Here is a 56248-nt window from a genome sequence, read left to right as displayed (position 1 = left end):
CCACCATCGCGCCGAGCGACATCGCCAGCACGCGCCATGGTCCCGGCACGCCCGATGCATGCGCCGCGGCCCGTACCGCCTCCATCATGCCGTCGACGCTGGCCGGCACCGTGGCGTCGCGCGCCGTGCCGTTGCCGGGCAGGTCGATCAGCAGCGGCTGCCCAAGCCCGCGCGATGTCCATAGCGCCGACAGGTTGCCCCAATGGCGTGATTCACGGGTCAGGCCGCGCAGGAAGATCCAGGCGCTCATGGCATGGGCGGTCCATATTGCCAGTGCGCGCGCGCCTGCTCCAGCAGGTGATCCCGCTGCGCTCCGTTCGGCAGCCAGCGATTGGGCGCCACGGCTACCCGGCCGAGAAAGTCGAACAGGCTTACATGCCGGCGCAGGACCCGTGCAGTGCGGTGTGCCTTGATGGGATTGAAAATGCCGGCACGAGAGAAAATCTGACGCGGATTCTTCTTGATCCAGAGCCACGAACCCAGTTCGAGCGTCATCGGCAGGAACAGGTTCTGCGGCGGCGCGCGGTCATACGCGAAGTCCCACAGATCGCCGTGCAGCAGGTACTGATGGCTCTGCGGCTCGAATGCGTAGCCGTGATGCGGATGGGCCTGTTCGAACATGGTCTTGAGCAGGTACATCTCGGGGAAGTGGGACATTGGTGCGTGCGTGCGCGCGTACGGGAACCAGATGCTGTCGCGCCAGCCGTAGCCCGAATGACAATCGACGGCGAAGCTCAGTGGGCGCGGCAGCAGTTCGGTTTCCACCACGTGAAGCATCGCGCGGCTTTCCGCTTCCATTGGCGCGCCCGCCCGGCCGCGATACCACGGTAGCCAGGCGCCGATACGCTGCCCACCGGCCAGGAACGGCACGGCGGCATCGGCATCCTGCGGCGCGTTGCGCATCAGATCGACACCATTCGGATTGGCGCGCGTTGCCGCATACATCCCGCCTGGATTGACGATCGGCATGAAGACCAGCCGCACCGTCTGCAACTGGCGATGTAGCAGGTCGTCCCAGGCAAGACGGCACAGCAGTGAGCGCATGTAATCGAGCACAAGCTGCGTGCCGATGCGTTCCAGACCGTGAATGCCGCCGAAGATGCCAATGGCCGGGGCGTCTGGTGCGTCGGTGCCCAGACTGGCCACGTGCACGGCAAACGTGTGGCCTTGCACGGTCACATCGCAGGCGATTTTCGAACGAAACCACGGCGCGCCGAGTTCCAGCAGCGCGAGTAGCTGGTCGTACTCGGGAAAGCTGGAGCGGCCCGGGTCGGTCATCGATGGGAGGCGTTTGGGGCGGAGGGCGCTTGGAAGACGGGCGGATCAGTTCAATATAGGCGCTGGCGGCGGCACTTCGCAATGGCGCCCGGAGGCGGCGCCGGGCAGCACCAGGCTGTCCAGCAGCGCGCTGAGCAGCCGTGTCTCGCGCCGGCTGTTGAGGCAGTACAGGTATTCGTGGATCACCGGCGCGCGGCTGGCGAACGGCACCACCGTCAAGGCCGGGTCGCGTGGCACTTCACCCATCGGCATCACGCTTGCGCCAAGGTTGTGGCGGATGGCCTCGCAGATGGCCTCGCGGCTGCCGATCACGGTGTGCGCCGGCAGTTCCTCTCCGACGGCACGGAGCGCGCTTTCCGTGGCCTCTCGCGTCATCGAGCCCTGTTCGCGCACGAGCAGGTGACAGGCGGCGAGTTCGGAAACTTCCACGCGCGGCCTGCGCGCGAACGGGTGCGCGGGATGCGTTACCAGCACCATCGGGTCCGCTGCCAGCCTGACTCGGTGCAGGCGATCGTCATTGACCGCATGCGACGACACGGCGGCATCGATGCGGTACTCGAAAAGCGCATCGAGCATTTGCCGGGAGTTGCCGATCTGGATGCTGACGCCGATGGCCGGAAAACGCTGCCGGAATGCCGCCACGCTGCGCAGGATGTAATAGGGGCCGGTTGCGCCGATCCGCAGGTTGCCCATACGGAGATTTCCGGCATTGCGCAGCAGGAAGTCGGCATTGCTCTCCTGCTGCACGATCTGCTCGGCTAGCGGCATCAGCGCGACGCCGGTATCGCTCAGGTCCACGCGGCTGGCTCGGCGATGAAACAACTCCACGCCGTAGAGCTCCTCGAGCTGGCGGATGCGCCCCGTGACCGTGGGCTGGCTGACTCGCAACTGGCGAGCGGCGGTGGTGATGCTGCCTTGTCGCGCCACCTCGTAGAAGGTCATCAGCAGATCGCCAAGCATGGGGTTCCAAACGGAAACGGGAGAGCTGCCGACTATAAGGCGGAAATATGACAGCGTGACGAAGGCCTGTGCGTGGCCAATCCGGTGCCGGGGGGTGGCTGGCCATCATGCTGCTTCACGGCGCGAGGGAGGTGATGACAGCGCCGACGCCGAGGGGCATCGTTACTTCAACGTGGAATCGGGCCCGGGGATGCCGTGGGCATCCCCGGATGAGCGACTACCTGGCCGGGCGGCTCACCAGCCCGGCAACTGCGAGGCTGCCGGACCAGCTGCCGTGAGCCGTTGTCAGGCGCCCATGGCCGGGTCGGAGACCGTATGCGTGCCGTTCTCCAGCCGGCCAGCGAAGCGGCGCATGAAACCACCCTGCTGCGTGGTGACCGTGAAGTCGTACCAGTTACCTTGCGACCCCACGGGCCAGTGCTGATCGACCTCCTTGCCGGCCGGGACCTCGAACGTCCAGGGGCCGTCGTTCCGATAGGCGTTTGGCTTGACCGTGAACGTACACGTCGCGCTGCCGCGATTGATCAGCGTGAGCCAGACCTGGGCGTTCGCCTCGTCGTAGCACACGCGGATCTCGGGCGCGGCACCGCCGCCGGCAGCCTTCTGCGCGCTGATATCGCCGACGAACGCGCGGTGATAGCCATTCGGGCCAAGCACCCAGAGGTTGTAGCGGCCACTGTCGCGGCTTACGTCGAGCTTCGCGTCGTAGGACTTGCCTGCCTCGATCGCGTAGCGGCGCGGCACATCGCCCAGATGCAGGTGGTCGTACACGTGGAATACCGCGGCCTGGGTGCCGTCGTTCTTGAAACGCAGCCAGACCGTGTTCGTGGACGGGTCCTCGAAGCCGCTGGTATGCAGCGTGTAGGGCAGCGCGCGCGACGGGCGTGTGCCACTCTTCTGGGTGGGCATCGACTGGGCGGCAACCGTTGGCGCGGGAATCTGCGCCTTGGCATCCTGCGCGGCACGCAGCGTGTCGGCATCGGTCTTCTGCAGCGGCGTGAAGGTAAGGGCCGTGTTGCTGTTCGGGTTGACGAAGTCGAACGCCGACATCAGATCGCCCATGATCGCGCGCCGGTAGGCACTGATGTTGGTTTCCGCCACGCCGAAGCGCTGTTCGAGGAAACGCAGGATCGAGGTGTGATCGAAGGCCTGGGAGTTGACCCAGCCACCACGGCTCCACGGCGACACTACGTACATCGGCACGCGCGGGCCGGGACCAAACGGCGTCTTGTCGACGCTGTAGTACTCGGCCGATGCATCCATCGTCGTGTAGCCGACGGGGTTGCCCGTGGCGTCGAGCGAGGGGGCGCACGGCGGCGGCACGTGGTCGAAGAAGCCGTCGTTCTCGTCGAAGTTGATCAGCAGGACCGTGCGGCTCCAGATCGCGGGGTTGGCCGTCAGCGCGTCGAGCAACTGCTGCGTGTACCACGCGCCCTGCACCGGGCTCGACGGCCCCGGGTGTTCCGAGTAGGTTGCTGGCGCGACGATCCACGATACCTGCGGCAGCGTGCCGGCGGCGATGTCATCGCGCAGTGCCTGCAGGAAGCCGCCATCGGGCATGGTGTTGCCGATGCCCTTGAAGAGCGGGTTCACCGTGTCGTTGGCCGGTGTGTACGGCGTGTAGGGCGAGCCGTTGGCGGCATTGCCCAGCGCCGCGTTGGCCGCGCGGTATTGCTTGAACCCAGCCAGCGGATTGTCGGTGAAGTTGTCCGGCATGTTCTGGTAGACCTTCCAGGTCACGCCGGCGGCCTGCAGGCGTTCCGGATAGGTGGTCCAGGTGTAGTTGATGCCGGTGGCGTCGAGCGAGTCGCCGCTATTGTCGATCACCGGGCCGCCGTTCTTGCCGAACGGATCATTGGTGCCGGTCCACTGGAACAGCCGGTTCGTGTTGGTGCCACCGTGGAAGCCGCAGTGGTAGGCGTCGCAGAGCGTGAATGCATTGGCGAGCGCGTACTGGAAGCCCAGTTCCTGCTCGGTGTAGTAGCCCATCGACTGGGTCTTCTTGGCGGTGGGCCACGCGCTCATGCGGCCGAGGTCCCACGCGGCCTGCGCGTCGGGCTGGCTGTGAGGCGTGCCGCTCACGCGCTGGGCGTTGCCGGCGGTCTGGTCCAGGTGATACGGCAGCACCACGCGGTTGACGTTGTTGCTGGCGTAGGTCTGCTGGAATGCGTTGCGGCCGCCCGGCAGCGGGATCGGGAAGCGGTCGCTGAAGCCGCGCACGCCGTTCATGGTGCCGAAGTAGTGATCGAACGAGCGGTTCTCCTGCGTCAGGATCACAACGTATTCGACGTCGCGGATCGATTTGGTGGCGTTGTTGGCCGGAATGGCCAGCGCGCGGCGGATGGCCGGCGGGAATGCGGCAAGCGCGGCGGTGGCGGCGGCACTGCTGCCAGCCATCTTCAGGAAATTGCGTCGGCTGCTGGAGTTCATAGCGGTTCTGCCCTGGTCAAGCGTGTCGTTGTTGGTGGCGTCCGTCGGTGCTCAGGGCGCGCATTTCATGAGCGGCTTGGCGGAATCGGGAGTATCGCCGCCGGGCGTGGTGCCGGTGGGTGGTGTGGTGCCGGAGTTTCCGGTGCTGCCGTCGCCATCGCCGCCACAGGCGGCAAGGGTCGCACACAGCAGCAGGGCCGCCAGGCACCCGCGGGTGCGGGCCCGGGTGATGGTGCGGATTGCGTCGATCATGGTCGGTGTCTCGTGCGGGGAATGGCTGGCCGCGGCGGTCTTGCCGCGGCGCGTCGCGTGACTCGCGATGCGCTTCGCAGCGTAAGCAGCCAGGTTGTCCTCGCAATGACATCGGGCCCAAGAATTCCGATGACGGCATCGGTCTTTTTTGCGCTTTGGGCCAGTCGGGCAAGCTGTCAAATTATCTGAATCATCAGAATATTGTGCTGCGATGCACCAAACCGTGTGCTATGGTTTTAGACGCTTCCCTCGAATTTTGACGCAGCGGCTCGGCTTTCAATTTGGCGATGTTTCCCTGAAAGCCGCGCCAGTCCTGGGCTGCAGGGAGGTGGCACCCGTGCTGGACGCGTCTGACCCCATTCTTGTTGCGGGTGCAACAAGCCGTGACCTTGCTTGTGATCAGGGCTTCCCGCCCCCAGTCTGGTAACTGAGCAGGGCGCTTGGAGGAGTTGCATCATGAACAACCAACCCGACTATGTCTGGCACTACACGGTGGGCACGCCACTGGCCGCGATCGCGCGCGCCGGGCGTCTCGTGCCGGCTGCCGCATTGATGCGGGAGCCGCGCCTGGGCAAGCAGGAGATTCTCTGGTTCTCACGCAACCAGCAGTGGGATCCGTCGGCGAGCAAGGATGACGGGCTGGGTCAGGCGCGTCACACGTTGACGCGCGGGGCGTTGCACACCCGATTTGGTCTTTACCGATTTGGTCTGTCGGCGCTGGACGTGCGCCTGGTACCGTGGCCGACCGTCACGCGTGTGGCGGAAATCGACGTGCCCGAGGCCATGACGATGGTGGCCAACGGACTGCGCTGCGGCGCGGCGCCGACCGACTGGCTTGGCACGCTGATGCCGATTCCCTTGTCGGATCTCCGTTTCGAGGCCTGGACCGGCGCGATCTGGGCGCGGGCCGATCTGAACGAAATCGCCGCCCAACTCGCGTAGCGGGCGGGCGCTCCAGTTCCGGCAATCAGCGGCTCAGCCCACGCGCGCTGATCGGCCAGACACATTCCACCACGCCGGCCCGGACGCCGATGATCTCGTCATAGAGATTCAGGGTCGGGTCGCAATGGCCCGGCACCAGCATGACGCGGCTGCCCAGTGCGGGCAACGCCTCGGGGGTGTCGGCGCGGCGCGGCTTCACAATGCCGTGCTCGTCGTTGGCTGCCACGTAGTCGAGCGTCGTCGACGCCGCGCCATCGGCCCAGATCCACGGCAGCCCGGAATCGACTGCCATCGACTTCAGTCCCGCATCCAGGATCACGCGGTCTCCCGCCGCCACGCTCATGACCGTGGTGGCGATGAACAGGCTATGTTCGAAGCGCAGCGTGCCCGTGTAGGCATTGCTGCCGTAGTCCGCGTCCATGAATACGTAGGAACCTGGCTGGATTTCGGTATAGACGCCACTGGTCAGGTCGAACTCCACGCTGCCGCTGCCGCCGCCCGTCACCACGTCACAGCGCACGCCGACTGCGGCGAGGCGCGCGATGACACTACCGGTGCGCTCGGCAGCCCGTGCGGCGGCGTCACGACGCTCGGCCCAGCCGCGCAGATGCTGGACGCCCCCGTGATATGCCTGCAGGCCCCGAAATTTCAGTGGCGCGTGTTTCGCGATGCGCTCCGCGAGCCGCAGCGCCTCGGATGCATCCCGCACACCGCAGCGACCCTGGCCGACATCGATCTCGACGAAGACATCGACCGTGCTGCCTGCCGCCGAGGCGGCACTGGCCAGCGCGTCGATCTGCGCCACGTCGTCGACGCACACGCTCATGCGCGCATGCCGGGCCATTTCGGCCAGCAGCGCCGCCTTGGCCGGGCTGGCGAGTTCATTGCTGATGTGGATGTCGTGGATACCGGCGCGCGCGAACGGCACGGCCTCACTGACCTTCTGGCAGCAGATGCCCACTGCGCCCTCGGCGATCTGCGCGACCGAAACATCCGGGCACTTGTGTGCCTTGGCGTGGGGACGCAGCTTGACGCCGGCCATGTCGGCCGCGGTCTGCATCCGGCTGATGTTGCGGGCGAAGACATCCAGGTCGACAACGAGCGAAGGCGTGTCGATGGCGTCTACGGGCTGGCCGGTACGCGCGGCGGGAGGCAGGTCGAAGGCGATGGACATGGCGAGATGGCGGTTGACTGGGGAGCAGGACCGGCGATACGAACCACACGATGCGCGAGACAGCGTAGCACGGTCCGCGATACCGCCGCCCGGGAGTGCTGAAAAAGCCTCTCGCAAGCCCCGTATTTGATCTATCGCAAATGAAGATCATGGATAGGCTCAAGCTTCAGGCGCGGGCGTCGTTAAGGCGGGCTTGCACCCTTATCTGTTGAGCCCCATGAATAACCTGAGCATCCGCCACGGCCTGCTGGCGACCCTGGTGATTTTCGGCCTGATGATCGTGTTTGGCGCCGCGTTGGGCGTGACCCAGTTGTACGCAGCCAGCGAGTCCGCGGAGGACATGCATCAGGTATCGTCGCGTGTGCAGTTGCTTAACAGCGCCTACAAGGACATGACACGCGCGCGCGCCGCGCTGACGCGTGCGTACAACTCGTCCAAAGCCGGTGGCGGCATCAATGCCGAGGCAATCGGCAATGCGGAAGGGTCGATCCGCAAGTCCACCGATGCGTTGGAACGCTTTGCCAGCGCGCCTGTCCTGGAGGGGCTGGATGCCTCGACACGCGAGGCCATGGTCGCTGTCGCACGGGCACACAATGACGCTGTGCAACGGGGACTCGAAGCGTTGCGCAAGGATGATCCCGATGGATTCGTGGCGATCAACGACAAGGACATCACGGCGACAGGCACGAAGTACTCGGCTGATGTCGAGCGTTTCGAGACACTCGCCACGCAGCAAACTGAAGCCGTGATCGCCAGGATCAGCACCCGTTTCAACCGGGTGCTGATCCTGGTGTGTGTCGGCATGGTGGCGTCGGTGCTGCTGATCGTGGTCGTGCATCTGGCGCTGCGCAAGCTGGTTGTGGCGCCGCTGCACCTGGCGTGCGACCTGATCATGCGCGTGGCGGACGGCGATCTGACGATCAAGGTGCCCGAAGCCGGCCGCAATGAAATCGGACAATTGCTGCGCGCGCTGTCGCGAATGCAGCATGGGTTGACGGACACCGTGGCGAAGGTGCGGGCGGGCTCCGATGCGGTGACAACCGGCGCGAAGGAGATTGCCGCGGGCAATACCGACCTGTCGTCGCGTACCGAGCAGCAGTCTTCGGCGCTGGAGCAGACTGCCGCCAGCATGGAGGAATTGACGTCGACGGTGGCCAATAACGCGGAGAGCGCCACGCGCGCCAGCGGCCTGGCCCGCGACGCCGCGGATCTGGCATCGCGCGGTGGCGAGGTGGTGCGCGGCGTGGTGCAGACGATGAGCGAGATCAACGCCAGCTCGCAGAAGATCGTGGACATCATCGGCGTGATCGACGGCATCGCATTCCAGACCAACATCCTGGCACTCAATGCCGCCGTGGAAGCGGCACGTGCCGGCGAGCAGGGTCGCGGTTTCGCGGTGGTGGCTGGCGAGGTGCGCGCGCTGGCCCAGCGCAGCGCAGGGGCCGCCAAGGAGATCAAGTCGTTGATCGATTCGTCCGTCGACAAGGTGGGCGCCGGCAGCGCGCAGGTAGAACAGGCCGGCAGCACGATCGAGGACATCGTGGTGGCCGTGCGGCGACTGGCCGATACCGTCAATGAGATCTCGGCCGCATCGATCGAACAGTCGTCGGGTATCTCGCAGGTCAGCGAGGCGGTGTCGCAGATGGAGCAGGTGAACCAGCAGAACGCTGCCTTGGTGGAGCAGGCTGCTGCCGCCGCGGATTCGCTCGAATCCCAGGCCAACCAGCTTGCCGCCGCCGTGACAACGTTCAAGCTGGCGGCTTGATGGTTCGCCTGAGGGGCCGCCTGAGGGGCCGCCTGAAGGGCCGCCCGAGGGGGATTTACCCGGGCAGGTGGCGTTAGCTGGCGAGTTGTTCCTCGACGAACGTCAGCCGGTCGTTGCCCCAGAACAATTCGCCATCGACGATGAAGCTTGGCGCGCCGAAAATGCCGCGTGCCACGGCTTCTTCGGTCACCTGCTTGAGTTCGGCCTTGACCTCGGGGTCGTCGAGCATCGCCAGTGCCTCGCGCGGGTCGAATCCCGCCGCCACCAGCACCTTGCCGATCTCGTTCGGGTCGTTGAGGTTCTTGCCGTGTTCCCACATCGCGCTGAAGATCGCGTCGACATAGCGATGGAACTCGGCGTCACCCTTGCGCTGGTAGCCGATCGCGCCACGCATCAGGGCCAGCGTGTTCACCGGAAAGAACGGGTTGTGCCGGAACGGTGCGTCGTAGCGCCGGGCCCAGCGTTCGGTATCGCCGGACGACCACTTGCTCTTGGCCGGAATCTCGGCCGGGCTATGGTTGCCCGTGGCCTTGAATACCCCGCCCAGCAGCATCGGCCGCCACACGATCGTTGCGCCGGTACGCGCCGCCACGCGAGGCAGTTCCTTGTACGCCAGGTACGAGTAAGGACTGCCGAAATCGAAGAAAAATTCCACCTGCTTGGTCATTGCATGTCTCCTTTGTGTCCGGCTTTGTGCTTCTTGGCAATGCTGGCTTGAGGGCGATTACCAGTGTTCGATCCAGGGACGCAGATCGAGTTCGTGGGTCCAGGCATCGCGTGGCTGTTGATGCAGCATCCAGTAAGTGTCCGCGATGTGCTCCGGATTGACGATGCCGTCCTGTGTCCTGGTGGCGTAGCGGTCGGGGAAATTGTCGCGGATAAAGGCGGTGTCGATGGCGGCGTCGATGATCAGGTGGGCGACGTGGAGGTTCTTCGGGCCAAGTTCGCGTGCCATGCTTTGCGCCAGCGCGCGCAGCGCGTGCTTCGCGCCCGAGAATGCCGACATGCCCTCGCGGCCGCGCGTGCTTGCAGTGGCGCCGGTGAAGAAAATCGATCCGCGCTGCCGGGGCACCATGACGCGTGCGGCTTCGCGGCCCATCAGGAAGCCTGCGAAACAGGCCATCTCCCAGACCTTGAAGTAGACGCGCGAGGTGGTTTCCAGAATCGGGAAATTCACGTTCGCGCCGATGTTGAACACCGCGACTTCCAGTTGCCCGATATCGCGCTCGATGCGCTCGATCATGGCAACCGTCTCTTCTTCCTTGCGTGCGTCGCAGCCAAAGGCATGGGCTTCGCCGCCTTCGGCCCGAATCTGCTCGACCAGTGGCGCGAGTTTGTCGACATCGCGTCGGGTGACGCAGGCGACATAACCCTCGCGGGCAAAGCGGCGGGCGATGGCGCCCCCGGTGGCGTCGCCGGCGCCGACGACGAGGATGGCTTTCTTCTCAGGCACGGTGTCTCCTCCTGCCAGGTTGAATTGCGGAAAGGGTGCTGCGTGGAATGCCTTGGGTGTCCTGGGTGTTTGCGTAGTGGCTTGCATTATGACAGGAACGATCCCATACCGTATGACCTGAGAATCCGTCCTTGACTTTATATCGTACGATATATATCTTAAGATGCATCGTAAGACTTATTGGAGTGCAATCATGAGGGACTGCTTTGGTTCTGATGGTAGGGGTGAAGGTCGCCAAGGTCATCAAGGGCGGCATGGCGGACACGGGCATTGGCGCGGGCAGCGTCACGATGGCTTGCGCGTGCTGATCCACGCGATGGGCCGAGGTGGCAGCTTCTGGTCCCGTGGAGGCGGTGGGGATTGGGACGGCTCCGATGGCTTCGATGGCGAAAGCCTGCGCCGTGGCCGCAAGTTCAGCGCCGAGGATCTGCAACTGCTGTTGCTGTCGCTGCTAGAGGAAAAGCCGTCACACGGCTATGAGCTGATCAAGGCGCTGGAGGCGCGCACGGGCGGGTTCTACAAGCCGAGCCCGGGTGTGGTCTATCCCGCGCTGACCTTCCTGGAGGATCTCGGCTACGCAACGGTCGATACCGAGGGCAACAAGAAGCGCTACCAGTTGGCAGACGCCGGCCGCGCCTATCTGGAAGAGAACCGTGAGCGGCTGGAGCAGATGCTGGCACGGCTGCAGCACGTGGCGCGCAAGATGGACTGGATGCGCCGGGCCATGCGCGGCGAGCCGCAGCGCGAGCCCGAGCAGGGCGGATGGGTGCCCGAGTTCGTGGCGTCGCGGATGCGACTCAAGCAGGCGCTGGCGCTTCGCAGCGGTGCGTCTCCAGACGAACAGCGCCGGATTGCCGCCATCCTGAGCCGCGCGGCGGATGACATCGAATCGGGAGACCAGAACGCATGAATGACGACCGCAATCTGACAGTCGAGCGCGTCCGCCATCCGCTCAAGATGCGCCTGCTCAAGGTGCTGCGCACGCACCGGGTATCGCCGCAGTTGCTGCGCGTGACACTGGGTGGCGAAGACCTCGCGGATTTCGTCTCGGGCTCGTTCGACGATCACATCAAGGTGTTTTTCCCGCCCCCGGGTGCGGAAAAGCCTGCGCTGCCAGAAGTGGGGGCCGACGGCATCCGTTTTCCGGAAGGGCAGCCCCGGCCAGAGACACGCGACTACACGCCCCGCCGATACGACAACACAGCCCGCGAACTCGACATCGAGTTCGTGCTGCATGGCGACGGGCCTGCTTCCACCTGGGCGGCGCAAGCGCAGCCGGGCCAGTATCTCGGCGTGGGCGGCCCACGCGGTTCGTTCGTGATCCCGCGCGGGTTCGACTGGCATCTGCTGATCGGCGACGACACCGCGCTGCCAGCCATGGCTCGTCGTATCGAGGAACTGGGCCCGGACGCCCGTGTGATCGTGGTGGCGGAGGTGTCGGATGCCTCGGCGCAGATTCCGCTCGCGACAGGGCCGAATGCGCAAGTGCACTGGGTGCACCGCGAAGGCCGGCCCGAAGGTAGCCAGCTTGCGCCGACGCTTCGCTGGCTCAGCTTGCCGCAGGGCGAAGGCTACGTCTGGGCTGCTGGCGAGGCCGCCGCGATGCGCGAGGTGCGCCAGTATCTGGTGGGCGAGCGCGGCATCGACAAGTCGCGTATTCGCGCATCGGCTTACTGGAAACGCGGCAATGCGGCGGTGCATGAAACGATCGACGACTGAAGAGTTGAATCGCGACATCTGAAATTTTTCGTCGCGGGCTCCGGCAGGGGCGTGGCGCGGATACACTAATCGCCACGCTCATCGACACAGGGATCTGCCATGCCGCGCCTTCGCCTGTCGCCATTGTTTGCCGTTGCCGCCGCCATCGCCGCCGCTGTTGGCACCGCGGCGTGCGCCCCCGACTCCGTGCGTAACTACGAGGCCCATGGCCTCAACAAATATCTGAACACGATCCAGGATGCGTGCGCCGACACGCGGCTTGGCAACCACAACCTGGGCGAGTGGCTGCGCAGCGGCACCACCGATAGCGACAGCGACTACGTCTACTGGCTCGACCAGACCTCCAGGCTTTACTACAGCCGCATCGATGTGCCGCAGTATCGCGACGCGATTGCCGGGTCGATGGGGGGTACCAAGTCCAATGCCGATGCGCTCGATTGCATCGTGCGCCATCTTCCTCCGGATCGTCCGACGCAGCCGCCCAGCGGCATGTTCCAGTAACGCAGCGCAACGCGCGTTGTTCGACGCGTGCAATTTATTGGTTGTGCGATCGCGCGCGTCTTGCTAAATTCAGTCCCCAGCGACCGAGACAACGGTCGCGACGTCGCTCGGACGGTTCCGGGCGCTTACGTAAAGGACTCCACATGACTGCCGATTCCGGCAAGCGCCGCTTTGCGCGCATCGATCGTCTCCCCCCGTACGTTTTCAATATCACCGCCGAGCTCAAGATGGCCGCCCGCCGCCGTGGCGAGGACATCATCGACATGAGCATGGGCAACCCCGATGGCGCCACGCCGCCGCATATCGTGGCCAAGCTCGTCGACGCCGCGCAGCGGCCGGACACGCACGGGTATTCGGCGTCGAAGGGCATCCCGCGGCTGCGTCGCGCGATCTCGCACTGGTACCGCGAACGCTATGACGTCGATATCGATCCGGACAAGGAAGCGATCGTCACGATCGGCTCGAAGGAAGGCCTTGCGCACCTGATGCTGGCCACGCTGGACCGTGGCGACACCGTGCTGGTGCCCGACCCCAGCTACCCGATCCATATCTATGGCGCGGTGATCGCGGGGGCAGACATCCGTTCAGTGCCGCTGACGCCGGGCATCGACTTCTTCGCCGAACTGGAACGCGCGATTCGCGGCAGCTACCCGAAGCCCAAGATGATCGTGCTGGGTTTCCCGTCCAACCCAACGGCGGCCTGCGTGGAGCTCGATTTCTTCGAACGTGTGATTGCGCTGGCGCGCAAGCACGACATCTTCGTGGTGCACGACCTGGCTTATGCCGATATCGTCTTCGATGGCTGGAAGGCGCCGTCGATCATGCAGGTGCCGGGCGCGAAGGACATCGCGGTGGAGTTCTTCACGCTGTCCAAGAGCTACAACATGGCGGGATGGCGGATTGGCTTCATGGTCGGCAATCCCGACCTCGTGGCCGCGCTGACGCGTATCAAGAGCTATCACGACTATGGCACGTTCACCCCGCTGCAGGTGGCGGCGATCGCCGCGCTCGAGGGCGACCAGCAGTGCGTGAAGGAAATTGCCGCCCAGTACCAGTCGCGCCGCGACGTGCTGGCACGCGGGCTGATCGAGTCGGGCTGGCCAGTCGATATTCCAAAGGCTTCGATGTACATCTGGGCCCGCATCCCGGAACCCTATCGCGCGCTCGGCTCGTTGGAGTTTTCCAAACAACTGCTGGCCAAGGCCAAGGTATCCGTATCCCCCGGTATCGGGTTTGGTGACTACGGCGATGAGTACGTGCGATTCGCGTTGATCGAGAACGAATCGCGTATCCGTCAGGCCGTGCGCGGGATCAAGGCGATGTTCCGCGCGGATGGGCTGGTGACGGCGCCAGGCGGCTGATCTGCAGTTGGTTTTTTCCCCTCTTCCGCGAGCGGAAGAGGGGAGCCAGCAATCGGCAACACCCAACCTCAGAAATATCCCACGAACCGTTTCATGATCGGCGATAGCGCATCCGCGCGATGCGCCATCAGGATGCGGCTGCCTGCGTCGGGCCCGGCGATGGCACGGTATGCCACGCCGGGGATGCCCGTGCGCGCGTAGATCGCCGGTAGCACCGACACCCCCGCACCACTGGCTACCAGACCGATGATCGTGGTGGCCTCGCGCGCTTCCTGCGCGACATTCGGCGCGAATCCGGCGCGATTGCACAGTGTGGTCACGTGGTCGAACAGGCCGCAGCCGAGTCCGCGGGGAAACAGCAGGAACTTCTCGCCGGATAGTTCACTGATGTCGATCTCTGTCTGCTCATTCGATCGCGCCAACGGGTGGCCGACCGGTAGCACTGCCACCAGACGGTCCGCCAGGACTTCCCGCACTTCAATACGCGCCGGTGGCCGGAACTGAGGCGAGGGACGCAGGAATCCAATGTCGACTTCGCCACTTTCGAGTTGCTGGAGCTGCTGACCAGTGGACATGTGCACCAGTTCAAGCCGGGCATGGCGATGTGCCTCGCGGAAGGCGTGCACGGCGCGCGGAAAGACATCCTGCATCGGCACCGACGCCGTGAATCCCACCCGTATCTCTCCTGCTTCGCCGGAGGCCACCTGCCTGACCACGTCACGCGCTTCGTCGAGATTGGCCAGTGCCGCCCGTGCCTTGTCCAGGAACAGTTCTCCGGCCGGCGTTAGCGCCACGTGATGGCGCGACCGTTCCAGCAGCGGGCTGCCCAGTTCATCTTCCAGTGCCTTGATCTGGATGCTGAGCGGCGGCTGGCTGACATGCAGCCGGCGGGCGGCCTCGCTGAAGCTCAGCGCCTCGGCCACGGCCACGAAATAGCGAAGTTGGCGAAAGTCCATTGATACGAATTCGAAATAACGAGCCACCTGAAAACATATTGGACAGTATCACGACCCGCGCCGAGAATGTGCCAGGAGATTAATAACATCTGGAGACATCATGCTGCGCGGGCTCGCTCGTATTCATGTTTTGCAGGGCGGGAGCCGCCCGATTCTGGCCGCAATGCTGGCCACCGCGCTGGCAATCGGCGCCCAGACGGCCCGCGCCGACGCGTATCCCGACCATCCGATCCGACTGGTCGTGCCGTATGCGGCGGGCGGCGCGGTCGATATCGTGGCTCGCTCGGTTGGCCAGCGCATGAGCCAGCAACTCAAGCAGCCGATCATCGTCGACAACCGCCCCGGCGCCAGCACCAATATCGGCATGGACTTCGTGGCCAAGGCCCCGGCCGACGGCTACACGATCATGATGGCCTCGAACAGCCTGGCGACGAACGCGGCGCTGTTCAACAAACTCAGCTTCAACCCGGCCACGGATTTCGCGCCAGTGGCGCGGATTGGCGAGGCATCGCTGGTGGTGGTCGTGCCGGCCAAGTCGAACATCACATCGATGAAGGGGCTGATCGCCCAGGCCAAGGCGGAACCGGGCAAGCTTAGCTTCGGTTCGGCCGGCAACGGCAGCTCGGGCCACCTTGCAGGCGAAATGCTCAAGGAGTCCGCTGGCATCGACGTGCTGCACGTTCCATACAAAGGCGGCGCGCCCGCCATTACCGACCTGATAGGCGAACGCCTGACGTTCATGCCGATCAATCCGCTTGAAGTGATCAGCCATATCAAGTCCGGCACGTTGCGGCCGCTGGCGGTGGCCAGCGCCAGCCGTTCGGCGTTGCTGCCCAATGTCCCGACCTCGAAGGAGGAAGGGCTGCCCGCCTTTACGGCCTCGGTCTGGTGGGGACTCGTGGCGCCCGCCAAGACGCCCGCGCCGGTCGTCAAGGCGCTGAACACGGCGGCCAACGCCGCGTTGAACGATGCCGACGTGCGCAAGCAGCTTGGTCAGCTTGGTGTGACGATCGTCTCAGGCACGCCCGAGCAGTTCGGCCAGTTCATCCGCTCGGAAACCACGACCTGGACCGGGGTGATCCGCAAGGCTGGGATTACCGCCGACTGAGGGGCCGACTGAGGGGCTGACTGAGTGGCCAACTGAGCGGCCAACTGAGCGGCCAACTGAGCGGCCAACTGAGCGGCCAACTGAGCGGCCGATCGAGGCCGCATCCGGGCGCCTGACTGCGCCCATTCTCTCGAAAACGTTTTTCGTATTGCCATGTCCGTACAACAAGCATCGGCTGCAAAGCCCTCCATCCTGGTGGTCAGCGCCCACGCCGCTGATTTTGTCTGGCGCGCGGGCGGTGCCATCGCGCTTTACGCCGAGCGTGGTTATCACGTGCGCATCGTGTGCCTGTCGTTCGGCGAGCGCGGCGAGTCCGCGAAGATGTGGCGGCAGCCGGGCATGACGATGGACCGGGTCAAGGTCGCGCGTCGCGAGGAAGCCGAACGCGCCGCCGAGATCCTGGGCGGCACGCTCGAATGCTTCGATCTGGGCGACTATCCGCTGCGCGTGCCCGACGAAGCGCTGCTGCGGCTGGCCGACATCTACCGCGACATTCGCCCGGAACTGGTGCTGACGCACTCGCGTGAAGACATCTATAACTTCGACCACCCACTGGCCACTCACGTGGCGCAGGAAGCGCGCATCATCGCCCAGGCGCATGGCTACAAGCCCGAGGTGCCGGTGATCGGCGCGCCGCCCGTGTTCCTGTTCGAGCCGCACCAGCCGGAGCAGTGCAACTGGAAGCCGGATGTGCTGCTCGATATCTCAGCGGTCTGGGAGAAGAAGCAGCGCGCGTTCACGACGATGGCCGCGCAGGAGCACCTGTGGGAGTACTACACTCGCGTCGCGCTTCAGCGGGGCGCGCAGGCAACGCGCAATTCCGATCGCAAGATTACCTACGGTGAGGGCTACGCCCGCATTTTCCCGCAAGTCTCGGAGGTCCTGGCATGAGAACCGTCGCTTATCGCAATATCCTGCGCGCCGAGTCGCGTGATGTCGAAGCGCTGGGCAAGTTCGGCGTGGCGACGGTGCATGAGGCCCAGCGCCGTACCGGGCTGATGAAGCCATATCTGCGGCCGATCCAGTCCGGTTCGGCAATCTCGGGCTGTGCCGTCACGGCGCTGATGCATCCCGGTGACAACTGGATGATCCATGTGGCCGTGGAAATGGTTCAGCCCGGCGATGTGCTGGTGGTGGGCCTGGTGAGCGACTGCACCGACGGCGTGTTTGGCGATCTGCTGGCAACGTCGCTGAAGGCGCGCGGCGCGCGCGGGCTGATCATCGATTGCGGTGTGCGTGACGTGTCGACGCTGAATGCCATGGGCTTTCCGGTCTGGTCCCGCGCGATTTCCGCGCAGGGCGCGGTCAAGGAGACCGTGGGCGCGGTCAACGTACCGGTGGTCTGCGCCGGCACGCTGGTACGACCCGGGGATGTGATCGTCGCGGACGATGACGGTGTGGTCGTCGTGGCGCGACCGCAAGCGGCGGACATCGCCGCGAAGGCGGCCGAGCGGGAGGCGCTGGAAGCTGGCAAGCGCGAGAAGCTGGCCTCCGGCGTGCTGGGCGTCGACATGTACAACATGCGTCCGGGGCTGGCTGAAAAGGGTCTGGTGTACCTAGATCAGACTGTCGACTGGTACAGCGGCGCCAACGAAGCCTGAGACCCCGGAGCCGGCGTCTCGGCGCGCCGGGTTTCGCATCTGGTATAAGACGTCCCACGAGATGACGATCGTTGCCGCCGGAATCGGCGGTAGCGATGCCAGGGGACACAGATGGAATTGCGCCAGCTTCAATACTTCGTGCGAGTGGTCGAACTCGGCAGCATGAGCCGGGCGGCGCTTGAGCTCGACATGGTGCAATCGGCTGTCAGCCAGCAGATCAGCCGGCTCGAGAGCGAACTGGCCACGCGCCTGCTGCGCCGGACGCCACACGGCGTGACGCCGACTGAAGCGGGCCTTGCGTTCTTTCACGAAGCCCAGCTGACGCTGCGGCACGCGGAGCAGGCGCGCCGCGCCGCGCATCAGGCGCGGCTGACCGGTACGGTCAGTGTCGGGCTGGCGCCGACCACGGCCTCGGTGATCGGTGTGCCGCTGATTCGCGCGATGCGCGAGCGCTATCCCGACGTGCGACTGCATATTGTCGAAAGCCTGTCGGGACACCTGACCGCGATGCTCAATGCGCGCCAGCTTGATCTGGCCGTGTTGTTCGATACCCATGCCGCGCGGCGCTGGACGGTCATGCCGCTGCTTGAGGAGACGCTTTTCCTGATTCAGTCCCGCAATGCCTTGCCGCAGGGTAAGGCCGAGCCGCCCACGCGTCTGACCATGGCCGATCTGTCCGAGGTGCCGCTGATCATGCCCACCGGTGTTCATGGTCTGCGCAGCACGCTCGATGCGGCATTCTCCCGGGCCAAGGTTGTGCCGCATGTCACGCAGGAGATCGATTCGCTGGCGATGCTGATGGATGCCGTCGACATGGGCTTCGGCACCACGCTGCAACCATGGGCGGCAGTGGGGCGCTATCCCGATGCGGAAACGCGATTTCACCTGGCGCAGATCGACGATCCGCAGGTAGGTCGTCAGAACCTGCTTTGCAGTCTGTCGGACGATGAGTTGTCACCCGCTGCGCTGGCGCTGCGGGTGGTGCTGGCCGATACGGCGCGTGGTCTGGTGCGATCGGGAGGTTGGCGCGGGGCACGGCTGCTAGAGGCACTATCAAAATGATTCTGGCGTCGTTGCGCGCCCTTGGCCAGTCCACTTGTACTGTCTGCGGCCGCCCCCTTGCAGGGCGCGCATGTGCTCGCAGGCACATGCCGTTCCGCAGGCGGCTCGCATACGAGCCGAAACCCCTGCTTCACCCTAGCCAGAACCGCTTCGCTTCATTTTGATAGCGCCTCTTAGTGGAGGGATAGCGGGTACGGATGACGCCCGATATCGCGAAACCCGGGCATGTGGCCGGCGGCGTGATCGAACGTGGCGACGTATTCGCAGCCCTCTGCGTGCGCGGCACGGTCGATCAGGCAATCGGCGAAACCGATGTTCCCCGACGCGAGCATCGCCAACGCGCGATAGACGACTGGAGCGGACTCGACCCGCAGCGCCCGGCTCCTGAGCAGGCGATAGATGGCCCGGATGATCTCGGGCCGCGAGCGGCGCCGCTGCAGCACCCATGCCAGTTCCAGGATGACCGCTGTCGACACGTAGCCGGGCCGCTGGGAGGTCAGACTGGCGATCAGACCGGCGGCGATCGGCGACTGTACGGCATCGTCGTCCAGGATCAGCCGCGCCAGCACGCAGGTGTCCAGCCCGATCATCCCTGACGCCCTCCAGGTTGGCCAGCGGCCAGTGGCCGGAAGAAATCCGTACTCGGCACATAGAACTCCACGCCCTGCTCGCGGTAGGTCTGAGCCAAGCAGCCGAACAGCGGGTTCGCCGATGCTCCGGCGTACGGCATGTCCTCAAGAGCCGGCCAGTCCCCCGCATTGACGACGGTGGTGGGGTCCCACCCCATGCTGGACATGAATTCCTCCATGACGGAGGATTTGATCAGCAGGTCGATCTGCCCGGGTGTCAGCGGCCGGCCGTCGTGCCGCATACAGCCCCGCAATGCCAGCAGATGGGGGCAGGGGCCTTCCGTGCCGGTCTGGCTGGCACGCCTGGAGGTACTGAATTCGATGATGTCATCCATGATGTGAACGGCTCCTTGGAGGTTGAGAGAGCGGCACCGCGGGTGCCGTGTTCGATACTCTGGGCCAGCGCAGCCGGGATGGATATGAGACGGATCTGAAAGGCCTCCCATGCAACCCCATCGCGATCCTCCGCCACCTGTTTCCCGCCTCGGGCCCGGCTTGGCTGTCCCATCACAAATCGTGATACCCCCATGCCAGTCAACGGGTTAGCAGGCCCTGAGCGGGCGGCTACAGTCCCGGACAGACTCCAGGAAGGCTCAGAAAGGCGTGTCAATTTCCACCCCCACCCCCAATCCCCGCACTCAGGACGCCCGGTCATGATCGACGTCCTGGTGATCGGCGGCGGCAATGCCGCCCTTTGCGCAGCGCTGATGGCCCGTGAAGCGGGCGCCAGCGTGATGCTGCTGGAAGCCGCGCCGCGAGAATGGCGCGGCGGTAATTCCTCCCACACACGCAATCTGCGCTGCATGCATGACGCTCCGCAGGACGTGCTGGTCGACGCGTACCCCGAAGAGGAGTACTGGCAGGATCTGCTGAAAGTGACCGGCGGCCTGACCGACGAGAAGCTGGCGCGGCTTGCGATCCGCGCGTCGTCGTCGTGCCGGGACTGGATGCGCAGCCATGGCGTGCATTTCCAGCCACCGTTATCTGGCGCGCTCCACGTGGCTCGCACCAATGCGTTCTTCATGGGCGGCGGCAAGGCGCTCGTCAATGCGTACTACCGCAGCGCCGAGGCGCTCGGCGTGCAGATTCGGTACAACGCCCCAATCGACGCCATCGAGCTCGATGGCAGCCGATTCGTGGCGGCGCGTATCGGCGCCGAGCGGATTGAAGCACGCGCCTGCGTGCTGGCGGCCGGCGGATTCGAATCGAACCGCGAGTGGCTGCGGGAGGCCTGGGGCCAGAACGAGCGGGGCGAATGGCCCGCCGATAACTTCCTGATCCGCGGCACCCGCTTCAACATGGGCGTGCTGCTCAAGCACATGATTGCCGCGGGCGCCGACGCGATCGGTGACCCGTCGCAGTCGCACTGCGTGGCTATCGACGCGCGCGCGCCGCTCTATGACGGTGGCATCTGCACGCGAATCGATTGCGTCTCGCTCGGGGTCGTGCTCAACGCCAACGCGGAGCGGTTCTACGACGAAGGCGAGGACTTCTGGCCCAAGCGCTATGCGATCTGGGGCCGTCTGGTCGCGCAGCAGCCACAGCAGATCGGTTACTCGATCATCGACGCAAAGGCCGTCGGGCGCTTCATGCCGCCGGTGTTCCCGGGCGTGAAGGCCGATACGCTGCCGGAACTCGCGCGCAAGCTCGGGCTCGACGAAACCACGTTCATGCGGACGATCAACGCGTACAACGCCGCGTGCCGGGTCGGCAAGTTCGACCACACGGTGCTGGACGATTGCCACACCGAAGGCGTGACGCCGTCCAAGACTCACTGGGCGCGGCCGCTCGACACCGCGCCGTTCTTCGGCTACGCGCTTCGCCCAGGCATCACGTTCACGTACCTGGGACTGAAGGTCAACGAAGAGTCGGCCGTGCATTTCGATGGCAAGCCGAGCGACAACCTGTTCGTGGCCGGCGAGATGATGGCTGGCAACGTGCTCGGCAAGGGCTATACCGCTGGCGTCGGCATGGCGATCGGCACCGCGTTCGGCCGGATTGCCGGCACGCAGGCCGCCAAGGCGGCAAAGGGCATGGCCAGGCGTGCCTCACAGGCATCAACGGAAAAGGAATATGCAACATCTTGAAGCGCTGACGCGCGAGGCCGCGGCATTGGCGCGCGGCGCGCTGCCGCTGACTGCAGACGAAGGCGAAGTGGCCCGCACCCTGCAGATCTGCAACGCCTGCCGCTATTGCGAGGGCTTCTGCGCGGTGTTCCCGGCAATGACGCGCCGGCTGGAGTTTCCCAAGGCCGATATCCACTATCTGGCCAATCTGTGCCACAACTGTGGCGCCTGCTATCACGCCTGCCAGTACGCGCCGCCGCATGAGTTCGCGGTCAATATTCCGCAGGCGATGGCCAAGGTGCGTGTGCAGACCTACGGCGACTACGCATTTCCCGCCGCGCTCGGCGGTTTGTACCGGCGCGCGGGGCTGACCACGGCGCTGGCGCTGGCTGGCGGCCTGGCGTTGTTCCTGCTGATGGTGCTGGCGATGCGTGGCAGCCTGCTGCACGCGCCGCTGGCTGGCAACTTCTACGCGATCTTCCCGCACAATCTGCTGGCAGTGATGTTCGGCGTGGTGTTTGTCTTCGCCATCGTCGCGCTGGGCATCGGGGTGACGCGGTTCTGGCAGCAGGTAACGCCCGGCACGCGAGCCAGTGATGACGGCGGTGCGGCCGTGGGCGGCGCCGCGCACGATGCGCTGCGGCTCAAGTATCTCGGCGGTGGGCACGGCGAAGGCTGCAACAACGAGGACGACGCGTTCACGCTGCTGCGCCGGCGCTTCCACCATTTCACGTTCTACGGCTTCATGCTGTGCTTTGCCGCGACGACGGTGGCCACGCTGTATCACTACCTGCTGGATCTGCATGCACCGTACGCGCTGACGAGCCTGCCTGTGCTGCTTGGCACGGTGGGCGGCATCGGCCTGCTGATCGGCACCGCCGGTCTGTTCTGGCTCAATGTGCGGCGCGACCCGCGCACCGGCGATCCGGATCAGAAGCCGATGGACCGTGGATTCATCGCGCTGCTGTTCCTGACCAGCGCGAGCGGGCTGGCGTTGCTGGCCTTGCGCGATACCGGTGCGATGGCCACAGCGCTGGCCATTCACCTCGGCATCGTCATGGCGCTGTTCCTGACGCTGCCGTACGGCAAGTTCGCGCATGGCATCTACCGCTGCGCGGCGCTGCTGAAGTACAACATCGAAAAGCGCCGGCCGAGCGATCTCGCGCTGGGCGCCGACTAAGACATCGAATCGAATCAAGAAACCGAAAAGGGAGACAGGATCATGACGAAACCGGGTGTGCTGAACATCCCCTCGATGCGCGGCCAGTGCAGCGACACGGAGTGGCAAGCGCGCGTCGATCTCGCCGCGTGCTACAGGCTGGTCGAGCTTTATGGCATGGCCGACATGATGGCCAACCACATCTCGGTGCGCGTGCCGGATGAAGAGGATGCGTTCCTGATCAACCCGTACGGCATGATGTACGAGGAGATCACCGCATCGTGTCTGATCAAGGTGGACCACGCGGGCAACATCCTGTCGAAGCCGGACTTCGGTTCGCTGAACTACGGCATCAACAAGGCCGGCTACGTGATTCACAGCGCGGTGCATCACGCGCGGCCCGAGGTGGCGTGTGTGATTCATACCCATAGCTGGGCATCGATGGCGGTGTCGTCCCTGGCGTGCGGCTTGCTGCCGATCACGCAGACAGCGATGCGCTTCCTGAAGATCGGCTATCACGACTACCAGGGCGTGGTGCTCGATACCGCCGAGCAGGCGTCGCTGCTTGAAGACCTGGGCAAGGGCGAGGCGCTGATCCTGCGCAATCACGGTGCCCTGACCGTTGGCAATACCGTGGGCGAGGCGTTCAACTGGATGCATCGGCTCGAGTTGGCCTGCCGCTCGCAGGTGGCGGCGATGTCGTGCAACACGCCGCTGCAGCAGGTGTCGGCGGACGTGCTGGAAGCCACGTGGAGTAACTATCAGCCGGGCACGCGCCGTCCGTATGGCGTCATGGAGTGGCCAGCGTTGCTGCGCAAGCTTGATCGCCTGGACCCGAGCTTCCGCGACTAGGAAGCCGAATTAACGCATTCCCGTATCCCCGCCTTACCGCCTTACCGCGTTACCGTTTTACCGCATCACCGTTGCACCTGAAGAAGAAGGCCTGAATGCCATCCAACGCCCGCAGAGGCGTGGATGGCTAGTGGCGAACCGGCGGGATCTGTGCCCCGAATCGCGGGTCCCGACTGGTGGCATGGCGCCGGGCCCGCGCAAGATCGTCCCGGTGCGCATAAGAACTATATAAACAAGAGAGACAAGACATGCATCGATTCGCCCCCGTTCGATGGCTGGCTACTGCATTGGCCGCCACTGGTTTCACGTTCGCCGCGCAGGCGTCGGCGCAAGGCACTCCGTATCCGGCCAAGCCCGTGCGTGTGGTGGTGGCCTTCACCGCAGGCGGTACCACCGACATGCTGGCGCGCAGCGTCAGCCAGCAACTTGCCCAGCGCTTCAAGCAATCCTTCGTGGTGGACAACCGTCCCGGCGCGGGCGGCAATATCGGCACCGAGTACGTTGTCCGATCGCCGGCCGATGGCTACACGCTGCTGGTCAACTCGGTGGGGCCGATCTCGATCAATCAGACGCTCTACAAGCGCCTGAACTACGACCCGCTGGCGGATCTGGTGCCGGTGGTGCAGATCGCCGACGTGCCGAACGTGCTCGTCGTGCCGGCCGCGCTGCCGGTAAAGAACTTCGACGAGTTCGTGGCCTATGCCAAGGCGAACTCGGGCAAGCTCAACTACAGCTCGACCGGGGTGGGGACGTCGTCGCATCTGTCGGGCTTCATGTTCAGTGAACGCATCGGTGCCCAGGCCACTCATGTGCCTTACAAGGGTGCCGATGCGCTGAACGACCTGCTCTCGGGGCGCGTCCAGTTCATGTTCGCCACGATTCCATCGGTGATCTCGCAGATCCAGGCAGGCAAGCTGCGCGCGCTGGCGGTGACTAGCGCGAAGCGTTCCCGCTCGCTGCCGGATCTGCCGACGGTGGCGGAGAAGGGCTTCCCTGGCTTCGAGGCTGGCTCGTGGTTCGGCTTCTTCGCACCGAAGGGCACGCCGGCCGAGGTTGTCACCCGGGTCAATCAGGCCGTAAATGACATCCTGCCATCGCTGCAGGCGCAGATGGTTCGTGAAGGCGCCGATCCGGTCGGCGGCTCGCCGCAGCAGTTCGGTGATTTCACGCGCAAGGAATATGAGAAGTGGAAGGTCGTGGTCAAGGCCTCCGGTGCCACTGTCGATTGAAATTCAGACATGTCTCAAACTCAGCCGAAGTCTCTAGAAGCCGTCCAGCCATTGCGCATCCTGTTGTCCGAACTAACGCTGAGGGAGCATCGCGCCGCGATCGATCTGGCCATGGACGGCACGCCGTGGCTGCCGGTACTGGCGCCTGCCACTGATGATCCGAAGGGTGTCGATGTCGATATCGCCTTCGTGTCGCGCGATGTGACCGGGCTATCGACCAAGCATCAGATCCTGCCGGACACGCAGCGCTTCTACTCGGCGATGCTCGAGGCGCCCGCGCTGCGATGGGTGCATGTGCATTCGGCCGGCGCCGATCGCGCCGTGTTCGGCCAGTTGCGGCAGCGCGGGGTAACGGTCACCACGTCTTCCGGCGCCAATGCGGGAGTGGTGGCGCAAACCGCGCTGGCGGGATTGCTGGCGCTGGCGAGGCATTTTCCGCTGCTGCTCGCCGCCCAGCGCGAGCAACGCTGGGCCCCGTTGCTCGGCACGGGATTGCCGCGTGACGTGCGGGGGCAGACCGCAACCATTGTGGGGTGGGGCCCGATCGGGCAGCAGCTCGGTGCCATGCTGCGCCTGCTCGGCATGTCGGTGGCCGTGGTCAGGCAACAGCCGACGCCGGCTGGCGAAGGGTTCGAGACTTTTACGTTCGATACCCTGCACGAGGTGCTTCCCCGCTCGGACTGGTTGATACTGGCCTGCCCTCTGACGGACCGGACGCGTGGACTGGTCGACGGCGCGGCCCTGCGGCGATTGCCGGCTGGCGCGCGGCTGGTCAATGTGGCGCGTGGAGAAGTGGTGGACGAGCCAGCGCTGATCGACGCACTGACAGAAGGAAGGTTGGCCGGCGCATACCTCGATGTGTTCGCGCATGAGCCATTGCCGGCGACGTCGCCGCTATGGTCGTTGCCGAACGTCATTGCCACGCCGCATAGCGCCGGTTTCTCGGACGGCAATGCGGCGCGTGTGGTCGACATCTTCCTGGACAATCTTCGCCGTCGGTTGGCGGGTCAGACATTGCGAAACGTGTCAGCCTAGCGGCAAATGGGAAGGGGTTGCAGAAAAGGCTGCAAACCGATACGGGAAGTTGCGGAGTTTTCAGCAACCTTGTCGCTGCCTCGACATGCACAATAGCGACAGCCGATTTTCTGTTGCCACATACCGTGTCCATGCCTGCCAATAAACCGCCGTTGCCGCGCGTCATCGTCGCGGAGGATCATCCCGTATGCCTGCTCGTGCTGGAGGACCAGCTCAAGGGCATTGGTGGCTGTGAGGTGGTGGTCTGCGAGAACGGTACCGACGCGCTCAGGGCGCTGGAAAGCGGCCCGGCCGCGCTGTTGCTGACTGACCTCAGCCTGCCCGGCATCGAAGGACTGGCGCTCGCGCGCAGAATCCGCACGGGCAAGGCGGGGCAGGTGGCCCCCGACCTGCCCATCGTCGCCATCACGGCCACCGCTGGACCCGAGGAGCGACTCGCGTGCCTGGAGGCCGGCATCGGCATGGTGCTGACGAAGCCGGTCAGCTACGAGACGCTCCAGTCGGTCCTGGGCCACTACCTTTGGAAAGACGACCCGTACGACCAATACGATAAATAGCGCCAACTACATATTGAGCGCCCGCTTCCGCACCGCCAGCGCAGCCTCGCGCATGACCTCGGAGAGTGATGGATGTGGGTGGCAGATCATGCCGATGTCCTCCGATGCCGCCTTGAACTCCATGGCGACCACGGCTTCGGCGATCAGATCCGAGGCATTGGCGGAGATGATGTGCACGCCCAGGATTTCGTCGGTCTTGGCGTCCGCGATCATCTTGATGAAGCCATCCGGATGTCCGATCCCAAGCGCGCGGCCGTTGGCCATCATCGGGAACTGGCCGGAACGGAACTCGCGGCCTTCCGCCTTCAACTGGGCTTCTGACTTGCCCACCCAGGCGATTTCGGGCTCGGTGTAGATCACCCACGGAATGCAGTTGTAGTCGATGTGTGGCTTCTGGCCGTCGATGACCTCGGCGGCCATGACGCCTTCGTCCTCGGCCTTGTGGGCGAGCATCGGGCCGCGCACGACATCGCCGATAGCGTAGATGCCCGCCACCGGGGTGCGGCACTGGTCGTCCACGGGGATGAAGCCACGCGCGTCGGCGGCCAGGCCCACGGCATCCAGACCCAGATTGTCGGTGTTCGGCACGCGCCCGATCGACACGATCAATCGGTCCGCGACGAGTTTCTGTTCCGCGCCGTCCTTGTCCTTGTAGGCGATGCTGACGCCCTTGGCGGTGGCTTCGATATTGCCGATGTCGACACCAAGGTGGATCGTAAGCCCCTGCTTGCCGAACTGTTTGGCGGCTTCCCTGGCCACAGCTTCGTCAAGCGCGCCGAGGAATGTGGGCAGCGCTTCCAGCAGCGTGACTTCGGACCCGAGCCGTCGCCAGACCGAGCCGAGTTCGAGACCGATCACCCCGGCGCCGATCACCGCGAGTTTCTTCGGCACCGAATCGAAGGACAGCGCGCCCTCGTTGTCGGAGACGATTTTGTTGTCGACCGGCACGCCAGAAAGATGGCGGGCCTTCGAACCCGTTGCGATGATGACGTTGCGTGCCGTATGCGACGTCGTCTCGCCGCCGTTGCTAGCCTCCACGGTGATCACGCCATCCGCGGCCCGCCCCTTGAACTTGCCATGGCCCTTGATCCAGGTGACCTTGTTCTTGCGGAACAAAAACTCCACGCCACCGGTGAACTTGTCGACGATCGCGGCCTTGCGCTGGATCATCTGCGGCAGATCGAGCGTGACGCCCTTGACCTGCACGCCATGTTCGGCCAGCCCATGCTTCGCTTGCTCGAAGTACTCGGACGAGGCGAGCAGCGCCTTGCTTGGAATGCAGCCGACGTTCAGGCAGGTACCGCCGAGCCGTGGCTTGCCAGCGTCGTCTTTCCATTCCTCGATGCAGGCTACCGTCTTGCCTAGCTGGGCCGCACGGATGGCGGCGATATATCCACCCGGGCCGGAGCCGATCACGATCACGTCGAAGTCTGCCTTGGCCGATGCCGGGGCACCAGCGCCACCTGATGCCACGGCGGCTACCGGAGCAGGGGCGGGTGCGGGCGCTGGGGCGGATGCCGGCGCTGCAGCCGCCACGGGAGAGGCTGCAGCGACCGCTTTGCCCTCGGTGTCGACCACCGCGAGCACGTCGTCCGTATGGACCGTGGCGCCATCGGGCTGGACGATCTTTGCGAGCACGCCGTCGGCCGGACTCGGCACCTCCAGTGTGACCTTGTCGGTTTCCAGTTCCACCAGGATCTCGTCGCGTTTGACGGCCTCGCCGGCTTGCTTCTTCCACTGCATCAGCGTGGCTTCCGAGACGGATTCGGACAACTGCGGCACTTTCACTTCGATCGCGGCCATGGTTTTTCCTTGCGGGTCTCTTGTGACGAAAGCTTCCAGTCTAGGAGAGCACGCCAAGGATGCCAGCCGAGTTGCGCAGTAGTGACTTCGACGCGTGCAAATGGGGTGTCTGCATCACTCGTTGGTCGGATCGATCGGGAGGACGCCATCCCCCGCGATGCCGCGTCGCCGCTATCGGCAAAATGACCCGGCAGGAAGGCGTTGGGCTTCCTAAGCTATGGGAAGGATTGGAAGAACAAGATGCACCGGGAGGTCGCCATGACTCCAGATCTCAATGCGCAGGTCCGGCGCGTCGCGTCGGTCATGCTGCTTCCGTGGTGCGCCGCCTGCGCGTATCCGGAAGTTCATTCCCAGGCCTGCCTCTCGGGCGTCGATGTGTACGAGGACGTGGCCTATGACACCGGCGCCAGCCGCGTGACGTTCTCGGGATCGGACACCGGCACCGGTGAGCCGTGCAGCGATACGATTGCTGGCCACGGCGGATTCTGGGTTGCCAGCTTCGACCGCACGGCGCCGCCGCCAGCCGAGCCGGGCGCCGTTGTCGATACGAGCACTGTGGTGGAGGCGACCGTCATCGGGGGCGAATGGCACTGGTGGCAAGCCGACGGCACCCTGCAGAGCGGCGACGTGATGGGCGGGCAGGTGATACGCCCTGCAGAGCCGGGCGGCAGCGTCGGCATCTGCACCAATGGCGCGGCCATGATCGCCGTCACGCTCTCGGTCCATCAGCAGTATCCCGGCAGCGGCACCTTCGAGGGCTGCCTGGACGATACGGGGGTGGATACCACGATGCCGTGGATCGTCCATCCGCCGTCGATCCGGGGAAGTTTGCGGATGAACTCGCCGTAAGCGGGCGATGGCGCTACGACAGCGCCGGCCAGTGCGCGGCTTCCAGTGCCATCCTCGCCCCGAGCAGCAGAAGCACGCCGCCCGCCACAAGGCGCTGCGCCAGCAGCCAGCGTGGGTGGCTTCCCATCATTGCCGCGGCGCGGCCCGACGATATGGCGACGAGCGCGTTGACCGATGCGAAAGCGGCGGTCAGGGCCAGCCCCAGGACCAACGATTGCCTGAGGACGCCACCCGCCTGATAGTCGATGAATTGCGGCAGTATCGACAGGAAGACCAGCGCTAGCTTGGGATTGAGCAGGCTGGTCATCGCGCCCATCGTGAACAGGCGACGCGGCCGTTCGGCCTGGGTTGCCTGGACCTGAAGCGGGGACCGGCCGCCTGGCTTGAGCATCTGCCAGGCCATGTAGAGCAGGTAGGCTGCACCAGCGATGGCAAGCAGGCGCGCGGCGCCAGGAATCGCCAGGAACAGCGCACTGATGCCAAATGCCGCGCTGAGCATGTAGGTCATGTAACCGAGCATGACGCCCGCCAGTGAAGTCAGCCCAGCCCGGGTGCCTTGCGAGACCGAGCGCGCCATCACGTAGACCATATTGGGGCCCGGCGTGATTGCCAGCAGGCCGCCCACGGCCATGAATTCGTACATCGTTCTCATGCGCAGCACCTGGTCCAGAACCATCCTTGATCGGGAATGCTGGCAGTATCGGACCACGGGATAGCTAAGTAAAACGGATTATACTGATCCGATTATTCAGATTTACTGATGAAATGAAGAAGCTCGATCTCGACGTGATGGAGATGATCGTTGCCGTGGCCGATGCCGGGTCGTTCGCGCGCGCGGCGGAGACCCTGCATCGGTCGCCATCGGCCGTGAGCATGCAGATCAAGGCGATCGAGGAGGTGCTCGGCAAACCACTCTTCACGCGCACCACGCGCAACGTCGCCCTGACCGAGGACGGCAGGACGCTCCTGGATTACGGACGGCATATGCTGGCCTTGCGGGAGGAGGCATGGTCGGCGGTGGTTCGCCCGGAGATTCGCGGGCGCGTCACGATCGGCGTTCCTGACGATTACGCGTCGTCGCTGCTACCTTCGGTCTTGCGCCGGTTCGCGGCGGCCCATCCGCGCGTGGAGATCCGTGTCATCGGGTTGCCCAGCCACGCACTGATTCCATTGCTGAAGGACAACACGCTGGATCTGGCCTGCATCACGAAGGCGCGCGGCGTCACCGGGGATTTCATCCGCCACGAGCCGATGGTTTGGGTCTCGGCCCGCAGTGGCCGACCCATCTGGCGGGAGCGTCCGCTCCCGATCGCCGTCTTCGCCCATGGCAGCGCCGCGAGAGCCGGCGCCATCGCAGCGCTGCAGCAGGCCGATATCCAGTATCGGATGTCGTATGAAAGCCCCAGTCTGCTTGGATTGATCAGCATGGTCGAGGCTGGACTGGCGGTGGCGCCGCTGGCCCGATGCAGCGTGCCGGCGCATCTCGCTGTGCTGGGGGAGTCCGAAGGACTGCCGCCGCTTGCGCCGCTGGAGGTCGTGCTGGCGCGTAGCGCGAAATCGGCGCGGCCACCGTGCGATTTTCTGGCGGAACAGATGCTGGCGGACTTGAAGGTCTGAGGTCCCGAACGGCTGACGCCCGGCGTGATCAGATGATGAGTCAGCGAAGAGCAGGGATAAGGGCGAAACTCACATACTCGAATCGAGGCGATTTTTCTCGTCCATGACTTGCTTCGGGCACGCCGTGCGTGGTCAGATACAGCGCTTCATTTCCCACGTCCCCACGTAATTGCAATATGACGAGCCCGATATCTACAACGCCCCCACGGCCCGCGACGCCAGACGAGATGATCGAGCGGCTCAGCGCGAGGGCTGTCGTCCACCGGGACCGATCCGGTCCTACAGAGATGGTCTGGCGCGAGATCGGTCGTGGCTCCCCCCTGGTGCTGATCCATGGCGGTCATGGAAACTGGATGCACTGGGTGCGCAATATCGAGGCGCTGAGCCAGCAGCACACGCTATGGCTGCCTGACCTGCCCGGTTTCGGTGAATCCGCCACGCTCGACGGCGATCCTCATGCGGATGACCGGCTGGATCGGCTGGTCGATACAGTGGCAGCCAGTCTGAGGCAGCGGTTCGGCGCGTCGGATGGATTCGCGCTGGCGGGTTTCTCTTTCGGTGGCGTTGTCGCGGCCCGCCTGGCAGCCGCGCTGCCGAATGTCGAGAAGCTTGCGCTACTGGGCTCTGCCGGGCATGGCGGTAAGCGGCGCCAGCGACTCGATATGGTCAACTGGCGCACGGAGGACCGCGAGCAGATGCTGCAGGGGTTGAGGCACAACCTCGAAGCACTGATGCTTCACGATCCGGCCAGCATCGACGCGCTGGCCATGGCGGTGCACGAACGGGCTTGCATGGCCACGCGCTTTCGCAGCAAGTCCATTTCGCGCGGCGGTCCGGTGCTCGGACAGGCGCTCGACAGCTATGGCGGAAAGACGCTGCTGATTTGGGGCGAGCATGACGTGACGGCTGACCCCGTGGAAGCGGCACCGCGCATCGCGGGACATCTGTCGGCTCGGCAATGGCATCTGGTTCCCGGCGCCGGGCATTGGGTGCAATACGAACGAGCAGACGAAATCAATCAGTTGCTGCTGCAGTGGTTCGCCAGCGTCGATGGCGAATTGCACGCTCGATAAGGCGCGCATTAGCCCGATTCTCCTTATCGCTGCTCTCCCCATATCGGTTCTCCGGGTTCGTTTCGGATACCGAAACGGTGGTCTGGCAATGCGTGGTCAAGTGTTTGATACTCGCCGCTGGTGCGTGTTCTGGTCGACGCAGATCGACAACGCGCACTCATGCAATGGTTAGCCGAGTACTGGGTTCGTCAGCGCCCACCGAGCCGCTTCACGTGATTGGCCATCCATGCAGTTGATCAAACAAGGAGACAAGGATGGCAACTCGCAACCTGGCGACCTCGGGTCGCGCATCGTCACGACGACGACGGATACTTCACACACCACAACTGCGGCATGGGGCTCAGTCCACTACTGTCGACAGCCCCCGTATCGCGTGCATTGCCTGCATCCGCGGTAACGCCGTCACGCTGATCGAGAAGCAAGCCGAACATTATCGGAAGACCGCGAGCATTCTGGTTACGGGCAATCCGTAGCCGCGCGCTCCGAACTCAATCACTCATCCACGAGCAACGTACCGTTCGCCGACAACAGCCGGCAGGGCGGAGCTTTGTCCAGCGCTTTGATGCGCCACGAAATCAATAAGGCGTGAAGCGTTCCCGCTCAAGCGGGAGCGCGTCCACACGCCATGACCTGGCCAGCCTCAGCCGGAGATTGAGGCATTTTCAACTTGGAGGAAAAGAATGAAGGCGAGATTGACAGTTCCCGCACTCGCAGCATTGCTGTGCTGCGTTTCGGCGGAATCCCGGGCAAACGTGACCCTGTACGGCGTCGTGGATGCAGGCGTGAGCTTCACCAACAACCAGGTGGGCGGAGGCAGCGTGGTCAGGCAGACGTCGGGCAGCCTTTCCAGTTCGCGCTGGGGCGTACGTGGATCCGAGGACCTTGGCCAAGGCCTGAAAGCGGTGTTCGTGCTCGAAAGTGGCTTTGATGTCGACACTGGCAAATCAGCACAGGGCGGACGGCTGTTCGGGCGATCGGCATATGTGGGGTTGGAGAGCCAATGGGGCAGCATCCTGTTTGGGCGTCAGCAGAGCGCGTTGTTCGACATGATCGGCGCGTTCGACCCGATGGCGCTGTCGCCGAGGTGGTCCATCTTCAATCAGGATCTTGCCTTCGTCGCCCGGCCGGACAACACCGTGAAGTATGTGGGGAAGTTCGGCGGCTTGACGGCCACGGCGATGTACAGCTTTGGCGCGGAAAGCACCACGGTGGATGGCAGCGAGGTGCCTGGGAATGCCAAACTAGGTCGGGAGTTCGGCTTTCGCCTGAGCTACAACAATGGCCCGTTCAGCATTGGCACGGCCTATGACGAGGTCAACACCGGCACATTGACCACGAACCGCGACGCCACGTCGCGTCGGGCCACGCTGGCCGGTACCTATGCGCTCTCCACCCTCAAGGTGTTCGCCGGCTACCGATGGGCAAAGGCCTACGATGGAGCGATTCTCGTGGGCGCGCTGCCAGGTGTGTCGAATCAGGCGTCGAACCTGTGGTGGACGGGCGTGATGTGGCAGGCGGGGCCGGCGGTGACGCTTAGCGCGGCCGCTTATTACCAGGATTTCCGCAACACCGGTGGTGATCCGTGGCTGTTCGTCGCCACAGGCCGGTACGCATTCTCGAAGCGTACCGAGGCCTACCTGACGCTGGGCTACGCACTGAATCAGGAAAACTCGAACATGGGTCTTGGCAATGGCGCAGCCGGCTTCGGCCATACGCCGCCGGGCAGCAATCAGTTCGGCACGACCCTCGGGATCAAGCACATTTTCTGACATAGATCATTGTGTGGACGGGGCCTTCAATGAAATGGACTTAGTGCCCCGCCACCATTGCTAAATGGGGTGTCCTTGTCCACGCGCACATCATCGGGCGGGCCGCGTATCGCAGTCTGGAACCGGACAGGAATCAAGGCACCGTGAGTGCGGCACGACGTTTCCTTCTGATTGGGATTCAATGGGATGGTCGCGGGATATCGAGCATTGACCGCGTAGAGAGGGGGCCGCAGTATGGTCGTTTCGACAGTTGAAACGACCGGAGCGACCGAAGCCGGCAGGAAGCCATGCTTGAACCGACGCACGAGAGCGAGCCTTTCTCGCGCACCACACCGGGCAGCCAGACGTTGCTGCGCGGACTGAACTTGCTGCGGGCATTCGTCAGCGGCGCGCCCGTGCTGAGCAACGCTCAGCTCGCCGAACGCAGTGGCCTGCCGAGGCCCACGGTCAGTCGCCTTACCCATTCGCTGGTGGAAGGCGGTTATCTCGAATACGACGGTGTGTCGAAGGGCTATCGCCTCGCGCCGGTATGCCTGAGCCTGGCGCGCTCGTTCCATATCGGGCGCTCGGAGCTGGATGCCGTGTTGCCGCTGATGGGCCAGGTGGCGACGGCGGAGCAGATCAACGTCACGCTATCCGCCGCCGATGGATTCTGGATGGTCTATCTCCACACGATTCGCAAAGGCCGTGGGCTGATGAGTCGTGCCGCAATGACCGGAACGCGATTCGGGATGGTAAGAAGCTCGACCGGGCACGCTTATCTTGCCGGCCTGCCGGAATCGCGGCGGCAACTGCTGATGGGCAGGCTGGCGAGCCACTACGGCGAGAAGTGGCCGAAGTACAAGGAGCGCATCGACACGTCGAGGGCGAAGTACGCGAAGGACGGCTATTGCCGCTCGCGCGTCGTGCTCGGCATGGAGGGCATCGCGACGGCAGTGATGGGCCCGGATGGTGTGCTCTATACCCTGAGTGTCTCGTACGCGGTAGGGGACGATGACGATGGTCCGCTGGAGGCGCGATATGCGCCTGTGCTGCTCTCACTGCGTGACGCCATCGAGATTGCGTGGTCCGAGTTTGGCGGCGTGTAGGCGGGCGGTTCGTGGGTTCAGGAGCTCATCTGCTTCAGTTGTGGAATGAGTTCTCGAAGAAACTGGCGTGTCGCGAGCGTGGGGCGTCCCAGCCGACGCCGGATCAGCGAGATGCGATGCGCGTCGTGCGGAATATCGGCGATGGGGATCGTTCGCATTCCCCATTCCTCAGCGATGTCCGCCGCATAGGCCGGCGCGATCAACACACCCGCCCCTCGCTTGATCAAGCCAAGCGCGGAAGTCAGCGTGCCGACTTCCAGAGCGCTTGGCAGCGTGACACCCTTGTCCAGGACAAGCTGATCCAGCGTGCGTCTCACGCTGAAGAAGCGCCGCAAGCTAATGTGGTTGCAGTGGGATAGGTCCGCCAGAGAGATGCGCTTGCGGGCTGCGAGGGGGCAGTCGTCGCTGACCACCAGGCGCATACGCCCCTGATACACGAGTTCGGTCGCAACACCTGGCAGGTCCGTTTCGACGGCACCGAGCCCGAAATCTACAGTTCCCGCACGCACGCTCTCGACGGTTTCGTCCGTCGACAATTCGTGGAGCTCGAAGCTGACGCCAGGAAATCGCTTCCTATACTCGGTGATCGGGCCGGCAAGCAGCCCGTAGATCATCAGCGGCGACGCCGCCACACTTACCTTGCCGCGTTTCAGTTCAATCAATTCCTCGACGCTGCGGGTGGCGGCGTGCATGGTGGCGATCACGTCGACTGCAAAGGCATGGAATTCGATGGCCGCAGCCGTGGGCTCGACCCGGCGCGTCGTGCGATCGAATAGGGCAAAGCCCAATTGAGACTCGAGTTCGGCAATGACTTTGCTGGCGGCGGACTGGGTGAGGTTCTGACGAACCGCTGCCGCGGTGATGCTGTGAGTCTCGAAGACCTCCAGGAAGAGGCGCAGTTGCCGAAAGGTGATATTCATTCCAACACCGACTGGATTCATGAGAAGAAGTCGATTGTGTCATGAATAGGTCAGTCGCTACCATCCGAATCCTCCAGTGACACGACGTGGGATACACCACGCGCAATAAAGGAGGAGACAAGATGAATCGAAGTGCAAGGCTTGGACGTTGCCTGTTGGGCGGCTGCATGCTGCTCGCTTCCGCCGTTGCCCAGGCGGTTGCCTATCCGCAGAAGCCGGTGACTCTGATCGTGCCGTTCGTAGCCGGCGGCATGACCGACGTGCTGGCTAGGCAACTGGCCACCAGTATGCAGAATGCTACCGGGCAGACCGTGCTGGTTGATAACCGGCCAGGTGCCGGCGGGATCATTGGTACGGAGAAGGTGGCGAAGGCGAAGCCGGATGGCTACACGCTGCTCGTAACGACCACGGCGCACGTCGTCAATCCGTCCATCACGAAGCAGTTGCCTTATGACACGGCCCACGATTTCGCTCCGGTGGCACTTCTGGCGAGCACGCCTGCGGTGCTCGTCGTCAATCCCTCGATTCCCGCTAGGAAACTGCCGGAGCTGTTGGCGTATGCGCGGAGCGCCGGGAGTCTCAGCTACGGTTCATCGGGTACTGGCGGTATTACGCATCTTTCCGGTGCATTGCTTGCGAGCCGCACCGGCGCGCCGCTCCTGCATGTGCCCTACAAGGGAACCGCAGCCGCGGTCAACGATCTGCTTGGTGGGCAGATTCAGGCGTCGTTCGTGGATGCGCTGACCGCCATCAAGTACATCCAGGCAGGCAAGCTGAACGCCGTGGGGGTGACCACCAGCCGCCGTGCGGCGGTTTTGCCCGATGTTCCAACCATCGCAGAACAGGGCGTTCCGGGCTACGAGACCGAGATCTGGATCGGCTTCTACGCACCGGCCAACACTCCGCCCGAAATCGTTAGTCAACTCAACGCGATGGCGAAGAGCGCCATGAACGAGACTCGCTTCAAGGAAATGCTCCAGCAACAGGGAACGCTGCCGGGCCAGATGTCAGTGCCGGATTTTCAGCGCTTTGTTCAAAAGGAGATCGGCAAGTGGGGCGACATCGTGAAACGTTCCGGCATCGAGCCCCAGTAGGGGGCTGCGCACCAATTCCATTCAGAAACCTTGGGCATAGGAGACCGCTAGTGAAGTTCGTTTTTTCAATCTCGCTCGCAGCATTGTTTATCTCGGCCGCCCATGCGGCGGATGCTTACCCATCGAAGCCGGTCACGCTGGTTGTTGCATATGCCGCCGGTGGCATGACCGACATCCTGACCCGCAAGGTTGCCGCCGACCTTCAGGCGCAAACCGGTCAGACGTTCGTCGTCGACAACAAACCGGGCGCCACGGGGCAGATCGCCACGGAGTACGTCGGGCGGCGGCCGGCGGACGGCTACACCATCCTGGTGGGCGCGACCAGCCACGTCATCAATCCCGCGCTGAAGAAGACGCTGCCCTATGACGCCAGGAAAGCCTTCGATCCGGTTGCATTGCTGGCGATTAGTCCGAACTTCGTGCTCGTCAATGCAGGGCTCAACATCAGGACGTTCGCCGATCTGAAAGCCTATGGAAAGAGCCACCCAAGCATTCCCTACGGTACCGCCGGTATCGGCGGAGCTCCGCACATTATCGGCGAACTCCTGCGGGCACAGAGTGGACTTCCGCTCGTTCACGTTGCTTACAAGGGCGCGGGACCGGCGATGGCGGATCTTGTTTCCGGTCAGGTTCCGTTTGGCGTGGCCGAATCCGTGACCGCGAATGCGTATCTCAAGTCCGGAAAGATCGTTCCGCTGGCGATCGCCTCGGCGCGGCGGAGCGATCAGTTTCCAACGGTGCCGACGCTCAATGAACTCGGCTACAAGGGCTTCGAACTGACCACCTGGGTCGGTGCCTATGTGCCCGCCGGAACACCGCCGCAGGTCCTGGACATGCTCAACAAGGGCTTCCGAAAGGCCATCGCCATGCCGGCGACGTCGGAGTACATCCGTTCGACAGGGTCAGAGCCGGGCGATATGGACCTGCCCACCTACAGGGCTTTTGTCTTGTCGGAAATGGAGAAGTGGAAGGGCGTGATTCAGCAAGCGGGAGTCAAGGATGAATAGTGAGGCAGCTAAGCGAGCGGTAAATCCGGCATCGCCGGAGCAGGTGTTCTTCGCGGCCCTGCGGCAGGGGACACCAATGATCCAGTGTTGCGAGACGTGTCGCAAGCGCTTCTTCTTCCCACGCACGCATTGCCCCACATGCGACGCGGAGCACTACGCATGGGTGCCGATGACGCGTACGGGCACGCTGTACTCCTTCTCGGAGATTCCCGGTTACGGAGAGTCCGCAGGACGAAATGTGGTGCTGATCGACATGGATGATGGGTTTCGCATGATGTCAACGGTTCCCGGGGCTGCTCCCGGCGCGCTGGCCATCGGCATGCGTCTGCGTGCCATCGTGGATCCGAGCACGGAGCCTCCACGCCTTGTTCTTGAGGAGACGAGCGAATGATTGACTGGGATCCATCGCTGCGCGGAAGTATCGCGATTGTCGGGAGCGCAACGGCGGGCATTGGCGATGCCGGCGGGCAGACCGATCTGGAGATCACATCGAGAGCTGTGCACGCGGCGATCGCGCAAGCCGGATTCAGAATGTCCGATATCGACGGTCTGATGACGGCCAGTCTCTCATCTTCGATGTGGGTGGTGAAGCTGGCGGAGTACCTCGGTGTCCGCCCACGCTTCTCCGACAGTACGCAGATTGGGGGCGCGTCGTTCGTTGGCCATCTGCTCACGGCTGCCGCCGCGATTCGGGCTGGTCTCTGCAGGAACATCGTGATTGCCTACGGCGCGACGCCACGTGGCGGCAACAGCGTCTCGGCCACGTCTCCGGCACGCGCGAAGCTCGACCCGTTTCCGTTTGAGGACCCATTCCAGCCGTTCAATCCGCCCACCAGCTATGCGTTTGCGGCCATGCGCCATATGCACGAGTACGGCACCACGCGCGAGCAACTTGCGGAGGTTGCGGTTTCGGCACGGAAGTGGGCGCAACTGAACCCCGAGGCGTTCAGGCGAGAGCCTCTGACGATCGATGACGTGTTGGGTGCAAAGGTCGTGTCATCGCCGTTCACTGCGCGCGATTGTTGCCTGGTGACGGATGGCGCGGGGGCAATTGTGGTGACTGCGGCGGAACGGGCGAAGGACCTGGCGTCGGTGCCCGTCCATGTCCTTGGGACGGCGATGTCGCATCACCATCGGCAAATCTCATGCATGGACGACCTGACGACGACGGATGCACGGATTTCGGGTGCGTCTGCGCTGCAGCGAGCCGGGATGCATCTCGACGAGGTCGATGTCGTTCAGCTCTACGACGCGTTCACCATCAACCCGATCCTGTTTCTAGAGGATCTCGGGTTCTGCCCCAAGGGAGAGGGGGGGCGCTTCATCCAGGGCGGGCGCATCGCGCCAGGTGGCGCGCTGCCCGTGAATACCAATGGGGGTGGCCTTTCGTGCGTGCACCCAGGGATGTACAGCATGTTCGGCCTGGTCGAGGCCGTGCGGCAACTGCAGGGCATATGCGGCGACCGTCAGGTAGCGAACGCACGCACGGCGCTCGTCCATGGAAATGGCGGCACGTTGAGCGCTCAGGCGACGACGATCCTTTCATTGGAGAAATAGGTACATGTTGAATGGAAAAGTAGTGGTAGTAACGGGGGCCGGCAATGGCATCGGGCGGGCGGCCGCGATTGAACTGGCGCGTCAGGGCGCCGGCGTCGTGGTCAATGATCTCAGCGTCTCTCTTGATGGTCGCGCGGCAGGCGACAACGCCGCGGAGCGGGTGGCCGAGGAGATTCGGCGTGCCGGCGGAGCCGCTGTGGCGAATTGCGATTCCGTTGCGGAGTATGCGGGCGCCAGGAGCATTGTCGCTACCGCCATCGAGCGATTCGGCAGAATCGATGCGGTAGTGAACAACGCCGGCATCGTGCGGGACAAGATGTTCTACAAGCTGACTCCCGAGGACTTCGACGCGGTCGTCAAGGTGCATCTTTACGGCACGTTCAACGTCAGCCATGCAGCCGCCGATCACTTTCAGAAGCAGGGTGGTGGCAGCCTGATCAACATGACGTCGAACTCTGCGGTCATCGGCAATCGGGGGCAAGCCAACTATTGCGCGGCCAAGCTTGGCATTGTCGGCATGTCCAAGGCGATCGCCCTGGACATGCAGCGCTTCAACGTTCGATCCAACTGCATTGCGCCGCTCGCCTGGAGCCGGATGACCGAGACCATTCCGGCAAAGACGCCCGAACAGGCAGCGCATATCGAGAAGATTCGTCGCATGGGACCCGAAACGATCGCGCCGTTGATTGCGTACCTGGCTTCGGATGCATCGGCGAACGTCTCGGGCCAGGTATTCGCCATCCGGCTCAACGAAATATTCCTGATGAGCCAGTCGCGACCTGCGAAGTCCGTGCATCGTTCCGAAGGCTGGACCTCGGACACCATCGCCACACACGGAATGCCGGCACTTCGCCAATCCTTCATGCCGCTGGACACTTCGGCGGAAGTGTTTGCCTGGGATCCAGTTTGAGGGTCACGATGCCTTTGGACTATCACCAACTGAAATCGACCCGTTTCGATGCCCTGCACCATCGTTATGGCGCGGACGACTGCATCCTGTACGCCCTTGGGGTTGGCGCCGGCCTGGGTGATCCCGATGCCTTCGGTGACGAGATCGAGTACCTCTACGAAGATGGGATTCGTGCATTGCCATCCATGGTGTCGGTCATTGCCTATCAGGGGTTCTGGATGCGAGATCCGGCACATGGCATTGACTGGAGAAAGGTCGTGCACGGCGAACAGCGCATGACGTTGTTCGGTCCGCTTCCCGCATCGGGCAGCGTCGTCAGCCGCAGTTGCGTGACACGCGTGACAGACAAGGGGGAGCGTGGTGGCGCTGTGGTTGCAGTGGAGCGTTGCATTTTCGACGAAGCGTCGGAGAGGTGCTTGGCGCGGATCGAGCAGGTCAACGTCTGCCGGGGCGATGGCGGCTACTCCGTGGGTGACAGTCTGCTTTCGGACACACCGCTGCCGCCTATACCGAGCCCACCGGAACGGCGGCCGGATGAGACGCTGCGGATGCCCACTGCCAGGAACCAGGCGGCGATCTATCGACTGACCGGTGACCGCAATCCACTGCATATCGACCCCGAAAGCGCAAGGAAGGCGGGCCTGGACGCGCCGATCCTGCATGGTGCTTCAATGGCAGGCATTGCCACTCGGGCAGTCTTGAGGCGGCCGCCGCTCGGTGGCGAGTGCTTTGTTTCCCAGATTGATATCCGGTTCACCGGCATGGCGTACCCGGGACGGAGCGTTGATGTCGAGTGCTGGCTCGGCGCCGATCGGACGGCTTTCCGGTGTCTGGAGGCGGACACCCACCGGGAGCTGGCCTTTGGGCATGTGGTCTGGGAGTTGGAGAGCGCAACGGGAACAGGATTGGAAACGGAATATGCAGAGCAAGCTGATTGACGCCGCTGAGACAGCGGTTGCCGACATTGAATCCGGCGCATCCATCTTTGTAGGTGGATTCGGCGGCGCGGGGATCCCGAGGCAACTACTCGCCGCGCTGTTGAACAGCACTGACGTCGGGGACCTCACGCTGATCAACAACAACGCAGGCAGTGGTGATCCAAGCTTCCTGGAGCTGGTGCGGGTTGGCAGGGTGCGGCGCATTGTCTGTTCCTACCCGCGGATGCCGGGATCGGAATTTCTCAGGGACCGGGTGATTGCCGGCAGCCTGGTGGTGGAAGTCATGCCACAGGGAACGCTTGTCGAGCGTATTCGTGCCGCGGGGGCGGGGCTCGGGGCGTTCTTCACGCCCACGGGATACGGGACGCCGTTCGCCGAAGGCAAGGAGACAAGGGTGATGAACGGACGCGGATACGTACTGGAGCAGCCGCTGCCTGCGGACTATGCCTTCGTCAACGCGTCTCGCGCGGACATGCTCGGCAATCTTGAATACCGCTATGCACAGCGAAACTTCGGGCCGGTGATGTGCACGGCCGCCGGCACCACGATCGTTGAAGCGGATGAGGTGGTCGATACGGGGATGCTTGACCCCTGCCACATCGTGACGCCGAGCATCTTTGTCAACCGCGTAGTCCGGAGAGATACATGCGCTGCCTGACGCGAAACGATATCGCCCGCCTTGTTGCGGAAGACTTTCCCAGGTACGCAGTGGTCAACCTGGGTATCGGGATGCCGACAATGGTGACTGAGCACATCTCACCGCGTCTTGGCATTCATCTCCATAGCGAGAACGGCATCCTGGGCATGGCGCAGCGAAACCCATCGGTGCCACCTGACCCGGATCTCATCAACGCCAGCAAGGAAAATGTGGCGCTCCAGCCCGGTGCATCGATCTGCGACCACGCACTGTCCTTCACGATGATGCGTGGGGGACATCTCGATATCACGGTGCTTGGGGCATTCGAAGTGGCTGCGAACGGCGACATTGCCAACTGGGCCCTCGGTGAAGGCGACCCGCTGCCGTCCGTTGGTGGGGCCATGGATCTTGCGGTTGGAACGCCGACAGTCTGGGTCATGATGGAAACGCTCACCCGTTCGAATGCTTCCCGTCTGGTCGCTCGCTGCGAATTGCCGCTGACGGCGCAGGGCGTCGTGAATCGCGTTTACACGGAGATTGGTGTCTTCGACGTAGCGGACGGGAGCTTTGTCCCGCGGGCGCTGGTGGAAGGTGTCTCTCCGGAGACCATCGGCCAATGGGTCGCAGGCCCGCTACGGTGGCGTGACGAACCGTTTGTCGTGCTGTCCAGCGGCACCTCTGACCATCCCACTCGTTGACCCATGCCGAACATCGAGATGAACACCGTGTCGGACACCAGCGAAGCGCCGGAGATCGTTGTGGAGGCCAGGGCCTGGCTGGAGGGGGGCCTGGCAGCCTTGCGCGAGGAGTTCCCATCGCACATGAATCCGAGCCAGGCGTGCCGGTTGCGCTGGAACGCGCTCCTCTGTGACGCCAATCTGATTGCCTTGACCTGGCCTGAGGAGTACGGCGGGCGCGCATTGCCCATAGCCGACCTGATCGCTTTCCACGAGCTTTGCGCTACCAAGGGGGCTCCTCAGCCGATCAACAGCATCGCGCACTCGATTCTGGCGCCGACCCTGCTTCAGTTCGGCACAGCGGCGCAGAAGGCACGTTTTCTCCCTGGCATTCGTCTTGGCACGGAAATCTGGTGTCAGGGTTACTCCGAGCCGGGATCGGGGTCCGATCTCGCATCGGTGAAGTCGCGGGCTGTCAAGGGCGAGGCCGGGTGGACCCTGAACGGGCACAAGATCTGGACCACCCAGGCGCATCTTGCGCGATGGTGCTTTGCGCTGGTTCGCACGGACCCGGAAAGCCAGGGACATCGAGGGCTCAGCTTCATGCTCGTCGATATGCAGTCGCCAGGCGTTCGTGTTTGTCCAATCCGCCAGCTAACGGGCGAGGCCGACTACAACGAGGTTTTCTTCGAGAATGTGACGGTACCCGACGAGAACATCGTCGGGCAGGTTGGAGATGGGTGGCGAGTTGCCATGGCCGCTGCGGAGTTCGAGCGCGGCATCTATTTCCTTCCCCGCGTCGTGCAACTGGAGCATGAGCTTGGCCGGGCTGAATCACTGCTGGCGCGCGTGTCGGCGGAAGGCAGCGACGCAGCGACCTACGGCTCCCGTTTGCTGGATGCACGGGATCGCTGTCAGGTGATTCGCTGGCGTGTGGAGAGGGTGGTAAGCCGGGTCGCAGCAGGCAACACCCCCGGGATTGATGGGGCGATCCTGAAGCTGCTCTGGAGTGAAACACGGCAGATGGTCATCGAGCTTCAACTTGACCTGTTGGGAGAACGTGCGGCGATCGGCCCCGGGGCGGATGGCGACTATGCCGAGGATGCTTCGATCGTTCGCGAGTTCCTGTGGTCGAGAGCGGAGACGATCGTTGCTGGTACATCCGAGATCCAGCGGAACATCATCGCAGAACGAGTCTTGGGCCTACCAAAGGACAAAATTGCCAATGCAGACTGAAGCCGACGAAATGCTGGTGGCATCGTTTGATCGACTGATCCGCGAGCAACATCCGATCGCCTATGCGAGAACTGCCTGTACGCACGACGCCGCCAGGCGCTATCTGCTCTGGTCGCTGCTGGATGAAGGTGGGTGGCTGGATCTGTGCCAATTCGAGTCGCAGGCGGAATCGCAGGTCCTCGCAATCGGTGAGTTGATGGGCCGTGCGCTTCTGACGCAGCCGCTCGCATTTTCCGCCTACGTGCTGAAGCCACTCTGCGATGACATGCCCGCGCTTGTCGATGCTGGTGTGATCCTTCCGCCCGAAACCCATCCCGGCGTCGGTCGTGTGGATGAAGGGGCCGGCGCCGGGCGATTCGTCGACTATCACGGCCAGGACGCCTGCTACTACCAGCTCTATCTGGGGGCAGACCGGAGGACGTGGGGGATCCGGCGGTACGCAGGATGCGACGTGCAGGAGATGGAAGGCATGGATGCATGTGGGCGACTGGGAGTGTTACCTGAGCGCGGTGCGCTTGCCGAGACGACGCTGACGCTTGCCGAGGCGGACATGGCGACGATTCTCCGACGGTATCTGGCGGTAGAACTGGCTCAGATGATCGGTGCAGCCGCCGCCTCGTTGGATATGGCGATTGGATATGCCAAGGAGCGGCGCCAGTTTGGCAGGCTGATTGGCCAGTATCAGGCGATCAAGCATCCGCTGGCAAATGCGTGGGTTGCGCTTGATAACGGTCGCTATGCCGTTCGCGCGCTATTGAGTGAATCTGAGAAGGGGCCGAGTCTCGCGGGCACGGCGAATCGGCTGGTGGCGGCAGCGGCCGCGCAGGCCACCAAGCTGTCGGTGCAGGTCCATGGCGGCATGGGGTTTGCCTGGGAGCATGACGCGCATCTGTTTCTCAAGCGCGTCTACCACATGGGCACGCGAACCCGGATTCTGGCGGCCCTGCTGGATCTGCTGCCAACATATTCCATTCGATGATAAATCTATGAAGACAATTCGCTTGTTTGCATGAATGGATCGGAACAACATGGTGGTCATCAGACAGAGGAGACATCTCATGAAGACACGTATTGCCGTCTTGTTGGCCGCCGTCATCGTTGCGCCACACGCTTTTGCCCAAGGCGACGGCTATCCGAACAAGCCGATCAAGCTGGTCGTTCCTTTCACGGCCGGCAGTGCTTCCGACACGGCGGCGCGCATTGTTGCCGAGGAGGTGCGTTCGTCGATTGGCACGATCATCGTGGACAATCGGCCGGGCGCCAACGGCATCATCGGCTCGAACTATGTGGCGAAGTCGCCGGCGGATGGCTACACGCTGTTGTTGACAAGCAGTTCCACGCATTCCGGCATCGAAGCGTTGTTCAAACGTCCCGGCTACGACCCGATCAAGGACTTTGTTCATATCTCCCGCATCGCTACGATCCCCATGGTGCTGGTCACGCGTCCGGATGCGCCATACAAGACGGCAAAGGACATGGCCCTGTACGCGCAGAAGAACCATCTGCGTTATGGCTACGGCAGCGGCTCGGCGCAGATCGCGGCCGCCACGTTCTCGCAGATGGCGAACGTGTCATCCGACGCCATTCCCTACAAAAGTCAGCCTCCTGCGGTGACCGATCTGCTCGGTGGGCAGATCGACTACATGGTGGCGGATACATCGGTCGTCATGAGTTTCCTTCACGGTGGCAAGCTCGATGGCCTGGCCATCACGAGTCCCAGGCGTTTGCCCGAGCTTCCCAACGTGCCGACGATGGTGGAGGCTGGATACAAGAACTTCGACCTGGTCGTATGGGTGGGGCTGGCCGCGCCGGCTGGCACGCCGGCGGCCGTCGTGGAGAAATGGAACAAGGCCGTGAACGATGCCGTGGCACGTCCCCCCGTCGTGGAGAAGCTTGCGAAGCTCGGCATGGTTGCGGCGCCGGCCAGCACGCGTGACTTCGCGGCATTCACTGTCGCTCAGCGTGGCATCTGGACGTCCAGGGCCACCAAGGCGGGTGTGGAGCAGCAATGACGCATCGCGCACCGGATACGACGGGGCCGCTTGCGGGCGTCCGTGTGCTGGATCTGACGTCGGTCATCATGGGTCCCGTCTGCACGCAGATTCTGGCCGACTATGGGGCGACGGTCGTGAAGATCGAGCCGCCTGATGGTGACGTGATGCGCCATGCCGGCAACAAGCGTGCGCCTGGCATGGGAAGCATGTTCCTTCATGCGAACCAGGGAAAATCGTCGGTCGTCCTGGATCTCAAGCGAGAGGATGATGTCCGAACGCTCAGAGAGATGCTACCGGGCTTTGACGTGCTGGTGCACAACGTGCGGCCGCAAGCCATGCGCAGGTTGGGGCTCGATGAAGCGGCCGTGCGCGGCCTGAATCCGTCGATCATCTATGTTGAACTGACCGGGTATGCAGAGGGTGGGCCGCTGCACGGACGTGCGGCGTATGACGACGTCATTCAGGCGCAGACGGGGCTGGCCGAATTGTTTGCACGCCAGACGGGCGGCGCGCCTCAGTATGTGCCGACGCTGATTGCAGACAGGGTGACCGGCCTGACGGCCGCGCACGCCACCATTGCGGCACTGTTCGCGCGCAAGAGCACGGGGCGCGGTGATACGGTTCGCGTATCGATGTTCGAGACGATGGCGGCGTTCGTTCTTGCGGATCACCTCGGCGGAGCGTCGTTCGAACCTTCGACTGGCGCAATGGGATACAGCCGCCTGCTGACACCGCACAGGAAGCCATATCGAACGCGCGATGGCTACATCGCAGCGGTTGTCTACAACGACAAGCACTGGAAGTCGTTCTTCGAGGCGATTGATGATCTCGCGACGTTCGAGCGCGACAGCCGGTTTCAAACTGCGCCCGCGCGGGCCGAGAACTACGACGTCATCTATGGCCACCTCGCGCAGGTCATGCTGACGCGCACCACCGACGCGTGGGTGGCGCTGCTGGAAGCCGCGGATATTCCGTGCGCGCGTGTCAATCGCGTGGAAGACCTGCTGGAAGATGCGCAGCTTCGCTCGGTTGGCTTCTTTGATCAGCGCGACTTCGGCGATGGTGGTCAGCGGCGTATCGTTGCACGCTTTCGCTCGCCAGCCGCGCAAAATGATCTTGCAACGCCGGCGCCGAAGCTTGGTCAGCAGGCAGGGGAACTGGAAGAATGAATCAGGAAACGGTGAAAATGGTGAACACGGAAGAGATCAAACATCTGGCGCTCGATGTATCGGAGCAGGGCGTGGCGACGCTGCGCATCGCCAATGGCACCAGTCTGAATATTCTGGACTCGGACACGATCGTCGAATTCACGCAAACGCTGCGTCGGCTAGCTCGTCGCCCTGACGTCCGGGTACTGGTGTTGCGCGGGACGGGGGAGAAGGCATTTGTTGGTGGCGCGAACATCAAGGAGCTGGCCAGGCTCCAGCCGGAGACGGCGGTGGCGTTCATCACGCGGTTGCACGATCTGTGCGAGGCAGTCCGCGATTTCCCGGTGCCGACGATCGCCCGTTTGTCGGGCTGGTGCATGGGGGGCGGCATGGAGTTTGCCGCCGCTTGCGATATCCGCATCGCTGACGAGCATGCCAATTTCGCCATGCCGGAAGTCAGGATCGGCATCCCGTCGGTCATTCATGCAAACATCCTTTCTCGCCTGATCGGTGAGGGGAACACGCGCTGGATGTTGCTGACCGGGTCCTCGATCAATGCTGCGCGCGCCCACGCCTGGGGATTTGTTCACGAGGTCGTTGCCAACGACGCGCTGGATGCCGCAGTTGCGCATACGGTATCCGAAATACTGGAGTGCGGGCCGGAAGCTGTGCGCGCGCAGAAGTTGCTGCTGCGCGCGTGGGAAGATCCTGCGATCGAGCGGGGGCTGAAGCACAGCATTGCCGTGTTTGGCGACGTCTACGCTGGGTCAGAACCGGATGCGTACATGGCGCGGTTTCTTGAGCGCAAGAAGAAAAGCTGACGGGCGCGGCGAGCGGTCATGTACCATCGAGCGCTCCGTCCAATTGCCAGCGCCATGAACTTCACACTCAGGGAGTTCCGAGTATTCCGCGTCGTGTACGAACTCCGCAGTTTCAGCGGAGCTTCCCAGGCCATTCACATGACGCAGTCGGCGGTGAGCAAGGTGTGCCAGGAGATGGAGGCCAAGGTCGGGCAGCGGCTCTTCGAACGGTCGACGCGCAAGGTGACACCAACCCAGTTGGCGCACCAGCTGTATGGCCATGTATGTGAAGTGCTCGGGACCATGGATGCCGCCGAGCGCAGTATGCAGAGCCTGCTGAACCTGGAAGCTGGCGAAGTCAGCGTCGCATCGTCGCCAATGATGTGCGTGGGATTGTTGCGTGGGGCGGTTTCGGCGTTCCACGAAGCCCATCCGGCGATCCGGATCGGCATGCATGAGTTGTCGACGGACGAGACGATCGAGTACGTGGTCAATGGAAAGGCCGACTTCGGACTGGTTTCGATGGAAGAAGCCCATCCCAAGCTCTCGATCGAGCACCTGTACAACGAATCCATGTTCGTGATCTGTGCCGGCGACCACGAACTGGCACGCAAGCGCAAGGTTAGCTGGGAGTTGCTTGCGGACTATCCGCAGATCTCCTTGCATTCAACGTTCAGCACACGGCGGACCATCGATCGCGTTTTTGCGTCGAGACACCTGACGTACTCGACATCCGTCGAGGTCGGGACGGTTCTGTCGGCCATCAGCTTTGCGAAGGCGCGGCTCGGGGTTACGGTGTTGCCCGGCTACGTTCGGGAGTTCGTATCGGAACTGGGCCTGGTAGCGAAGGCATTGCCCTGCGAGGGAGTCGAACACCCCATCTCACTCATTACACGCTGGAATGCGCGGCTTTCGACGCCAGCAGAATGTCTGCTTGACAGCGTCAGGAAGCGACTGGCCGCCGCACGAGCCTAGTTGCGTCAGAAGGCAGCGTCTCGATCCTGTCGTGTCCGAGGGCAACGCTCAGCATCGAACAATCAACTCGCACATCGCGTGGCGATAGTGGTAGTTCGGGCCGTTGTACGAGGTGTCGCGCTTGGAAGCCGTTTCAAAAAGATTCTGGAGTCGTTGCGGGGCCTTGCCGTACTACTTGTACTGTCTGCGGCCCCGCCCCGGGCTTTGCATGCCGATCTCGAACAGTCTCATGGATTCCAGAGGTGCGTCTGCTGCCCTTGCCTTGCTGGGTCCGCCTGTCAATACATGATTTAACGTAGGGGCGTGAAGCCGCATGGAAGGCAAAAATCAACGCTTTAATTCCCAATATGAACTGTACGCTCCCCGCCAACTGAATTCCCATCATCATTGACTAGCGAGAAGTGGATCCTTGCGTCATTGCTGACGCTGTCTTTTTGCGGGCTGAGATGGACGATGGTATTGGAGAAAGGCGCGATCATTTCCACGGGTGCCACTTGTGAGGCAGATCCAGTATCGACTTTAAGCGCCGAGATGGTTGCATAGTATGGCGTGGGATTTCTGATCTCCAAAAGGAACTCATCAGGCATTTTTGTCAAGGAAAACGCGAGGCGCTTCGGGAGTTCGTCTGATGGAAAAGGAAGTTTGCGAGGTCGAACGAAAACTTTGATCTGCGTCCGCATCGTTACAGTCACCAGCTGGCGCTCCGCAATAACGCTATTGGGCGTCGACGGTATCTCATAGATATTGAGCCAGAATAATGACTCGCGATCTTGCGGAAGCGCGGCACCGGAGTTTATTAGTCGGAGACTTGTCTGATCGCCGCGGCCGAGGCGGAATATTGGTGGAATTACGATTATCGGTGCGGTCGACTCTTGTGGCAGCGCGTCTATTCTGCCGTCGTCGACCCAGGCCTGAACAAGAACCGGATAATCATTGACATTAAATACCTGCAGAGACTGTTCAACAGCATCCGCCGCGTAAACAACCCGGGAGATTTCCGGTGTCACGCCAGCAGCTGCTTGCGGGCTCCATGTCTGCATAAGCATCGCGCTGAGGATAATTACCAGTCCAAGTGCGCGGAAACCGGAGAGAAGGCGCCAATCACTCCAGATTTTATTGATTCGGATTCCGCGGAACTCCGGTTTTTCGCGCCCTATCGGGGACATTGCTGATACACCTTGCAAGATAGGAATACTTATTAATCGTCGAGTCTGGATATGCGTAACATAGTCACTGGACTCGAACGACCACTTGGGCGGTCGCATTGAATCGGCCGGCGGTCACCGGTGTAACGCCGGGTGCGAACGCTTTGAGGGTTGCATTGAAGACGCGTGTATACGAAGTCATTCCGCCACTTGCAGGCCCGTTCGCCGTTGCGTCGTTTAGCACGGGGTCCCATCCGTCGATCGCACCTCCTGTCGTAACGTACTGATTTGTCAGGAAGTTCAATGGCGTGCCGTTTGGCCTGGACAGTGTCACGCCCACACCGGTCGCAACGCTCGGATCGATACCATAGCCATCGGAGAGTAGATAAGTGACGCCACTTCCCGCGGTTGTCAGGCCTGCTGCGATGGCGCTTTGCGCATTGGCGGGCTGGACGAGTACACCAAGAGCGGTCTGATTCGCGGCAGTTCCACTTATGAACGCAGACAGTCCGGAAGGTGTTGAGCTCTGGCACTGCATTTGTATAGTCACCGGCAGTTGTCTTGTGTTTCCCTGATTCAGTTCCCGGACAGATATTATTGGAAAACGTACTAAAGGCGTCGCGTTGGTTACCGCGCAGGTTGCAGCCCTTCTAACTATGACCGTCTGGTACGCATTGATTGCGCCTGGCCATGTGCTAGGCCAGCCTGAAAAGTTGGATGCGGAGTCGGCGTCTACAGCAAGGTTGCCTTTGATAACCGTCCCAGTGGCTCCCCCGACGAATGCGACATATCCTTGTGGCTGAGGTTGCGCCCAGGTACCTGTACCATTCGTAGCGCCAGACTGGCAAACCGTACACTGAAACATCTCCAGCCTGTATTGGCTGAAATTCTTTGCTTTGACGAGAATCCATCCCTGACTATCACGGTCCAGCCCGGTTAGGGGACGGGCTTTCCACGCCCGGCTGAGATAATCACCCGTAGTAATATTTGTTATCCGCGACACGACCCCCGTATAGTACGACCTGTAGGTTCCCGGGATACCAGATTGTGCACTTACGTCAGTGGCTCCCGCGTAAGAGGAATCGCCGTTTGTCGCATAGTACTCGTACAAGGTTCCATCTGCATCCGGAGAACATCGGAACAATACCTGCTCAGGGCTATAGCTTCCCACGCCACTTCCCCCGAGGTTATTGATTGACGAAACGCCGCTTCCGAGCAGCGTGCCATCTGGTACCAAAGCGGGTATGTTGACCGAGACGGTCATGGGATACGCGCCTTGCCCTGCCGTATCGACTGCGCCATTCCAATTCCTCGCAACAGTACCGGGATCGGTATAGAGGTAGGAGTTTGGACTCGTTGTCGTTGTCGTGATCGCCCAGCATCCTTTGGATGTCGACTGTGCTAACGCCAACATCGGTCCTGCTATGCCAACAATAAAGAGTAGCGCAGCAAGTGAAGGAATGAGACGCTCTTTCCCTAAACGAAGAATGAATATCTGCAAGCGGCGGATCATGGGTGGTTATTCCGAATTTCTGCCGGCTCCGGCAGGTGTATTTGCCATTGACATGTGCTCTTGAGCTCGTGCGGCAGTCTTGTCCGTATGAGCTGAACGGCATTTCCCCTCAAAACGCTGTATGACTTCCTTCGCATCCGCTGTCTTGAGGTCATAGCCGATGACGCACAGATCCTCCTTGCCTTCCCCCCATTTGACGGTCAGCGTGCCTTGGTCGTTTGGCACACGCGCATAGACCTGATTGCCTTGGCCAACGACGCCAATCGTCGTGCCAGAACTGTCGAGAACGGTGGCACCAAACGGCAATAGTTCTCCATCTGTACCCGTAGCGGTTATCAGCACCGCATGACCAGTGAGCGTCGAGAACTTGAGCAGGACAGAAGATCCGGCATATGGCGCGACCCTGACCTGGCTACCAGTTAGTTCTGCGTTTGGATTGATGCCCTTGGAATCGAGCGCCACATCGTTGTAGCGATAGGGCGTTAGCGAAGGCACGATTGCGAAGCCGAACCGGTTCACGAATGTCCCTGGAGCATTACGCACTGCCGCACCTTCCGCACCTTTTGCCTCGATGAGTCCGAAGGTATCGCTGAGATATCTCCCGAGCGTGACACCGCCTTCGTGCACAACCGCAGCGCCGCGTGCGTTCGCACCAGCCTGCCAATAGTTGTTGCCCTGCGAGTAGTTTGCACCGACTGTTACCGCCGACAGGTTCTTCTGCAGGTTGCCACTGAAGTTGCGCGATTCGTTTTGCGTCTGCCCGGCAACAGAGAATCCATAGCTAAGCGTCTGTGCCGTATCGGCGACGCCGCTTACGGATGTCTGATACGACACGCCTTGATCCGTGCTGTGCGCCACGCTGCCAGATACTGAAGCGGAGCGAGCTCCCAGATCGAGGGGTATGGAAACCGTAAACATCACGGCATTGGTCAACCTGGGCGGCGAACTTGGTAGCGGGGCGCCGCCAATCATGCCAGGAGCATTCCCACCGTAGAGCATGCCCGTTTGCTGACGGATTACCGATAAGTTGTAGCTGATGCGCCGATAATGGTTGTTGTAGCTGAGCTGGAATTGCGTATCCCGTGACCTTGAACTGTAATAGCTACTGGTCGAAGCGGATAAAGACAACGAGCCGAGTCCGTTGAGATTCTGATTGGCATTGACGGTAAATTGGTCCCGCTGACGATAGGTGCTGGAGATCCAATTGGCTCCGTTCTGCAAAGCTGCACGAGAGCTGATCGCATCGATAAAATCTCGATAACCATTTGTTGAATAGCGATAGCCTGCCAACGTGAACGTCGTCATTGTTTGCTGGATCGTATGACTGTAGTTGACAGAACTACGCCAGCCGTTCACGTTACCGCCCTGCGGTTCCTGCGCTCTCGACCACGCTGTGTTCACACCGAATGCTCCGACTTTCGTGCCAAACACGACTCCGCCAAGCACTGACTGATAGTCAGGTGAAATTCGCGCACCGCCGTTTGCCGTCAGTACATTCGTCAAACCGCGTTCATAAGTAACATCGGCAAATTTGGCGTTCGAGTCGGCTATCTGTCGTACCTGGCCAAGCGTCAGACTGTAGTGCGACAGGCCTGGGCGAAGCGAGTTCGGTACCGCCGAGAACGGCACAATGAACGTGGTGACCTCTCCGTTGGCTTCAAGAACCTGTACGGTCAGGTTCCCTTGGTAGCTTGTCGGATTGAGATCTTTGATGGAAAACGGACCCGGTGCCACCGTGGTCTGATAGATCGTTTGACCGTTCTGGCTGATTACGACGCGGGCGTTCGTATTTGCCACCCCATTGACCACAGGCGCATACCCTCGCATTGAATCCGACAACATGCGGTCGTCGCTTTCGATGTGCACGCCGGTGTATCCCACCGCGCTCAGGAGATTGCCCCCGGTGAAGCTCTGCCCAACGACGAGATTGCTGCGCAGCGAAACTAGCGGCCGCTCCGCATAAGTGCGGATATTGTTCCAATGAGAACGACTTTCCCCAAGCCCACTTGTATACGTGTAGGTCGATTGTTGGCGAAGACGCCAGAGTCCAACGTTCAGACCCGCATTGATGCCTGCGTAAGCGGAGTTTGACCGAGCGCCGTAGGCTGACGAGGTGTAATAGTTGGTGTCGTAGTTGACATATCCCATCGTCTGCCCGGCATTCAGATTGGCCGAGTCGACGAAACCGCGTGGCACTTGCTTCATCTGTGCTTGGGGGACGCCGATATCCAGGCGCAAGCGGGACAGGTCAAACGCAGTAGATGCCCCCGGCACGCGGCGCTCAAGCGGGACACAATTCTCGGCGTGAGGAACGGGTGCCAGAGTTTCCGGAGCGGGCGCGGCCCGCTTCCCCGTCGGGGCTAGCGACCGAGTCGACGTGCTGCCAGTTGCACTACCTTCATCAAGGAGTATGCCGCTGGAGGTCAGGAACTCGTCGTTCAAACAAGGGCCAACAACATCACCTTCCATGGCTCGGAAATCGACGGGCTTGCGTGCCGCGAAAGCACCATTGACGTAGATGTCGACCGGATAAATACCAGGCTCTACCGCACTTGCCTTGTTGAATCGTTCGATGTTGGCCACACCGAGCGATGAACCAAGAAGCAGTTTGCTGTCGAAGCTGTAGGCTAGCGTAGCGCCGCCAGACGCCTGCTTGTCAACGTTGATTGGAGCCGCCATAGCCTGAAGCGTTGATGCGGTAATGACTAGCGTACTCAGTATCACGGAAAGCAGAACAGTTCTGTTATGCCTCCAAATCACGGAACTACGAAAGCCACGGGTTCTCCCGTTAGTCATTTCAGTGCGCGCCTTGAACTGTTACCGGAAGCTCCGATTCACGAACTGCGCCGTAGTCATCGACATATTGCACTTTCGTATGGATGGGCGATTCGCCCGCAGGACAGCGTCCCTTCACGCTCCACTCCATGTCGGATTGGGGCGAGATCATGGCAGGGGAGAATGTCGCAACGTCTCCACCGCAAATCAAATTTCCGTTCGCGAGCGATATGTGGTAGCTCGATGCATTCTTTGCAATGATGCTTACATTGGCACCTTGCCGAACTATCTGAAAGCTGAGCTTTTCGATCGCTTTCTGAGGGCTTCCTTCGATACCAGACGGTCGGTAAAGTATCTTGATTCTGTTGCGTAGCATTACCAGCATTTGATTCTGGTTTGCATACGAAGAATTTAAGGAAGGAATTTCCAGGGTGTTAAGATAAAAGACAGATTCGCGGTCTTTAGGCAAATCCTTGCCCACATATAGCAGGCGAATTGTCTGGCCTGCAGTGGGTTCAATACGGAATACCGGCGGAGTGACAATAAAAGGTGCGTCAGCGGTCTTTGGAGTGGATTGCTCGTTTCCAGAGTCAACCCATACTTGCATCACGCTGGGGCTGCTTCCTTGATTGGTGAACTGCAGACTTTCTCCGGGCGACCGTCCGTCGTAGATCACGCGGGTGCCAGTCATGGTTACGCTGCCAATGGCGGAACCTGCTTGTAGCGCGAGCACGATGCTCAGTACGGCGCCTAGAACAGGCATGGGGTAACGCGAGGCCATTTCAACAACTCTCAGTTTTCTCCGCCCGAAGGCTCCTGGGCCTGTCCGAGAAGACAGACCCGGGAACTCCAGTCGTATTTACAGATAGCTCACTGCATACTGGACGCTACCCAGCACCGAACCGGCAGTTGCGCCGCCTGGCTCGGAGATGTACTGAACAGCGAAATCATGCGATGCCGACGTGGCGCCGACTGGCAGCGTGAGGCCGCTGGCTGCGTAGCCACCAGCATTGCCCAGGTTGAAGGGCACCGTCGGCGTCGCCGGATCAAGCAATTGCAGAGCGACATTCGTAGCTGTGCCGGTGTTGCCGAGGTTCCCGGCTGCCGTAACCTGGTTGCCCACGAAGACAGTCTTGATTGCTTGCGTGGTGGTTGTCGGCGCTACACAGCCGCTTACACCCACAGTGAAAGACGTCGTTCCTGCAGTCGCGCCCGCAGAAGTCAAAACCGTCGATGAGACGGCTGGCAACAGAACCGTAGGGTTGGCTGCGTTACCGTTGATCGTGACCTGGCAGGTCTGATCCGTAACTTCCCCTTGAAAGTTGATCGTATTCCCACTGGCCGCGTACGCCATGACCGGTGCGATGGATGCTGCAAGAATAATGAGATGCTTTTTCATGATCTAATTTCGTTTGTTAATTGATGGTAATCTCCACCTGGAAAGTGGTCGTTCTCTACTCCAGATCGTCCCTTTCGGACACGTTTTTGAGCTGAAACTGAATAACCAGATTTCTGCCGCGCGTCCCTAATCGGTTCTTTGCCAACATAATCTCCCGATCAAGATCTGCTCACATCGCACAACCACTTGATACGATAGTGGTATAAGAAGTTTTCTATTTATATAGAACGAGTTCTAAAAATAGATTCCCGGCACTGTCCAACGGTGCGCAAACCTGGGGGGAGGATCTCCGGCGTGTTTCAATGTGATGATTAGTTCGGAGTGGAGCGAGTCCTGCGAGGGGGAGTAAGACGTGGGCAGGATGATTCACTTTCGTTGCCGAGCGCGCGAGGATTACAACGGCCGCGACAATGTAGGGCAGGGTAGTGGCATAGGAGCGAGCTGAATCTTCCTGACTGCCGCTCAAGTCAAGGGAACGTCACCCTGGAACCATTCTTCGGTTTACTGATTTGCGCGGCACGCGCCATTTCCCGCGAGCGTCGCCAGGCGATCACGAGTATCTGTAGCGGCACTGAGTGCTGCGTCTCTCTCGGCGATTGCCACAGCCGCTGATTTCTTGTGCTGCTCGCTCTGGCGCGGGGGAGGGGTGGTGGTGATCAGCGCCGCAAACACTCCGGGCTTGTCAGCACTTCCGCCCTTTTTTCTTCGTTCTAGTCATAGAACGTAGTCGTATGCCTACCCGCTATCGTAAGTGGGGACTGTGCCCGCCGATTCGGGGGGGGGCTCCACAGGCGTACGAGCCCATGGAGATACAAGCGTTCCTCGGTCGCTCTCCGGCTGAGTATTTCCTTCGGATCTACACAGCATTTGGCTGAATTTTCGCTGAGTGCTGGCGCTCGCCTGGATCAGGCTTCGGCTGCGTTCGTTTCTTTTCAGGAAATCTTCATCTAACCGCACTCATATACCATAAACATTGTTATGCGCCATTTTTATTTAATCTGATGATGATGGGATGGTAGATCATATTTTATAGATTTTATCGATAAATATATGATCTGGAGTCTAAGCTGTGGTGTTCAGCATGTTTGTAAATGCTAGCGCCCACTCTAAAAATAGAATCTATTCTATATCCGGCGCAAAAAAATCGATTTAATTTGCCACCGTGGGTCGGCAGATTGACGGCTGATTCGCTGACCATTTCCGGTAATGGGTTGACCTTGCCCCTGTTCCACGAA

Annotated in this window: 54 protein-coding genes and 1 pseudogene (1 of these 55 cut by a window edge); 35 read left to right on the top strand and 20 right to left on the bottom strand. The window is 62.3% G+C overall.

The genetic code is table 11. The annotated features are described in order from the left end of the window. The 5 genes from B2246_RS17940 to B2246_RS17920 form a co-directional block, all read right to left on the bottom strand. Positions 1 to 250, bottom strand: the 5' end (the start) of a protein-coding gene (locus B2246_RS17940; RefSeq protein WP_286882544.1) for an alpha/beta fold hydrolase. 527 nt of this gene lie to the left of the window's left edge; only the first 250 of its 777 coding nucleotides appear in the window; its start codon is at positions 248 to 250; its stop codon lies off the left edge, out of view. Continuing rightward, entirely contained in the window at positions 247 to 1278 is a 1032-nt protein-coding gene (locus B2246_RS17935) for a M14 family zinc carboxypeptidase (protein ID WP_035883269.1), read from the bottom strand. Before B2246_RS17935 ends, B2246_RS17940 begins: the two co-directional genes overlap by 4 nt. Before the next feature lie 45 nt (positions 1279 to 1323). Continuing rightward, entirely contained in the window at positions 1324 to 2238 is a 915-nt protein-coding gene (locus B2246_RS17930) for a LysR substrate-binding domain-containing protein (RefSeq protein WP_008645076.1), read from the bottom strand. Between the two features lie 285 nt (positions 2239 to 2523). Then, positions 2524 to 4668, bottom strand: coding sequence for a phosphocholine-specific phospholipase C (locus tag B2246_RS17925; RefSeq protein WP_286882543.1), 2145 nt, complete (start codon positions 4666 to 4668; stop codon positions 2524 to 2526). 51 nt (positions 4669 to 4719) lie between these two features. Then, the gene (locus tag B2246_RS17920; RefSeq protein WP_286882542.1) at positions 4720 to 4920 is read right to left on the bottom strand and encodes a hypothetical protein; all 201 of its coding nucleotides are present in this window, start codon (positions 4918 to 4920) and stop codon (positions 4720 to 4722) included. A 456-nt stretch (positions 4921 to 5376) separates the two neighbouring features. Between B2246_RS17920 and B2246_RS17915 the strand changes: the two genes are divergently transcribed. After that, on the top strand, positions 5377 to 5862 hold the full coding sequence (locus B2246_RS17915) for a hypothetical protein (RefSeq protein WP_008645072.1): 486 nt from the start codon (positions 5377 to 5379) through the stop codon (positions 5860 to 5862). 25 nt (positions 5863 to 5887) lie between these two features. Here B2246_RS17915 and B2246_RS17910 read toward each other — a convergent pair whose 3' ends face one another. Further along, positions 5888 to 7036, bottom strand: a complete 1149-nt coding sequence (locus B2246_RS17910) for a DSD1 family PLP-dependent enzyme (protein WP_035883270.1) — start codon at positions 7034 to 7036, stop codon at positions 5888 to 5890. 217 nt (positions 7037 to 7253) lie between these two features. Between B2246_RS17910 and B2246_RS17905 the strand changes: the two genes are divergently transcribed. Then, entirely contained in the window at positions 7254 to 8801 is a 1548-nt protein-coding gene (locus tag B2246_RS17905) for a methyl-accepting chemotaxis protein (RefSeq protein WP_286882541.1), read from the top strand. Positions 8802 to 8874: 73 nt separating this feature from the next. On the opposite strand, the gene B2246_RS17900 is transcribed toward B2246_RS17905, so the two are convergent. Then, positions 8875 to 9468 carry a 2-hydroxychromene-2-carboxylate isomerase gene (locus B2246_RS17900; RefSeq protein WP_286882540.1) on the bottom strand — a complete coding sequence of 198 codons (594 nt, stop codon included), beginning with the start codon at positions 9466 to 9468 and terminating at the stop codon, positions 8875 to 8877. Positions 9469 to 9525: 57 nt separating this feature from the next. Continuing rightward, positions 9526 to 10254: an SDR family oxidoreductase gene (locus tag B2246_RS17895; protein ID WP_286882539.1), complete on the bottom strand. Its 729-nt coding sequence runs from the start codon at positions 10252 to 10254 to the stop codon at positions 9526 to 9528. Between the two features lie 316 nt (positions 10255 to 10570). On the opposite strand from B2246_RS17895, the gene B2246_RS17890 reads away from it, so the two are divergent. The 4 genes from B2246_RS17890 to alaC all read left to right on the top strand — a co-directional run bounded on the left by B2246_RS17890 (position 10571) and on the right by alaC (position 13835). Further along, positions 10571 to 11164, top strand: coding sequence for a PadR family transcriptional regulator (locus B2246_RS17890; protein ID WP_317915496.1), 594 nt, complete (start codon positions 10571 to 10573; stop codon positions 11162 to 11164). Next, a complete protein-coding gene (locus B2246_RS17885) occupies positions 11161 to 11973 on the top strand; it encodes a siderophore-interacting protein (protein ID WP_008645065.1) in 813 nt (270 codons plus the stop codon). The genes B2246_RS17890 and B2246_RS17885 overlap by 4 nt, the downstream gene beginning before the upstream one ends. Positions 11974 to 12072: 99 nt before the next feature. Then, complete coding sequence (locus B2246_RS17880; protein WP_008645064.1) at positions 12073 to 12474, top strand: hypothetical protein; 402 nt, start codon at positions 12073 to 12075, stop codon at positions 12472 to 12474. A gap of 143 nt (positions 12475 to 12617) precedes the next feature. Further along, the gene (gene alaC / locus B2246_RS17875) at positions 12618 to 13835 is read left to right on the top strand and encodes an alanine transaminase (protein ID WP_008645063.1); all 1218 of its coding nucleotides are present in this window, start codon (positions 12618 to 12620) and stop codon (positions 13833 to 13835) included. 68 nt (positions 13836 to 13903) lie between these two features. Here alaC and B2246_RS17870 read toward each other — a convergent pair whose 3' ends face one another. Then, on the bottom strand, positions 13904 to 14791 hold the full coding sequence (locus B2246_RS17870; RefSeq protein WP_008645058.1) for a LysR family transcriptional regulator: 888 nt from the start codon (positions 14789 to 14791) through the stop codon (positions 13904 to 13906). 100 nt (positions 14792 to 14891) lie between these two features. Here B2246_RS17870 and B2246_RS17865 point away from each other — a divergent pair, with 100 nt between their 5' ends. The 4 genes from B2246_RS17865 to B2246_RS17850 all read left to right on the top strand — a co-directional run bounded on the left by B2246_RS17865 (position 14892) and on the right by B2246_RS17850 (position 18562). Beyond that, the gene (locus B2246_RS17865; protein ID WP_286882537.1) at positions 14892 to 15899 is read left to right on the top strand and encodes a tripartite tricarboxylate transporter substrate binding protein; all 1008 of its coding nucleotides are present in this window, start codon (positions 14892 to 14894) and stop codon (positions 15897 to 15899) included. Positions 15900 to 16052: 153 nt separating this feature from the next. Then, complete coding sequence (locus B2246_RS17860) at positions 16053 to 16790, top strand: PIG-L deacetylase family protein (protein ID WP_008645054.1); 738 nt, start codon at positions 16053 to 16055, stop codon at positions 16788 to 16790. Further along, positions 16787 to 17500 (top strand): 4-carboxy-4-hydroxy-2-oxoadipate aldolase/oxaloacetate decarboxylase, encoded by a 714-nt coding sequence (locus B2246_RS17855; RefSeq protein WP_008645052.1) that lies wholly within the window; start codon positions 16787 to 16789, stop codon positions 17498 to 17500. Before B2246_RS17860 ends, B2246_RS17855 begins: the two co-directional genes overlap by 4 nt. Before the next feature lie 111 nt (positions 17501 to 17611). Then, positions 17612 to 18562, top strand: coding sequence for a LysR family transcriptional regulator (locus B2246_RS17850; RefSeq protein ID WP_008645050.1), 951 nt, complete (start codon positions 17612 to 17614; stop codon positions 18560 to 18562). 173 nt (positions 18563 to 18735) lie between these two features. On the opposite strand, the gene B2246_RS17845 is transcribed toward B2246_RS17850, so the two are convergent. Together B2246_RS17845 and B2246_RS17840 are read right to left on the bottom strand one after the other, a co-directional pair. Next, the gene (locus tag B2246_RS17845; protein ID WP_286882536.1) at positions 18736 to 19152 is read right to left on the bottom strand and encodes a PIN domain-containing protein; all 417 of its coding nucleotides are present in this window, start codon (positions 19150 to 19152) and stop codon (positions 18736 to 18738) included. Then, positions 19149 to 19526 (bottom strand): hypothetical protein, encoded by a 378-nt coding sequence (locus B2246_RS17840; protein ID WP_008652464.1) that lies wholly within the window; start codon positions 19524 to 19526, stop codon positions 19149 to 19151. Before B2246_RS17840 ends, B2246_RS17845 begins: the two co-directional genes overlap by 4 nt. A 318-nt stretch (positions 19527 to 19844) precedes the next feature. On the opposite strand from B2246_RS17840, the gene tcuA reads away from it, so the two are divergent. From tcuA to B2246_RS17810, 6 genes are all read left to right on the top strand, one after another. After that, on the top strand, positions 19845 to 21278 hold the full coding sequence (tcuA, locus tag B2246_RS17835) for an FAD-dependent tricarballylate dehydrogenase TcuA (RefSeq protein WP_286882535.1): 1434 nt from the start codon (positions 19845 to 19847) through the stop codon (positions 21276 to 21278). Beyond that, positions 21265 to 22437 (top strand): tricarballylate utilization 4Fe-4S protein TcuB, encoded by a 1173-nt coding sequence (tcuB, locus tag B2246_RS17830; RefSeq protein WP_286882534.1) that lies wholly within the window; start codon positions 21265 to 21267, stop codon positions 22435 to 22437. The genes tcuA and tcuB overlap by 14 nt, the downstream gene beginning before the upstream one ends. 42 nt (positions 22438 to 22479) lie before the next feature. Next, positions 22480 to 23268, top strand: coding sequence for a class II aldolase/adducin family protein (locus tag B2246_RS17825; RefSeq protein ID WP_008652461.1), 789 nt, complete (start codon positions 22480 to 22482; stop codon positions 23266 to 23268). Positions 23269 to 23516: 248 nt separating this feature from the next. Next, entirely contained in the window at positions 23517 to 24497 is a 981-nt protein-coding gene (locus B2246_RS17820; protein WP_008652460.1) for a Bug family tripartite tricarboxylate transporter substrate binding protein, read from the top strand. A 9-nt stretch (positions 24498 to 24506) separates the two neighbouring features. Continuing rightward, positions 24507 to 25532, top strand: a complete 1026-nt coding sequence (locus tag B2246_RS17815; protein WP_286882533.1) for a D-2-hydroxyacid dehydrogenase — start codon at positions 24507 to 24509, stop codon at positions 25530 to 25532. Between the two features lie 131 nt (positions 25533 to 25663). Beyond that, positions 25664 to 26089 carry a response regulator gene (locus tag B2246_RS17810; RefSeq protein ID WP_286882532.1) on the top strand — a complete coding sequence of 142 codons (426 nt, stop codon included), beginning with the start codon at positions 25664 to 25666 and terminating at the stop codon, positions 26087 to 26089. A 6-nt stretch (positions 26090 to 26095) separates the two neighbouring features. On the opposite strand, the gene lpdA is transcribed toward B2246_RS17810, so the two are convergent. Next, a complete protein-coding gene (lpdA, locus tag B2246_RS17805) occupies positions 26096 to 27562 on the bottom strand; it encodes a dihydrolipoyl dehydrogenase (RefSeq protein ID WP_051068940.1) in 1467 nt (488 codons plus the stop codon). Between the two features lie 114 nt (positions 27563 to 27676). After that, positions 27677 to 27892 (bottom strand): annotated as a pseudogene (locus B2246_RS17800) (biotin/lipoyl-containing protein); the annotation flags it as partial. A 258-nt stretch (positions 27893 to 28150) separates the two neighbouring features. Here B2246_RS17800 and B2246_RS17795 point away from each other — a divergent pair. Further along, positions 28151 to 28741, top strand: a complete 591-nt coding sequence (locus B2246_RS17795; RefSeq protein WP_234819016.1) for a hypothetical protein — start codon at positions 28151 to 28153, stop codon at positions 28739 to 28741. A gap of 13 nt (positions 28742 to 28754) precedes the next feature. Here B2246_RS17795 and B2246_RS17790 read toward each other — a convergent pair whose 3' ends face one another. Then, positions 28755 to 29393, bottom strand: coding sequence for a LysE family translocator (locus tag B2246_RS17790; RefSeq protein WP_035883378.1), 639 nt, complete (start codon positions 29391 to 29393; stop codon positions 28755 to 28757). A gap of 113 nt (positions 29394 to 29506) precedes the next feature. Here B2246_RS17790 and B2246_RS17785 point away from each other — a divergent pair, with 113 nt between their 5' ends. From B2246_RS17785 to B2246_RS17770, 4 genes are all read left to right on the top strand, one after another. After that, positions 29507 to 30358, top strand: coding sequence for a LysR substrate-binding domain-containing protein (locus B2246_RS17785; protein ID WP_035883280.1), 852 nt, complete (start codon positions 29507 to 29509; stop codon positions 30356 to 30358). Between the two features lie 287 nt (positions 30359 to 30645). Further along, positions 30646 to 31431 (top strand): alpha/beta fold hydrolase, encoded by a 786-nt coding sequence (locus B2246_RS17780; RefSeq protein ID WP_051705418.1) that lies wholly within the window; start codon positions 30646 to 30648, stop codon positions 31429 to 31431. Between the two features lie 680 nt (positions 31432 to 32111). Beyond that, complete coding sequence (locus B2246_RS17775) at positions 32112 to 33200, top strand: porin (RefSeq protein WP_186425634.1); 1089 nt, start codon at positions 32112 to 32114, stop codon at positions 33198 to 33200. Between the two features lie 287 nt (positions 33201 to 33487). Beyond that, positions 33488 to 34288, top strand: a complete 801-nt coding sequence (locus B2246_RS17770) for an IclR family transcriptional regulator (RefSeq protein WP_008652446.1) — start codon at positions 33488 to 33490, stop codon at positions 34286 to 34288. A 17-nt stretch (positions 34289 to 34305) separates the two neighbouring features. Here the strand turns inward: B2246_RS17770 and B2246_RS17765 are convergent, their stop codons facing one another. Further along, entirely contained in the window at positions 34306 to 35208 is a 903-nt protein-coding gene (locus B2246_RS17765; RefSeq protein WP_286882531.1) for a LysR family transcriptional regulator, read from the bottom strand. A gap of 122 nt (positions 35209 to 35330) precedes the next feature. Here B2246_RS17765 and B2246_RS17760 point away from each other — a divergent pair, with 122 nt between their 5' ends. From B2246_RS17760 to B2246_RS17695, 14 genes are all read left to right on the top strand, one after another. Next, positions 35331 to 36302: a Bug family tripartite tricarboxylate transporter substrate binding protein gene (locus tag B2246_RS17760; protein ID WP_286882530.1), complete on the top strand. Its 972-nt coding sequence runs from the start codon at positions 35331 to 35333 to the stop codon at positions 36300 to 36302. A 50-nt stretch (positions 36303 to 36352) separates the two neighbouring features. After that, the gene (locus B2246_RS17755) at positions 36353 to 37309 is read left to right on the top strand and encodes a Bug family tripartite tricarboxylate transporter substrate binding protein (RefSeq protein WP_286882529.1); all 957 of its coding nucleotides are present in this window, start codon (positions 36353 to 36355) and stop codon (positions 37307 to 37309) included. Then, entirely contained in the window at positions 37302 to 37700 is a 399-nt protein-coding gene (locus B2246_RS17750; RefSeq protein WP_286882528.1) for a Zn-ribbon domain-containing OB-fold protein, read from the top strand. The genes B2246_RS17755 and B2246_RS17750 overlap by 8 nt, the downstream gene beginning before the upstream one ends. Further along, positions 37697 to 38866 carry a thiolase gene (locus B2246_RS17745; protein WP_286882527.1) on the top strand — a complete coding sequence of 390 codons (1170 nt, stop codon included), beginning with the start codon at positions 37697 to 37699 and terminating at the stop codon, positions 38864 to 38866. Before B2246_RS17750 ends, B2246_RS17745 begins: the two co-directional genes overlap by 4 nt. Before the next feature lie 4 nt (positions 38867 to 38870). After that, positions 38871 to 39776, top strand: a complete 906-nt coding sequence (locus B2246_RS17740) for an SDR family oxidoreductase (RefSeq protein WP_286882526.1) — start codon at positions 38871 to 38873, stop codon at positions 39774 to 39776. Positions 39777 to 39784: 8 nt separating this feature from the next. Then, a complete protein-coding gene (locus B2246_RS17735; protein ID WP_286882525.1) occupies positions 39785 to 40714 on the top strand; it encodes a MaoC/PaaZ C-terminal domain-containing protein in 930 nt (309 codons plus the stop codon). Then, entirely contained in the window at positions 40695 to 41372 is a 678-nt protein-coding gene (locus tag B2246_RS17730) for a 3-oxoacid CoA-transferase subunit A (RefSeq protein WP_286882524.1), read from the top strand. Before B2246_RS17735 ends, B2246_RS17730 begins: the two co-directional genes overlap by 20 nt. Continuing rightward, a complete protein-coding gene (locus tag B2246_RS17725; protein ID WP_286882523.1) occupies positions 41360 to 42049 on the top strand; it encodes a CoA-transferase in 690 nt (229 codons plus the stop codon). The genes B2246_RS17730 and B2246_RS17725 overlap by 13 nt, the downstream gene beginning before the upstream one ends. Positions 42050 to 42052: 3 nt before the next feature. Beyond that, on the top strand, positions 42053 to 43264 hold the full coding sequence (locus B2246_RS17720; protein WP_286882522.1) for an acyl-CoA dehydrogenase family protein: 1212 nt from the start codon (positions 42053 to 42055) through the stop codon (positions 43262 to 43264). Then, positions 43254 to 44243, top strand: coding sequence for an acyl-CoA dehydrogenase family protein (locus B2246_RS17715; RefSeq protein WP_286882521.1), 990 nt, complete (start codon positions 43254 to 43256; stop codon positions 44241 to 44243). The genes B2246_RS17720 and B2246_RS17715 overlap by 11 nt, the downstream gene beginning before the upstream one ends. A 79-nt stretch (positions 44244 to 44322) precedes the next feature. After that, positions 44323 to 45276 (top strand): Bug family tripartite tricarboxylate transporter substrate binding protein, encoded by a 954-nt coding sequence (locus B2246_RS17710; protein WP_286882520.1) that lies wholly within the window; start codon positions 44323 to 44325, stop codon positions 45274 to 45276. Next, positions 45273 to 46427, top strand: a complete 1155-nt coding sequence (locus B2246_RS17705) for a CaiB/BaiF CoA transferase family protein (RefSeq protein ID WP_008652442.1) — start codon at positions 45273 to 45275, stop codon at positions 46425 to 46427. The genes B2246_RS17710 and B2246_RS17705 overlap by 4 nt, the downstream gene beginning before the upstream one ends. Then, on the top strand, positions 46424 to 47227 hold the full coding sequence (locus B2246_RS17700; RefSeq protein WP_008652440.1) for an enoyl-CoA hydratase: 804 nt from the start codon (positions 46424 to 46426) through the stop codon (positions 47225 to 47227). Before B2246_RS17705 ends, B2246_RS17700 begins: the two co-directional genes overlap by 4 nt. Positions 47228 to 47245: 18 nt before the next feature. Next, positions 47246 to 48181 carry a LysR family transcriptional regulator gene (locus B2246_RS17695; RefSeq protein WP_286882518.1) on the top strand — a complete coding sequence of 312 codons (936 nt, stop codon included), beginning with the start codon at positions 47246 to 47248 and terminating at the stop codon, positions 48179 to 48181. 335 nt (positions 48182 to 48516) lie between these two features. On the opposite strand, the gene B2246_RS17690 is transcribed toward B2246_RS17695, so the two are convergent. From B2246_RS17690 to B2246_RS17670, 5 genes are all read right to left on the bottom strand, one after another. Further along, the gene (locus tag B2246_RS17690; protein ID WP_286882517.1) at positions 48517 to 49347 is read right to left on the bottom strand and encodes a fimbrial biogenesis chaperone; all 831 of its coding nucleotides are present in this window, start codon (positions 49345 to 49347) and stop codon (positions 48517 to 48519) included. A gap of 64 nt (positions 49348 to 49411) precedes the next feature. Next, the gene (locus tag B2246_RS17685; RefSeq protein WP_286882516.1) at positions 49412 to 50839 is read right to left on the bottom strand and encodes a fimbrial protein; all 1428 of its coding nucleotides are present in this window, start codon (positions 50837 to 50839) and stop codon (positions 49412 to 49414) included. A 6-nt stretch (positions 50840 to 50845) separates the two neighbouring features. Continuing rightward, positions 50846 to 53518 carry a fimbria/pilus outer membrane usher protein gene (locus tag B2246_RS17680; protein ID WP_234819013.1) on the bottom strand — a complete coding sequence of 891 codons (2673 nt, stop codon included), beginning with the start codon at positions 53516 to 53518 and terminating at the stop codon, positions 50846 to 50848. A 118-nt stretch (positions 53519 to 53636) separates the two neighbouring features. Further along, complete coding sequence (locus B2246_RS17675; RefSeq protein ID WP_008652418.1) at positions 53637 to 54395, bottom strand: fimbrial biogenesis chaperone; 759 nt, start codon at positions 54393 to 54395, stop codon at positions 53637 to 53639. 78 nt (positions 54396 to 54473) lie between these two features. After that, complete coding sequence (locus B2246_RS17670) at positions 54474 to 55013, bottom strand: fimbrial protein (protein ID WP_008652416.1); 540 nt, start codon at positions 55011 to 55013, stop codon at positions 54474 to 54476. Positions 55014 to 56248: the final 1235 nt, after the last annotated feature.

This window comes from Cupriavidus sp. UBA2010 (genome assembly GCF_002335265.1).
Classification (GTDB): Bacteria; Pseudomonadota; Gammaproteobacteria; order Burkholderiales; family Burkholderiaceae; genus Cupriavidus; species Cupriavidus metallidurans.
Note: the sequence above shows the minus strand (reverse complement) of the source record. Positions and strands in the feature narration are given on the sequence as shown.

Excerpts from the sequence above, each read along its gene's own strand:
- B2246_RS17890 (WP_317915496.1), top strand. The coding sequence starts at position 10,571 with ATGGGCCGAGGTGGCAGCTTCTGGTCCCGTGGAGGCGGTGGGGATTGG.
- B2246_RS17915 (WP_008645072.1), top strand. The coding sequence starts at position 5,377 with ATGAACAACCAACCCGACTATGTCTGGCACTACACGGTGGGCACGCCA.
- alaC (WP_008645063.1), top strand. The coding sequence starts at position 12,618 with ATGACTGCCGATTCCGGCAAGCGCCGCTTTGCGCGCATCGATCGTCTC.
- B2246_RS17925 (WP_286882543.1), bottom strand. The coding sequence starts at position 4,668 with ATGAACTCCAGCAGCCGACGCAATTTCCTGAAGATGGCTGGCAGCAGT.
- B2246_RS17870 (WP_008645058.1), bottom strand. The coding sequence starts at position 14,791 with ATGGACTTTCGCCAACTTCGCTATTTCGTGGCCGTGGCCGAGGCGCTG.
- B2246_RS17725 (WP_286882523.1), top strand. The coding sequence starts at position 41,360 with ATGCGCTGCCTGACGCGAAACGATATCGCCCGCCTTGTTGCGGAAGAC.
- B2246_RS17740 (WP_286882526.1), top strand. The coding sequence starts at position 38,871 with ATGTTGAATGGAAAAGTAGTGGTAGTAACGGGGGCCGGCAATGGCATC.
- B2246_RS17815 (WP_286882533.1), top strand. The coding sequence starts at position 24,507 with ATGTCTCAAACTCAGCCGAAGTCTCTAGAAGCCGTCCAGCCATTGCGC.
- tcuB (WP_286882534.1), top strand. The coding sequence starts at position 21,265 with ATGCAACATCTTGAAGCGCTGACGCGCGAGGCCGCGGCATTGGCGCGC.
- B2246_RS17845 (WP_286882536.1), bottom strand. The coding sequence starts at position 19,152 with ATGATCGGGCTGGACACCTGCGTGCTGGCGCGGCTGATCCTGGACGAC.
- B2246_RS17855 (WP_008645052.1), top strand. The coding sequence starts at position 16,787 with ATGAGAACCGTCGCTTATCGCAATATCCTGCGCGCCGAGTCGCGTGAT.
- B2246_RS17920 (WP_286882542.1), bottom strand. The coding sequence starts at position 4,920 with ATGATCGACGCAATCCGCACCATCACCCGGGCCCGCACCCGCGGGTGC.
- B2246_RS17820 (WP_008652460.1), top strand. The coding sequence starts at position 23,517 with ATGCATCGATTCGCCCCCGTTCGATGGCTGGCTACTGCATTGGCCGCC.
- B2246_RS17675 (WP_008652418.1), bottom strand. The coding sequence starts at position 54,395 with ATGGCCTCGCGTTACCCCATGCCTGTTCTAGGCGCCGTACTGAGCATC.
- B2246_RS17705 (WP_008652442.1), top strand. The coding sequence starts at position 45,273 with ATGACGCATCGCGCACCGGATACGACGGGGCCGCTTGCGGGCGTCCGT.
- B2246_RS17780 (WP_051705418.1), top strand. The coding sequence starts at position 30,646 with ATGGTCTGGCGCGAGATCGGTCGTGGCTCCCCCCTGGTGCTGATCCAT.
- B2246_RS17935 (WP_035883269.1), bottom strand. The coding sequence starts at position 1,278 with ATGACCGACCCGGGCCGCTCCAGCTTTCCCGAGTACGACCAGCTACTC.
- B2246_RS17695 (WP_286882518.1), top strand. The coding sequence starts at position 47,246 with ATGTACCATCGAGCGCTCCGTCCAATTGCCAGCGCCATGAACTTCACA.
- B2246_RS17735 (WP_286882525.1), top strand. The coding sequence starts at position 39,785 with ATGCCTTTGGACTATCACCAACTGAAATCGACCCGTTTCGATGCCCTG.
- B2246_RS17760 (WP_286882530.1), top strand. The coding sequence starts at position 35,331 with ATGAATCGAAGTGCAAGGCTTGGACGTTGCCTGTTGGGCGGCTGCATG.
- B2246_RS17785 (WP_035883280.1), top strand. The coding sequence starts at position 29,507 with ATGAAGAAGCTCGATCTCGACGTGATGGAGATGATCGTTGCCGTGGCC.
- B2246_RS17850 (WP_008645050.1), top strand. The coding sequence starts at position 17,612 with ATGGAATTGCGCCAGCTTCAATACTTCGTGCGAGTGGTCGAACTCGGC.
- B2246_RS17680 (WP_234819013.1), bottom strand. The coding sequence starts at position 53,518 with ATGGCGGCTCCAATCAACGTTGACAAGCAGGCGTCTGGCGGCGCTACG.
- B2246_RS17910 (WP_035883270.1), bottom strand. The coding sequence starts at position 7,036 with ATGTCCATCGCCTTCGACCTGCCTCCCGCCGCGCGTACCGGCCAGCCC.
- B2246_RS17685 (WP_286882516.1), bottom strand. The coding sequence starts at position 50,839 with ATGATCCGCCGCTTGCAGATATTCATTCTTCGTTTAGGGAAAGAGCGT.
- B2246_RS17775 (WP_186425634.1), top strand. The coding sequence starts at position 32,112 with ATGAAGGCGAGATTGACAGTTCCCGCACTCGCAGCATTGCTGTGCTGC.
- tcuA (WP_286882535.1), top strand. The coding sequence starts at position 19,845 with ATGATCGACGTCCTGGTGATCGGCGGCGGCAATGCCGCCCTTTGCGCA.
- B2246_RS17710 (WP_286882520.1), top strand. The coding sequence starts at position 44,323 with ATGAAGACACGTATTGCCGTCTTGTTGGCCGCCGTCATCGTTGCGCCA.
- B2246_RS17690 (WP_286882517.1), bottom strand. The coding sequence starts at position 49,347 with ATGTCCCCGATAGGGCGCGAAAAACCGGAGTTCCGCGGAATCCGAATC.
- B2246_RS17730 (WP_286882524.1), top strand. The coding sequence starts at position 40,695 with ATGCAGAGCAAGCTGATTGACGCCGCTGAGACAGCGGTTGCCGACATT.
- B2246_RS17790 (WP_035883378.1), bottom strand. The coding sequence starts at position 29,393 with ATGAGAACGATGTACGAATTCATGGCCGTGGGCGGCCTGCTGGCAATC.
- B2246_RS17700 (WP_008652440.1), top strand. The coding sequence starts at position 46,424 with ATGAATCAGGAAACGGTGAAAATGGTGAACACGGAAGAGATCAAACAT.
- B2246_RS17795 (WP_234819016.1), top strand. The coding sequence starts at position 28,151 with ATGACTCCAGATCTCAATGCGCAGGTCCGGCGCGTCGCGTCGGTCATG.
- B2246_RS17745 (WP_286882527.1), top strand. The coding sequence starts at position 37,697 with ATGATTGACTGGGATCCATCGCTGCGCGGAAGTATCGCGATTGTCGGG.
- B2246_RS17885 (WP_008645065.1), top strand. The coding sequence starts at position 11,161 with ATGAATGACGACCGCAATCTGACAGTCGAGCGCGTCCGCCATCCGCTC.
- B2246_RS17720 (WP_286882522.1), top strand. The coding sequence starts at position 42,053 with ATGCCGAACATCGAGATGAACACCGTGTCGGACACCAGCGAAGCGCCG.
- B2246_RS17930 (WP_008645076.1), bottom strand. The coding sequence starts at position 2,238 with ATGCTTGGCGATCTGCTGATGACCTTCTACGAGGTGGCGCGACAAGGC.
- B2246_RS17715 (WP_286882521.1), top strand. The coding sequence starts at position 43,254 with ATGCAGACTGAAGCCGACGAAATGCTGGTGGCATCGTTTGATCGACTG.
- B2246_RS17880 (WP_008645064.1), top strand. The coding sequence starts at position 12,073 with ATGCCGCGCCTTCGCCTGTCGCCATTGTTTGCCGTTGCCGCCGCCATC.
- B2246_RS17905 (WP_286882541.1), top strand. The coding sequence starts at position 7,254 with ATGAATAACCTGAGCATCCGCCACGGCCTGCTGGCGACCCTGGTGATT.
- B2246_RS17750 (WP_286882528.1), top strand. The coding sequence starts at position 37,302 with ATGAATAGTGAGGCAGCTAAGCGAGCGGTAAATCCGGCATCGCCGGAG.
- B2246_RS17810 (WP_286882532.1), top strand. The coding sequence starts at position 25,664 with ATGCCTGCCAATAAACCGCCGTTGCCGCGCGTCATCGTCGCGGAGGAT.
- B2246_RS17865 (WP_286882537.1), top strand. The coding sequence starts at position 14,892 with ATGCTGCGCGGGCTCGCTCGTATTCATGTTTTGCAGGGCGGGAGCCGC.
- B2246_RS17765 (WP_286882531.1), bottom strand. The coding sequence starts at position 35,208 with ATGAATATCACCTTTCGGCAACTGCGCCTCTTCCTGGAGGTCTTCGAG.
- B2246_RS17900 (WP_286882540.1), bottom strand. The coding sequence starts at position 9,468 with ATGACCAAGCAGGTGGAATTTTTCTTCGATTTCGGCAGTCCTTACTCG.
- B2246_RS17840 (WP_008652464.1), bottom strand. The coding sequence starts at position 19,526 with ATGGATGACATCATCGAATTCAGTACCTCCAGGCGTGCCAGCCAGACC.
- B2246_RS17860 (WP_008645054.1), top strand. The coding sequence starts at position 16,053 with ATGTCCGTACAACAAGCATCGGCTGCAAAGCCCTCCATCCTGGTGGTC.
- B2246_RS17825 (WP_008652461.1), top strand. The coding sequence starts at position 22,480 with ATGACGAAACCGGGTGTGCTGAACATCCCCTCGATGCGCGGCCAGTGC.
- B2246_RS17770 (WP_008652446.1), top strand. The coding sequence starts at position 33,488 with ATGCTTGAACCGACGCACGAGAGCGAGCCTTTCTCGCGCACCACACCG.
- B2246_RS17670 (WP_008652416.1), bottom strand. The coding sequence starts at position 55,013 with ATGAAAAAGCATCTCATTATTCTTGCAGCATCCATCGCACCGGTCATG.